The following is a 57,671-nucleotide window of genomic DNA, read 5'->3' as shown; positions in this document are numbered from 1 at the left end:
GGTTAAACCTGGTGGGTATCCCTCCGTTCACTGGGTTTATTGGCAAACTCGGCCTGGCACAAGCGTCAGTACTGAATGGGCATTGGGAAGGGTACGTGCTACTGGCATTCGGGATGCTCACCTCGTTCCTCACCCTGTATGTGATTGTGAAAGTTTGGAACCTTGCGTTCTGGCAGCCCCGCGGGGATACGGCTACGACGGACACGGAGCTGAAGGGGAAAGCGATTACTCGGCGGCAGCGGGCACTGCGCCGCTACATGCAGTACGCGGACACGATCGCGGATCGGGACACGCGGTTGCTGACGGCCTCTCGCACCCGGCGCGAACGCGAATCCTCGGGCGCATCCAAACTCATGTACGCCTCCGGCTGGGCGCTGCTGGGAGTGATGTTCGCAATGACCATAGGCGCCGGCCCGCTGTACCACTACGCCACGAACGCGGCGTCCGACCAGATCGATGCGCGCGCTTACGTGCGGGCCGTGCTCGGTGATGAAGGGCGCGGCGCAGGCTCCTCAAACGTGCCCAAACCGGGAGCGCACTCGAGGGAAGGTTCCACGCCAAACGGACCTGTGCGCGGTGCGGGCGCAGCGGCCACGCACTCGATGGAAGGAAGCGCTCATGAGTGATCGTAGTCAGCAGGTGCGTGGCGCCCGGTTCTCCGTGTTCCTCAGTATCTGGTTGTTCGCCGTCTGGTTGTTTTTGTTCCACCAGATCACGTGGCTCACAGTGCTGTCTGGCATCGTGGTTTCCGTGGCTGTGCAAGCCGTTTTCCCACTTCCACGTTCGGGGTTCTTTAAACGCGTGAGGCCGTGGCCCACCATTGTGTTGATCGCCCGGTTTTTGTGGGACATGATGCTGTCCGCCATCATGGTTGCGACCGTGGTGCTAACGGGGCGTGCCTATCGGTGTTCGATTGTGAAAGTGGATTTGCGCTCTGATCGCGACATTGTGCTGGCGATTGTGGCGGCGATGACGAACCTGGTGCCCGGCACGGTAGTGGTGTCTTTAGATCAAGAGAACTCCAACCTGTATTTGCACGTGTTCGACATTGACGCGCAAGGCGGGCCCGAAGGCATTAACGAAATGACGCGTGGCCAGGAGGAACGAGTTATCCGCGCACTCGGAACCCGCCAGGAGATTGAGCAGGTGATGGGCTCATGAGCGCATTGCATGTGATTTACCTTCTGGTAGCTGCTGCAGTTGTGATTACCATGATTCTGAGCTTGGTGCGGTTAGCGCTTGGCCCGTCTTTGATGGATCGGGTCTTGGCTTCCGACGTCATTTCCGTCGCTGGGATTATCGCAACCATTTTGGTGTGCGTCACCACTGGGCGCACCGACGTCATGTTCTTACCGGTGATTATGGTGATGATCAGTTTCGTTCTTCCGGTGAGCGTGGGGCGGCTTACGAAACGTGTGGATCCGCGGAAACGGATTTTGACGCCTGAGGAAGCGCGGGCTCAGCAGGAGGCCCTCAGCCGAGAGGCGCATGCGGAACAAGAGAAGGAGCAAGCTGAGGCGCTGCGTGAAGCCCGGGCGCGCCACGAGGATAAACCGGGAGCGAGCACGCGCCACGGTACCTCAGGTGAAAACGCTGCGGGGAAAGAGGGCTCTAAATGATTGTTTTGGACTATATTGGAGCGGTTTTTCTGCTGGCTGGCGCCACGTTCTTACTGATCGCGGGTATAGGGCTGGTGCGGCTGCCGGACGTGTTCGCCCGCATGCACGCAGCATCAAAACCACAGTGGTTCGGGCTGTTCCTCTGCTGCTTAGGGATGGTGCTGACCATGCGGACGGTGACGTGGGTGGCGCTCGCGGTGATGATCCTACTGTTCCAAACCGTGACAGCGCCGATCGGGACGCATATTATGGCTCGGGCAGCGTACCGGACAGGGCAAGGGGACCTAGACGCCCTAGTGCAAGACGACCTGAAAGCCGACGGCACTTCGCTAGGAGAGATTTACCGGGACGCCGAAGACGACGCGGATGCGGAGAACGAGGGCGATACCGATGGGAAAACCGAAAAGCAGGCTGGGGCGGAGGAACAGGCCAGATCCGAGGAACAGACAGAATACGGGGGCGGGTTGGATAATTAGACGTTTCTGGATAACGAGAGAGCGCAAGTCAATAGGTAACGCGAGTTAATCGGTACTGGGTGCTTGCAGCTATTAATGTACTCAGTAGTCTTGCTATGGGCATAAAGTCATACTTCTCGTTCGCGGCAAGCTTGTCTTGTTGACTCTTTCCTTCGGAAACGGCGAAATCATTTCTCAAGCGTAACCTGAGTGGTATATTTACAACTGTCTTTATGAGAGCGCTCTCAAAAAGATGTGTTCTGATATTTGGTCGTGAATATGCGACTGCAGAAAGGTTATCTACGAAGGAGTAGTCGTGGCAGCGAGAAAAGGTTTTGCGGTGATGAGTTTATTCGCCGCTGCAGCTCTTACACTTACCGCGTGTGGTACTGGGAATAATTCTGGCAACGGTAGTAAAAATACCGATGGCGATATTACGCTTACCGTTGCGACATTCAATGAATTTGGTTACAGCAGAGAAATGTTTGATCAGTATGAGGCTGAGCATCCTGGTATTAAGGTAAAAGAGAAAAAAGCAGCTACCTCGAATGAGGCTCGAGACAACATGAACACCCGACTGGCCGCCGGTTCGGGCTTGTCGGATATTGAAGCGATTGAACTCGATTGGCTTCCTGAGCTTATGCAGTATTCAGACCAATTTGTGGATCTAAAATCATCTCAAACGGACGGTCGCTGGCTCGATTGGAAAACCAACGCAGCAACTAGTTCTGATGGAAAGCTGATCGGGTATGGAACTGATGCGGGACCGGAAGCAATTTGCTACAGAGCTGATCTATTCAAGAAAGCCGGTCTTCCAACTGAACGTGCGGAAGTCGCGAAACTTCTTGATGGTGGGTGGGATAGATACTTCGAAGTTGGTAAAGATTTCGTTGATAAAACGGGGATTCCCTGGTATTCAGGTGCGCCGTCCATATACCAAGGTATGATCGGGCAGATTAAGAACCCACTAGAAACAGATGACAACAAGGTTATTCCATTAGATGAGAATAAAGATGTAAAAGACGTATACAATACACTCATTGATAAATCGGTGGATGATAAGCTTTCAGCGCATCTCGCGGAGTGGAGTGAGGACTGGGTATCAAGTTTCCAGAATGACGGTTTTGCTACGCAACTTTGTCCCCCGTGGTTCCTTGGGATTATTGCTGGAAACGCGTCTGGTGTTGATGGCTGGGACATTGCCCCAGTGTTCCCCGGAGGCGGTGGCAACTGGGGTGGCTCATACTTAACTGTCCCTGCACAGGGCAAACACACAGCTGAAGCTAAGAAACTCGCTGAGTGGATGACGTCGCCGGAGCAACAGCTTAAAGCTTTTGAGACTAAGGGTAACTTTCCTTCGCAGGTTGAGGCACTTAGCTCCGAAAGATTGCTGAAATACAAAGATAAATTCTTTAACGATGCGCCTGCCGGCGAAATCTTCTCTGAAATGTCAAAGAGAGTTAAAGTTCAACCGCACAAGGGGCCAAATTATTTTGCAGTGACTGGGGTCGTTACCGACGCATTAACACGGGCAGATATCGATCAGACAGATAATGCGGAAAGCTCATGGGACAAGGCACTTACCGCATTTAAAGAGCTCAATCTTAAGTGAGTACTTGGTGTGGTTGGGAGGCCAGAAGGTTTCCCAATCATGCTGTCTTACATCAAAAAGTCGGTAACGCTTGGAAAAGAGTTCTAGTATGGAAAAAATAGGTATCCCAAAGTCACTAGCATTAGATGATAAGCATACAGCGACGGGTGGAAGACCTCCCGGAATTAACTTCCGTTCCCGTTTGAACAAACTCGAATATAAATGGTCCCCTTACATCTATATAGCGCCATTTTTTATGGTATTCGCCATAACCGGTTTATTTCCATTAATTTACACAGCATGGGTGTCACTTCATAATTGGCATCTGATTGGTGGTAATCAAGGATTTGTCGGAGTGGATAACTATGTGAGCGTCATTCAGCAAGAAACCTTCTGGATTTCGCTGCGTAATACATTTTCGATCTTTCTGCTTTCGTCGATTCCTCAAATCGTGACTGCGATCTTCATTGCATACATGCTCAACACGAACTTACGCGCCAAGACTTTTTGGCGCATGGGTGTGCTTTTGCCTTACATAGTTGCGCCTGTTGCAGTATCCTTAATCTTCTCTAAAATATTTGCGGACCAATCGGGTATGGTTAACGCAATTCTCGGTGTAGTAGGGATTGACGCAATTAACTGGCATGCAGATGCGCTATGGAGCCACATAGCAATTGCAACCATGGTTAACTTTAGATGGACAGGGTATAACGCCTTAATTGTTCTTGCAGCAATGCAGGCTATCCCTGCGGATCTCTATGAGGCTGCAACTGTTGATGGAGCTGGTCGGGCACGGCAGTTCTTTTCCATAACTATCCCTCAGCTTAAGTCCACTCTTGTTTTCGTTATCTTGACGTCAACCATCGGTGGGCTGCAAATATTTGATGAACCGCGCATGTTCGACACCTCGGGTGGCGGTGGCTCAGATCATCAGTGGCTTACTCAAACGATGTACCTTTATGATCTGGGCTGGGGGCCGCAAAAGAGTTTTGGAAAGGCTGCGGCAGTTGCTTGGATACTGTTCCTCATTATTATCGTTTTTGCCGGCATTAACTATGTTCTTACCCAACAGATTTCGTCGTCAGGAATGAAAAGACAAACGCGTAAAAAAGACCGAAAAACAATGCAAACTCGCACGGGCGCGACATCAGACCCTTCGATACCTTCTGCTACCAGTTTGGAGGTGAGGAAATGAGTAAGAACACAACTCCCTCAGTCGCAATGACTCTGCAGATTGCAGGTAAAGGTGCGGCGCGTGCTGCTCGGCGCCGTCGTGAGAAAGAGAATAAGCGGCGTGTTCATCAATCGTTTGGCGTGAACCGACGACCACGGTGGCTAACCTACACGATTCTTTTGCTGGTAGTTCTAGTTTTTGCTTATCCGCTGTACTACACGTTCTTGCTTGCTTCCTCGGACGCGCCGACCATCGCGAAAACCCCAATTCCGTCATTAATTCCAAGAGGTAATTTTATTGCGAACTTGGATCGTGTTATGAACTCGGGAATTGACCTTTGGGGCGCATTCATAAACTCGCTGATTGTTGCGGTGATTGTTTCTCTATCAGTCGTATTCTTCTCTACACTCGCTGGTTTTGCATTTTCAAAGCTGCGTTTCCGGGGGCGTGATGGGTTGTTAACGTTCGTCATCGCAACTATGGCTGTTCCTGCCCAGTTGGGTGTTGTTCCGCTCTTCATGATTATGGCCAAACTTGGGTGGACTGGACAGCTCATTTCCGTAATCGTGCCCGGAATGGTTTCTGCTTTTGGGGTGTTCTGGATGACTCAGTACATTCGGGATGCACTGCCGTATGAACTTATAGAATCTGCACGCGTTGACGGAGCAAGTTTATTCCGAACTTTCAGATCAATAGCGTTACCGGCTGCGCTTCCAGCAGCATCTATGCTAGCGCTATTTACGTTTGTCGGTTCTTGGACTAATTTCTTCTGGCCATTCATCGTGCTTGGAACCGAAAACCCAACACTGCCAGTTGCGCTTCAACTATTGCAAGCCTCATGGTTTAAGGATTACTCATTGATCATGGCAGGCGTCATAGTTGCCACTGTCCCACTAGTAATTTTGTTTGTTTTTGCCGGGCGTCAACTCGTGTCCGGAATTATGCAAGGAGCTGTTAAAGGATGACACGTATTATTGAGTTTCCAAATGATTTTCGTTGGGGAGTAGCTACTGCTGCTGCTCAAGTTGAAGGTGCTGGCCGTGAGGGTGGTAAAGGCGAATCTATATGGGATGCGCTATGCAAACGTCCAGGAGCGATCTTGGATAAGTCCGATATCCAAGTGGCGTGTGACCACTATCATCGGATGCCAGAGGACGTGGCCCTAATGAAGGATCTTAATGTTGGTACGTATCGGTTCTCTGTTTCGTGGGCGCGGGTGATGCCGGATGGGCGGTCCATCAATGCCGAAGGGCTTGACTTTTACGAGCGTCTTGTAGATGAACTACGAAATGCCGGGATTGTTCCATGGCTTACCCTTTACCATTGGGATTTGCCAGAAGTGCTGCAGCAAGCTGGTGGCTGGGTCAATCGGGAGACATCTTATCTTTTTGCAGATTATGCAGAAGCAGTATTCGATCGACTTTGCGACAAGGTACCGACGTGGACAACCCTTAATGAACCATGGTGCTCATCCCTTTTATCGTATGCAGCTGGTATTCATGCACCTGCACATACTGATCCAGTTGAGGCGGTCGCAGCGGTCCACCATCTACTTCTCGGACACGGACTCGCCATGGACCGTATGCGTCGAATGGAGAAGGGACGGGGGATCAGAAGGGAAATGGGATTGACGTTAAACTACACGGTCGCTCATCCCGAGAATCCGGAGGATCTCAAAGATGTAGAAGCTGCCCGCAGGATTGATGGACTCTCTGTTCGACTCTTTACGGATCCTATATTCAGAGCGTCGTACCCCGCAGATGTCGTGGAAGACATGAGAAGCGGCAGTAACGCTGACATTGAAACCTTTGTGAAAGAAGGCGATATGGACTTAATCAGTGCTCCTATTGATGTTCTCGGCGTGAACTTCTATAACGGTCAGATGGTCTCCGGAAAAAACGCGCCCGATACAGAAACTGCTAAACTTCCGCCACTGGGATCGGATGAACTAGTCGCCAGGCCACGAGTAACGCGAGACGAATATGGGTATGCACATGCTTCACCAAATGTTGGTTCAGAATGGGTCACCGGTGTATCCCGCGGCTATCCTCGAACGGCGATGGATTGGGAAGTACATGCGGACGACCTACGAATTCTTCTCAAGAGAATTTACAAAGATTACACAGAAGCTGCTGGGACGCGGATTGTGATAACAGAAAATGGGGCAGCTTACGATGATCACCCCGATGAGAATGGATACGTAGATGACTCAAACCCCGCGGAGGGACGTCTTGCGTATCTTCGTGATCACATTTGTGCTGTAAAAAGCGCAATGGACGAAGGTGTGGATGTCGCCGGCTATCTTGTTTGGTCGTTCCTTGACAACTTCGAATGGGCCTTGGGGTATACAAAACGCTTTGGCATAGTGAGAGTTGATTACGAGACACAAAAGCGTATACCGAAGGCTTCTGCACTCTGGTATCGAGACGTCATTGCCTCTAACTCTGTTCAGATACCCTGATGTAAAGAGAGTATTGCATGGGTGTCAGGGTGTCAGGGTGTCAGGGTGCCAGGGTGTCGGCGTGTCTTAGCGCCGGCACCCAGTATGGCTAGATTAGGAATGCGAGTGGGCGAAAAAAACGGATCCGTTACTCTGGAAGACGTGGCTGCAGCTGCTGGAGTCTCGCGAGCTACTGCGTCAAGAGTTGTACGTGGTGATGTGAAGGTTAGCAAGGTTAAACTGAAGGCTGTACAGCGCGTTGTTGCGGAACTAGGCTATGTGCCGAACGGTGCTGCTAGAACCATTGCCACACGGAGAACCGATACCGTCGCAGTTATAGTTCCCGAGCCCAATAAACGAATATTCTCCGATCCGTTCTTTTACCGCACGCTGGGTGCTCTTTCGTTTGCATTCGAAGCGGGCAATACACAGCTTGTCATGGTGTTCGCAGATAGAACTGGACGTGATAGGAAAATACAGAAGTTTCTGAATGGCGGAAATATAGATGGCGCTATTGTCGTTTCGCACCACCAGGTTCGCGGACAGATTGAGACGTTCTTGGAAGCCCCAATTCCTGTTGTTTTTATCGGACGACCTATCTCAAAAGATCGTGTTTTATCGTGGGTGGATGTGGATAATCGAGATGGGGGTAGACTCGCAGCGCGTCGCCTAGTAAAGAACGATGGTAGAAAACACTTAGCGATAATCACCGGTGCGATGGATATGGTTTCGGCGCAAGATCGACTGGCGGGGTTTATGGAGGAGGCAAAATCCTTCGGTGTTAATCCCCTGCAAGTTGCTGGTGAATACACGCTTGAGTCTGGCCGTAAGGCGGCCCACAGACTGACACCAATGATCCGAGAGGGGATTGTTGACGGCGTGTTTTGTTCTTCCGATCTTATGTCTAGAGGTCTGCTTTCGCTGTGGGGTGAAGAAGGCGTAAGAGTTCCACAAGATGTGGCATTGGTCTCGTTTGACAATATTGAGAGTGATCTTACATCTCCTCCCTTGACTACGATTGAGAATCCGATTGAGCGTATGAGTGAAGCCGCAGTCGTAATGCTGGAGAGCTTGATAGCGGGAGAAGAAACGCGACAACCTGTCCTTGTGCCTGCTCATCTAATTGAACGTGTATCAGGATAAATGACTCTTAGTCCTCACGCATAGATTTGTGGGGCAGCGACCTAACCAGTCGCTGCCCCACAAGTGTGTAGGATTTCTACCTTCGGTAGTCGTCCCAATCCTCGTCGGTAGCCGGGGGGATTTCCCCGTACTTACTTTTCTTTATCTCGCCTCGCTGTGCTGCTAGTTCCCGCTCCAGAGCTGCATAGTCGGTCTCTGGGCTGTAGTACTTCAGCTTGCGAGCGACTTTCGTCTGCTTGGCCTTCTGACGGCCGCGCCCCATAGGCGTCGACCCCCTCCACATGTCGAACGGACTGGTCTATCCAATCCGTAGGTTTAACGCTGTCTTCGGCCCCATTGTACAAAATCAACGGGGCAATTTTCCATTCTATGGACTTTTCTGTCGTATACCGCGATACAGAAGCTGCGGAAGTAACTATTTCTTACGCAGCAGGGCGATACCAACGATCGCAGCCACACCGGCCGCCACGGACGCTAAGCGAGTGATAGCTGTTTTGTCGCCCTCTTTCGCATCCTCAACCGTCTTGGTGGCAAAGCTCTTCCACTCGTCCGCTTTCACACGGGCCTTCTGCTTCGCCTGATCCATCTGCGCCCGCGGATCCAACCGGCTAGTCAACTCATCCACCGTGGATTGTATGGCAAGCCGCGTCCGCTGCAGTTCCGACTCAATATCTTCCACAGTCCGTGGTTTCTCTTCGCTCACTTGTTGTCCAATCCCATCTTCGCCGCAGCGACATCCAACTTGAGGTTCGTGGACGGGTCCGGCTTTTCCGCCATCCCCTTCTTCAACGCCTGGATCCCTACCAGCACGAGGATCAGGGTAATCACCAGTAAGATCCCTACCACGATGAGGGCCGCTGCCCACTCCGGCAGCGCCAACGCAATAGCTTTCTCAATGGTCCTGAAAATCCACCCGAGCATGAACAAGCCGAACACGGCGCCGCCGGCAAGTAGGCCAGCGCCCAGCCCCGCCTTCTTCACCGTGCTGGTGGCTTTCAGCTTCGTCAGCTCAATCTCACCGCGGATCAGTGATGTAATTTGGTTTGAAAGTTCGCCAAACAGCTCACCGATACTAGTGTTCGGTCTGGACTGCGTGGTGTTCACGACCGCCACGGGCGGTGTTGGTCGCGTATCTTCAGCCATAGTTCACTCCTCGTAAGTAGGACCTACCGTAAACAGGTCATAACGCTAGTTTGTCATGTCTACTCGGTCTTCGCGTCTTTTCGTTACCCGTAACAACTATTCTAACCAGCCACAACGCAAGGGGAAGTCCCAATTTATTCCGCGGCGATAGTAGCAAGCATCGGTTGGTTTGCGGCGCGGATAGCCGGTAGAACAGCGGCAACCAGCCCCACCCCAACCGCGGCGAGCAGCACCCAACCAACGGTCGGCCAGGGGATCGACAGGGTAGAGATCCCAGAATCCTTCAAGTACACCACCAGAGCACTGCCACACGCCACGCCCGCAGCAATCCCCAGGATCGTGCCATACAGGGCCGTCAGAACCGCTTCAACGGTTATCATCGCCCCGTTCGCTACACGCGAATACCCAATCGCTTTCAGCAACGCGATCTCTGGGGCACGTTCCGAAACAGACAGCCCAAGAGTGTTCAAAATCCCCAGCACCGCAATCACAATCGACAGGCCCACCAGCGCGTATAGTACGCCCAGCACCATATTCAAATACGTGCCGATCTGGCCAACCATATCCGCCTTATCCGATACCGTTAGCGTGTACGCATCCTTCAGGTCGTGCTGCAGGGTGGATTTCACGTCCGCAACCTTCGCCCCGTTTGTGACCCGCACCAGCACGGTGGTGCGCCCCATCATCGTCATCCCCAGGTCTTTCGCTTTCTTACTGTCAATAAGTAGCGATTGTCCGCCCGACGTGGAGTCCGTGATTGCCCCAAGCGTCACTTTTTGCGGACCCTTATCCGTCAGCAGTGTCAGTTCGTCGCCCAGCTTCAACTTCTGGGTGGTAGCGAACGTTTTCGGAGCCGCAATCTTGCCCTCAGAAAGCGCGTTCAAACCACCTTCAGTGAACTTCATGTTGTAGTCGGCTTTCAACTGATCGGGGTTGGCCGCTAAAAACACTGTGGGGGTCGGTTCCTCAGGCGATTCATTCGTAATTATTGGCGTGAGGGAAGCCTGGTAATCAGCGCTAACCTGCCCAACGCCAGCAGCTGAACTGATTTTGTCCACCTGTTCGTCACTAATGCGTTCCATCCCGGTTTGCGAACTGATCACAAGGTCGGCCTTAACTTCGCTGCGTACCGCGTCTTCCGTGGAAGTACGCACCGAGTCAACAATCACCATCCCGGCTGCAACCAGGGCCATACCAACGAACAGAGCGCCCGCGGTCGCGGCGGTTCGACGCGGGTTTCGGATCGTGTTGCCCACCGCTAACCGCGCGGTGAGTGGGCCCGTTACCCGCAGGGGGGCACCCAACGCGCCAATGATGACCTTAACTAGCAGCGGGGAAGCCGCCAGCACGCCAAGCAGCAGTGCGCCAGAGCCAACTCCAAGCAGGGTACCGGGGTGAGAACTGATTTGCTTCGCTCCCATCCACAGGCACACGACCCCTGCGGCGATCCCTATGAACCCCAGGGTCGAGCGCAGCACTAAGGATGGTTCGCGCACACCCGAAACTTCGCGCATCGCTTCCACAGGTGGGGTGTTCGCGGCCTCGCGCGCAGGAATGATGGCGCCCACCACGGTCACGAGCGTGCCCACGATCATAGAGATCACAATGATGCGGGTGGACAGGAACGGGGAGGAATCGGCCTCAAGCCCCACATATTCCAACCCGGCTTGCGCCGCCCACAGTAGCCCGTTCCCAGCCAGCAGGCCGATCGCGGAACCGATCACACCGATGAACAGTGCCTGCAGCGCAACGGTCGCAAAAATCTGCCCCGGCGACGCCCCAGCTGCCCGCAGGTACGCGTACTGTTTCTGCCGGGCCTTCACCGCCATCGTGAACGTGTTGGCAATAATAAAGGTGGATACGCCCAGCGCGATCACAATAAACACGAGCAGCAGCGTGGTCGCGAACGCGAGGGCCGTATCCATCGTCTGGTTCCGCGCGTCCACCACCTGCGCGGTTGTGCGTACATCCAGGTTGCTGCCCACCTTGTCGACAACCGCCTTCTTCACCTGCTGCACGTTTGCACCCGACTTAGTTTGGATCGAAATGCTTTGCACCATACTCGGGTCCGACACGTACGCTTTCAGATGTTCTTGCGGCATCATTATCGCGTTCATGAGGGTAATTGGTTTACCCGTGGTGGCGGTGGAAACTATGTGTGCCTCATGCTTTTTGCCCTGTATCACGAACGTGAGAGTGTCTCCGGTGTGTTTGCCAAGGCGTTTTGCGTACGAGGCTTCTAGGGTGACGTCGTTTTCTTCGGTTGGTTCGGGGCCGTCGAACGTCCAGGGTTGGAAGCCAGTTGGTGCAGACAGTAAAGCGGTGATGAATCCGCCACCGTTCGACTGGGGGACGTCGTCTTTGCCCAGCACGGTTACGGGCACCATGTACTGCGCCCGCACAGTTTGAACGCCCTCTACCTCTTTGATCTGATCCACGAGGTTCGCAGGCACTTTGGCGCGCGGGCTTTCTTGTTTCCCGAGTTTCTTGCCTTCAACGTGGAGCGTGCCGGAAACGGTTTGCGACAGGGCTTGCGACAGGGTGTCGGACAGGTTCGCGCGCAGCGCGAGCGTGCCGGATAAGAACGCGACACCGAGCACAACGGACAAAATGGTGACGATAAAACGGGTGAAGTTCCCCGTCACGTCTCGCAGCGCGAGTTTAATCACGATTGTGTCTCCTCGGTGTCTGCGGCGTGTGTCTCCTCAGTGCTTGCGGCATTCGTTTCTTCAGTGGCCGCCGAGTGTGTTTCCTTAGTTTCCCCCGTATCGCTCACCGGGTTTTCTTGAGGTTCGTTCAGACTCTTGCCATTGCGGGGCACAACCGGAATCGAGCCGGTCACCGGATCTTCCTCCTCCGGAACAACAGAACCAGGTAGGTTCGCCAGGATTTCTTGCGCCGCATCCACCACGCGGGCAGCTTCCGGCTCCAACTCGCCTGCGGGCGCTAGTCTGCGCAGCGTCTGGTCTAGGGTTTCGCCCGGTAACTGCGCGTCCACCAGCGTATTTCGTGCATGAGGCGTTGGCTGACTGCTTGTTCGCCTACCCGTGCCAGTGGTGGGCGGAGCATCCGTATTGGAGGTTGGCGGAGCCCCTGCGCTAGAGGTAGGCGGAAGGTCTGTATTGGAAGCAGCGGGGGAGTGCGCACCAGTGGTATCTGGCGCTCCTGCTCCAGTGGTGGCCGCTGCGTTTGTTTTGGCGGCCGCCGAGGCCGGGGGCTGAGCTGCAGTGGAATTTGCCGTCGGTTCGGGCTCGTCGTCGGAACCGAGTTCACGCAGTGCCTCCAACACGCGGTCGCGGTTCGGCTTTGTCAACTGGGCGACCACCTGCCCATCAACTAGGAATAGGATCCGATCGGCCCAAGCAGCTGCATCGGGCTCATGGGTCACCATCACCACGGTCTGCCCGAACTCGTCAACTGCGCTGCGTAGAAAACGCAGTACTTGCGCGGACGCGTTCGAATCTAGGTTTCCCGTAGGTTCGTCGGCAAAAATAACAGCTGGTTCACTCACCAGCGCGCGGGCACAAGCCACCCGCTGCTGCTGCCCACCCGAAAGCTCTGCGGGCCGGTGGGTTAAACGTTCACGTAACCCAACTGCGTCCACCACCTGGTTGAACCGCTTCGGATCAACTTTTTGCTTCGCGATCTTGGCGGGCAGAAGAATGTTTTCTTTCGCATTCAACGTGGGGATCAGGTTGAAAGTTTGGAAGATAAACCCGATTTTGTCGCGCCGCAGCTTCGTGAGTTTACGCTGCGACATTTTCGACACGGTAGTGCCATCGAGCTCCAAATGACCCTCATTAATGGAATCTAAACCTGCCAGGCAGTGCATCAAAGTGGATTTACCAGAGCCCGATGGTCCCATGATCGCGGTGAATTGCCCGCGTCCGATCTGCACGTCAACATCGTGCAACGCCTGTACTGCGGCGTCGCCTTTACCATAAATTTTTGTGAGGCCGCGAGCGGTCACAATCGCGTCTTCTGGCGTCGATACTGGTTCCAATAAGCCCATGGTTAAAGCATACGGCTTAGTTAGGGGCTGGCGGCAACCGCTTCGGCGCGTGCCCAAGAGCCACCATGGTTGGAAGTCGATATTTGAACTTGAGGTTCTTTCTTCGAAGCCCTGGGCAAGGGGAAAAGAAACCCGGAGGGGGAATAAACCAAAACCCTGAGGGAGTAGAAAACCCGCGGGGAGTAAAGAAAAACCCTGAGGGAGTAGAAAACCCGCGGGGAGTAAAGAAAAACCCCGCGTTGTTCACGCGGGGGTTGTGGGCCCACGGGGAATCGAACCCCGAACCCACGGATTAAAAGTCCGTTGCTCTGCCAATTGAGCTATAGGCCCGCTACTTGCCTCTCGGTGCCACCCGGGTCTGCGCTTAAGCGCGCCGACTGGAAGTAGGTGAACACCTGAGCCGTAGCTACCTGGAAAATTTACCATGTCCAGGCGCTGTAACAAAAACGAGCGACCCGTCAGGCTGAAACCCGGTTGGGTTAGAGCCTGACGGGCCACTTTTAGAGCGTGGAAACTACTGTCCAGCGTTCTTGTTTGTGATCCCCAAGTAGGCGGAGATCAAACCGATAGAAACGATGATGGCCACCACCCAGGCGATGAAACCACTGTTGTTATTCATGAACAAACCGGTGATCCAGCCACCCAGGAACGCGCCCACAGCGCCGAGGATGATCGTCCAAACGATCCCCAAAGGCTGCTTACCCTTCATGAACAGGCGGGCAAGAGCACCGATAATAGCACCGGCAACAATGTATCCGATCAGTGAGTATCCCATAGTTACTCTCCTTAACTTTGCACGCATAAGCATGCTCTCGAAGTAGTTCGAACAAGTACTACGCTAGCGATACACCACTGCGGTTTCTAGTCATAGTGGTGGTTTTAGACGAATTGGGGCAATAAAGTTATCAAATCATTATCAAAATGCTATTCGCCACAGTTTTTCTAATCCGATATTCCTTCCGCATTCTCAATTACTTCGCGCGCATTCTGCGCCCCCTGCGTGGTGTCGCGCGACGCAACCGCTACCGCCAGTGAAATCAGAACCAGGCCAATCACCGAAGGCCACGCTGGGAACTGCTGCAAAGCCACCGCCCCCACCAGCAGACTCGTGGCGGGCAGCAAAGCTGTGAGCAGTGCGAACACGGACGCGTGAACTTTAGACATGGCTAGTGCCTCAAGCGAATAAGGCACCACAGTGGACAGCAAGCCCACCCCTAAAACCGCGCCAATCAAAACGGGGGACGCCACTACTTTCGGAATCTGCGTCAGGCAAAACGGTAAGAACACGATCGCGCCCGCCAACGTGCCTATTGCCAAGGAATCAATCCCGGAACGCTGCGAAGCAATCCGCTGCCCCAACACGATGTAACCGGCCCAGCAGGCCCCAGCGCCCAACGCGAATACGATCCCGAGGGCAGTTTTCGGATCTTGAACGTTCACGCCGAACCCAGAAATAGACACCACCCCAGCCAACGCTGCAACAGCTGCGACCCGTGAAGTCCAATGCTTCGACCCCATAACCGCAACGGCAACAGGACCGAGGAACTCCAACGACACTGCAACGCCCAGTGCGATGCGGGAAATCGCTTCGTAAAACAGGACGTTCATGAGCGTCATCACCACGCCAAACAAAGCGGAACGACCCCAATCAACCCGGGAAAGCCGCATCCGCCAGGGCCTGCGCCAAAGAATGAAAACAGTGGCGGCAACCGCAACCCGCCACCACGCCACCGCAGCGGGCGTCACCTGAGTGAATAAAACGATCGCGAGCGCAGCGCCCACATATTGAGTGAGACCTGAACCTATCAAAAGGAGGGGAGCGGTATTTGCTGTTAACTGGATTCTCGATTTCATGACACTCCTTTCGCAACAGGTTTGCGCGCAAGGGACGCGCTGATTTACGCAGCTGCTAGCACCCCATTGACGTGGTGGTAAGCGCAGCTGAAGACTGGCAAAGACCTATTTGGTGGTCTCTACATACAATGCCCTGTGGTCGGACACAGGCAACAATACGCTGTTGGCGTGTGGGTGTGTCAAACGCTCCGTTGGGGGTGTCAAATACTCCGTTCCACCTTTGGGTGCGGGCATGATTACTACTTGATCTAACGACTGCGTGGGTGCGTCCACAGGGTAGGTGCGGGCGCTGATAACTTCGCTGTCGGCCGGTAGTTGCGCCTGCACCGCCTGGGCTCCCAAGTTGAAATCTCCGCACAGTACCACGGGGCTACCCAGTGGCTGCAGAAGCTCCAGGCTCCGGCGCAGCTGCGCGCGGGCTGTGGGGGCGTGTACTTCTAAGTGGGTGGTGGCGAAAACTGTGCCGTCGGCCTGCACCGCGCACAGCAGACTCCGGTTTTGCCCCGGCAGTGGCCGCCACCCCAGGGTTTTTGCCCACCAGCCGGTCTGTTGCGGTATTCGCTGCAGAGGTGCTCGCCCCAACCGCGCCACCTTCCATGCCACAGGTGGTTCACGTAGTGCCAGCATGAGGCCGTATGCAGGCCAATTGTGGGCACATATCCGGCGCGTGACACAAGACTCTTTAGCAAAGGCACGCTGCGAACCTACTGGAACTTGCGGGGGTGCGATGCGGGGCCCACCCGCGAACCCGATGAACATGGGGGCGTAGTGGAACCAGTAGCCGGGGAGCGCGCGGGCAATCACCTCGGGAGTGTTCAACCAGTTGGAACGTGGTTGAAACCGGTCTACTTCTTGGAACGCGATCGCGTCTGGCTGCAGGCGCGCCAACTGCCGCACGCTTTCGGCTAACACGTGCGCGTCAACCCGGCCCTCGTTGCCCTTCTGCTGTGGCACTTCGGCCCGTTTCTCACCGCGGCTTCGGGCTGGCGTTTGCTCGCCCGAAGCGGGGCCTTCCGGGGCGAGTGCGCCACTTCCCTCAAACGCAGTAAAACTTCCCTCAAACGCAGTGAAGTTCGCGCGCCCATGCTGAATATTCCACGTAACTATGCGCATAACGCTCCCGCTGGGCTAGGCCATTTCGGTGTCTTACTGCGCTTGGAACTGCAAGCAAACGGAGTTCATGCAGTACCGTTGCCCCGTTGGAGTTTGGGGGGCGTCATCAAAAATGTGGCCCAAGTGCGACCCGCAGTTAGCGCACCGCACCTCCGTGCGATCCATGCCGTGCGAATCGTCGTGCAGGTATTCCACCGCGCCATCCTCGGCCTCAAAAAATGAAGGCCACCCGCACGCGGAATCAAACTTCGCGTCTGAACGGAACAGTTTCTGCCCACACGCCCGACAAAAATACGTGCCCGCCCGGTTCTCGTTCAAAAGCGCGCCCGTGCCGGGGCGTTCCGTACCGGCCTCCCGCAGCACGTGGTACTCCATCGGCGTCAACTTCTGCCGCCACTGCGCATCCGTGTACGCAGCCGCTGCCGGATCTACTTTCAGTTCATCACTCATCCTTCAGCCCCTTGTTTTCTTCATTCAGTTCCCGTGTTTGTTGTTAGCGTTCACCCGCAGATGCCTGCCCGTCAATTGCCGTTTCATCAGCAGGAACCTTGGCATACGCGGCATCTGTGGAATCCTTGGTGCTTGCGTCTTCCGCAGGAACCTTGGCAGACGCGGCGTTTGTGGAAGTGTTGGAAGCCGCGTCGTGTGCAGAGTTCTTGGTTTCCGCGTTAACGGCCTCTTGCTCGCCCGTGAGAGCCTGCTCCCGCTCCCGCTGCACCTGTTTACCCGGACCACTGAACGCCTGCGAGCGCTCCTCAGCCGCCGGATTGCCCGAGAACATGCGGTCACTCGACAACTCTACCTCTGCCGTATCCGCCTCATCATTCGCAGTGCGACCGTTGCCGTTGGGCTGGATCGCAGGGCCGGTATTGCTGCGACTACCATTCACATTTTGTGGTTTGGTTTTCACTGGAAATTCTTTACTGTTCGGCTCCGTCATTTTCACCACGTTCTTGAGGTCCTTCAAACTCAGCACCTGCGTGGTTTCCTCTCCGTGGGTGGGCACGCGTTTCACGGACCGGCCCCGCAGCCGGCGCCTACGTACCTTCCCGGCCCTGCGTTTAGAGGCCTTGACCCGTGCGTCCTGGTAAGACTTCGGTGGGGTCTGCTGTTCGTCCCCCGGGTTTTCAATATTCGCTAGTTCCTGCGCGAGCCGCGCCACCTCTTCTTCAGAACGGTCCCGGTTTTGCTCCACCAGTTTCTCTTGCTGCCACCGGTTGCGTGGTAGTGCGTAGGGCGCGTTCTCAACCACCCATTCCAACAGGTGCTCACGCATGTAGCACCGTAAATCCCACAGGTCCCCGGAGTCCGCTGCGGAAACCACCAGGCGGACCTCCACGTATTCTGCGGTTGTGTCCGTAACTTGTATCGATGTGGTGCGCCCATCCCACAGGTCAGATTGGTTCATGAGGCGCCGCGCTTCCGCGCGGAAACGCGCCAGCGGAAGTGTCCAATCGAAGTGGAACAACACGGTGCCCAACACTTTGGTGTGTAGCCGCGTCCAGTTTTCAAAACTGTTTTTGGTGAACCGGGTGGAGGGCACAATTACCCGCCGGTCGTCCCACACCTTTAGTACAACGTACGTGAGGGTCATTTCCTCAACAGTGCAAAAAACGTCATCAACCACCAGCACGTCCCCAACCCGCAACGCGTCCGTGAGGGTTAACTGTAGGCCCGCGAACGTGTTCGACAAAGAATCTTGCGCGGCAATACCAGCTACCAGCGAAACCACGCCGGCGGATGCAAGTAGGGATCCCATGGCGACCCGTGCTTGCGGGAACGTGAGAATAACCGAAATGGCGGTAACTGCCACCACCAGGGCCTGCAGGATTCGGCGGAACATCTGCGCTTGCGTCGTCAACCGGTTCGGGTGGTCCGTTTTCTGCCCCCGTTTCGCAATGTCTTGGATGGTGAATGCGGCGCTGAACAGCATCCACCCTGCAGCCACGATCGTGGCGATGAACAGCACGTGGGTGATTGGGGGAATCCAGTTCTGCGTCTTATCGGGGTCGAGGACACCGCTGATGTAATCCAGCCCCTGCCAGCCACCAGCCAGGATGAACAGGATGAAGTAGGGGATTTTGGCCCGGCGCATCAATAGTTGGAAGTTAGTGATGCGGCGCGTACTGATTTTCAGCACCCACCAGATAACGATGCCGACCAGTAGTGAGATTCCCGCACCAACCGCCACGCCAGCGGCGATCTGCAGGACGTTCACCGCGGTTTCTACGGCGTCATCGGGGTTATCAGCAGCTGGTTGTAAAGCGCTGCTACCTAGTGTGAGCATGTTGTTTTGAAGCTTGAGTCCAAGCGTTTGCCATCCCATGATTACAGCTTAAGTGGCTGGGATTGTGATTGCGCGTTCCGCTCCGTCGAACTGCCTTGAGGGTGGCGTCACAACGGGCTGCCCACTGCGATTTCCAGCAGATGGAAGACGTTTCGGTGAGTCGATTCACAGTCGGGGGTTTTGCCAAAACAAACTGGTGTTGAGTACACTTTCTTAAGTCAGTCATGGCACTGACTAAGGCCCCCATCGTCTAGCGGCCTAGGACACCGCCCTTTCACGGCGGCGGCACGGGTTCGAATCCCGTTGGGGGTACAAAGGCCCCGTAGCGCAGTTGGTTAGCGCGCCGCCCTGTCACGGCGGAGGTCGCCGGTTCAAGTCCGGTCGGGGTCGCCAGTGTCAATACTGGCAAGCTAACAGCGTGCATGGCGATTTTTTACCCGGCACCACCGCGCGGATTTGTCGCAGCACCAGGTTAGCGGGTAGTATTTACAGGCACTAAGGCCCCGTAGCGCAGTTGGTTAGCGCGCCGCCCTGTCACGGCGGAGGTCGCCGGTTCAAGTCCGGTCGGGGTCGCTCGATTCCACCTGGAATTCGCTTGAGGCACTACGCCTCTCAGTGGTTCCAAAGGAATCGATGCCTCTGTAGCTCAGTTGGCAGAGCGTTCGACTGAAAATCGAAAGGTCAGCGGATCGACGCCGCTCGGAGGCACAAGGAGCCACGCTAACGCGTGGCTTTTCTTGTACCCGCAATTAGCTCCTGTGGAACCCATGATTGTACACTGTGTGGTGCTTGTGTTAGCGGTTGAAAGGGTTGTCTACAGTGGCTACTAGGCGGTCGGGCAAGTACCTCAGTAATGATGATCGGCGGCGGCAGCGTAAACGGCGCAAACTGATTGCGATTGCGATTCCTGTGGTCATCGCGCTCGTGCTGGTGGTCGCGGGGGTGTTTTACGTGCGGGGCAACGCGTTGCGACAAGCTCAGAAAGAGTGTGAAACAGCGCTTGAAACATGGTTCACCGCCCAAGATAAGGCATCCGCGCTGTTAGAGATCCGACCGGATTCAAAAACGAATTTCGCCGCGGAACAAGCAGACATTGCGCAGGTAATTGATTACGAGGCGTCGTGCGAGGTGATGGGCAACGCCAACCACAAGGTGAAACAGCTGCGGTCGATCACCAGTGACCTGCACAGCCGCACGAGCATATTGGATAAAGCAACCGATTCGATCGCGAATAAACTAACGGACCGCATCCACAGTACCCTCACGTCTAATGCAGCGAAGTTGAAGCAGCTCATTGCGAATGCGCAGGATCTGGCGAAGAAAACTAAAGCCAGTGAAGTACGCGATAAGACCACACTTTCTGACCTGCAAAAGGCGATTAAACAGGGGCGGCGCGCATTGAAAACCGCGCAGGCCGCCACCGAGGTGAAGGCGCAGGCGAATGCGTTGGGGAAGGTTAAGGCTGCGCGGGAAGTGATTGCGCAGTGTATGGATGCCGTGAAGTCTTCGCATGAGGATTGGAAGAAGAACCCGACGGAACTGACTGAGCAGGAACGGGAACGGGCGCAACGGCAGCGGCCGCACCGCCCGGAAGGGGCGCAAGAGTTGCGGCCCTCGCGTGAGCCAACGGGTAATGAGAGGCGGCAACCAGGACGTCCGGGTGCCACCCCTGCGCCAGCGCCAAACCGTACGGATTCGCCGAACAGGCCGGCTCCGCAGCCGAAACCTAATGACCCTAAACCAGCTAACCCGGCTCCTAGTGTGCAACCGAAGCCGAATAAACCCGCGGAGGGTGGGACGAATCCATCTGCGCCAGCGAATCCGGAGCCGAAACCCGCGCCAACCAATGCGCCCGCCCCAGCGAATCCGGGGGAGGGAAACCAGCCGGATAAACCACCTGCAGAAAATAAACCCGCACAACCGGAGAAACCGGCTGCGTCTAACCCTGCGCAACCGAGCGCGCCCACTAGCAGTGGCGGCGACTCCTAAACGCTAGGTAAGAAAAGTGTTTTTGGCCGCGTGCGGTAGCCGCTGCGCCGGCATCAGGTGAGCGGCGTACTGACCGGCTAGTTATCTCTTGTGGAAACTAACGGTCGACCGGTCAGCCACATCTTGTAGAAAGTAGGGGGGCGACCGCTCAGCCAGGTCTTGTAAAGCGCGGCGGCGAGTGTGCCAGGATGTGGCGCGCGCAACTTCGATTTGGAGGCGTTCGTATAATCAACTGCATGACTCTTCGCTCCCAGAAACCAGGCTCGCGCAAACCGTTTTTGCTAGTTGTCTGTAGGCAACCGGGCACTATTGCCGACGATGAGCTGCGCATGGTTGCTAAATGGGGCGGTCTGGAAGTTGGCACCACCTTACATACGTTGAACGTGTTGCCGCGCGAACAACCTCCGGAAGCAGATGTCGAAACGGATGCGGCACAAGGCAATTACGACGGCGGGCAAGGTGAAACTCGTGCCCCGCAAATTGACCCCAAAGATGCGGAAACTGAAGCGAAAACCGGGGAATACGGGGCACAGTCGGTTGCGGGAAACGGCAGGTTTCAGTGGGATGATGCGGGTGAGTGCCCGGTGGATCTGCGTGACTATGCGGGCGTGATTATTAGCGGATCGCCGTATTCGTATGGCACGCAGCCGGCGAGTGACGATGAGTTCAAAACCCCTGCGCACCTGCAGATGGAGCGGCGGGTACAGGAGTTGTGCCGCCACCTGTTGGCTGCGGATTTCCCCACGTTGGGAATTTGTTATGGAATGCAGTCCCTCGCGATTGCGGGTGGGGCTGCGTTGTGCGCAGATTTTCCTGAGGACCTGCAGGCCCCGTGGGTGAGCCTCACGCCGGAGGGGATGCGTGATGGGCTTACGCGTTCGCTTCCGCAGCGGTTCGAAGCGTACGTGGGGCACAGTGAATCCCTTGCCGGGGTGCCGGAGGGCAGTGTGGTGTTAGCCACGGGAGATTTTTGCCCCCTCCAGATTGTGCGTTGGGGCAATAACGTTTACGGCACTCAGTTCCACCCGGAAATAACCACTGCAGGTATGCGGATCCGAATAGACACATACGGGGAGACATACTATCCGGCAGACGAGAAAGCGCGGGTGCAAGCCCGCTGTGATCGCGCGGACGTGCGCGCCGCCAACCACCTCATAAGCGAATTTGCGAGGCGCTACCGGTAGCGTAGTCGGGTCAAAATCAGGCAAAATTGAGGAATGAGCATCAAATTTGCCGACTCAGAACGTTCCACCATCGGTATCGAGTGGGAACTGCAGCTGATTGACCGCGACTCCTTAGACCTGCGGCAATGCGGAGACCTGGTGGTAGACCGGGCGCGCGAACTAAACCCAGACAGCGAGCTGATCCACGGGGAAATGCTGCGCAACACCGTTGAACTCGTATCCGGGAAACAAACGAACGTCGCCGCCTGCGCAGAAGACCTGCAACGCGGCGTGGACATGCTGGCACCCGTCATTGACCCGCTTCGCATAGACCTCGCTAGCGCCGGCTCGCACCCGTTTGCGAACCCCGAGTTCCAACGCGTATCCGATTCAGAACGATACGCAAAACTAGTGAACCGCACGCAGTACTGGGGGCGGCAAATGCTGCTTTACGGCACCCACGTGCACGTGGGGGTAGAGGATTTCCGGAAGGTCCTTCCGATCCTCAACTACCTCCTCACCAAACTGGGCCTCATGCAAGCCCTGTCCGCCTCCTCGCCGTTCTGGGGTGGGGTGGACACGCGGTACTGCGACAACCGGGCAATGGTATTTCAACAACTTCCAACCGCGGGCACGCCCCGGCAGTTCACCGAGTGGCATCAACTGGAAGAGTACACGGCGGGCCTCAGGAAAACCGGTGTGATCGGCTCGTTCAACGAAGTGCGTTGGGATATTCGCCCTTCTCCCGCACTGGGAACTATTGAGGTGAGGGTCTGCGACGCCGCTTCAAACCTGACTGAAGTGCGCGCCGCGGCCGCACTCATCCACGCACTGGTGGAAACCGCTTCCCGCCGCCTCGACGCCGGGGAGGAACTGCCCACAATTCCACCCTGGTTCCTGGACGAAAACAAGTGGCGGGCAGCCCGCTACGGAATGGACGCAACACTAATCGAAAACGCGAACGGCGACGAAGCGAGCGTAAAAGAAACCCTTCCGGCACTACTGGAACAGCTAGCACCCGCCGCCCGCGACCTGAACTGTTTAGAAGACCTGGAAGCCCTGTATGACATCGCGGCCTCCGGAGTTGGCTACCAGCGGCAGCGTGCAGTGGTGGAACGCACCGGCACCCTAGAGGCCGTGGTGGAACACATGTGCGCCGAATTCGAATCCGGCAAACCCGTATCCGCCTACGACTTCGAATACGACCCACGCGGCATGCGGTTCCCAGACTCCGGCAACCGCGGGTGGTAAACCCAGCTTGCCCTGTGTTGGCGGGGCAAGGAACCCGTTTAGGGTGGCCACTGAACCGGAAGGAAACGGTGGGCGATAACAACAAATCGGCTGCGAAAACGAGGGTGAGTACTCTACCTGCTAAACCCCCGCCTCGGGCCTAAAGTCCCGAAATATTATATAAATAACAATTTCATATAAAAAGTGACATACGTCTTACTAATTTCTGGATCTCCCCTTAACATTGTCTATTATCCCGAGGTCCAAGGCCGGACCAGTTTTCAAGTAACTGCCCGACCTGCCCAACGCAGGCGCTGGGAAGTAAAGGAATGAGTATGGCTTCTGTTGATGCGAAACCCGCTTACACTCCCGAGGAAGAGCGGTACATAATCCGCAACAAAGACGGCGTTCCCGTCGGAACCCGCCCCCACACAAAATGGACCCCAGGCAAAATCGCCCTGTGGGTAATCATCACCGCGCTGGGGGTACTTGGATGGACAATGCTCGCGATCGTGCGGGGTGAAGAGGTGAACGCCATCTGGTTCGTCGTGACCGCTGTGTGCACGTACGCGATCGGATACCGTTACTACGCGCTTTACATCCAGAAGAAAATCATGAGGCCCGACGACTCGAACGCCACCCCGGCGGAGCGGATCAACAACGGCAAAGACTTCGACCCCACCAACCGCGTTGTGCTGTACGGACACCACTTCGCCGCCATCGCGGGGGCAGGGCCACTGGTAGGTCCAGTCCTCGCCGCACAAATGGGGTACCTACCCGGAACCCTGTGGATCATTTTCGGTGTGCTCCTAGCCGGTGGAGTGCAGGACATGCTCGTGCTGTTCTTCTCAATGCGCCGCGGCGGACGTTCCCTCGGCCAAATCGCCACCGACGAGATCGGTAAAATCGGCGGCATCGTCGCCACCATAGTGGTCCTCGTTATGCTCATGATCGTCCTTGCGGTACTTGCCATGGTGTGTGTAAACGCACTCGCGGAATCCCCGTGGGGCGTGTTCTCCGTGGGCTGTACCATTCCGCTGGCAATCGGTATGGGGCTGTGGCTGCGCTACGTCCAGCCAGGCAAAATCACCCAGGTGTCCATCGCAGGCTGCATCCTGCTGATCGGCGCGATCTTCGCGGGACGCTGGGTGTCGAACACCGACTGGGGTCAGCAGCTATTCCAACTTTCACCCACCACCCTCGTGTGGATCATGGTGATCTACGGTTTCTTCGCTGCGGTGCTGCCCGTGTGGATCCTGCTAACCCCGCGCGACTACCTCTCCACATTCATGAAAGTCGGAACGATCGTGGTTCTGGCTGCCGGCATCGTGATTGTCCGACCCATCATTGAAATGCCAGCGGTAACCGAGTTCGCCTCAAACACTGAAGGCCCCGTTTTCGCCGGCACCCTCTTCCCGTTCCTGTTCATCACCATCGCCTGCGGCGCCCTATCTGGCATGCACGCAACCGTGTCCTCAGGTACCTCACCAAAAATGATCCAAAAAGAATCCCAAGTGCGCCTCATCGGCTACGGCGGGATGCTCATGGAATCGTTTGTGGCAATCATGGCGCTCGCGGCCGCAGCCTCCTTGAACCAGGGCGTGTACTTCGCGATGAACACCTCCGAAGCGTCCGCCGACAAACTGGCCGGCACCGCTGTTGTTCAAGAGTATGAGGGCAACCGCGAAGCCATTTCTAACGAGGCCGCGCAGAACCTCAACGTCACGGACGCGCACGGTAACCGCATTGTGCCGCGCTGGGACTCCTTCGATGAAAACGGTAAAGACAAGGTTTACGAGGGGGAAGAGGCGCTGCGTAAAGTAGCGGAAGACATGGGGGAGCCCTCCGTGGTTTCCCGCACCGGTGGGGCGCCCACACTGGCAGTGTCCATGTCCCACATTCTGCACCAAATCGGTGGTGGGCAAGCGATGATGGGCTTTTGGTACCACTTCGCAATCATGTTCGAAGCCCTGTTCATCCTCTCGGCAGTTGACGCGGTAACCAGGGTGGCGCGGTTCCAGCTGTCAGACGCACTGGGGAACGTGATTCCTCGGTTCAAAGACCCCTCCTGGCGCGTGGGCGCGTGGCTCACCACGTTCGTGGTGGTGGCCTCCTGGGGGTCGTTGCTGCTGATGGGCGTTACGGATCCGCGAGGTGGGATTCAAACCCTCTACCCCCTGTTCGGAATCGCTAACCAACTGATTTCCGCAGTCGCACTACTGGTATGTACCGTGTGCGTGGTCCGCAAGGGTTATTACAAGTGGGCGTGGATCCCAGCCGTGCCATTCGTATTCGACACGGTCGTTACTTTCACCGCTTCGTTCCAGAAGATTTTCTCTACCGATAAGGCTGTGGGCTACTGGGAGCAGTGGCGCAACGCCCGTGAGCTTTTGCCAACCCTTACGGATCCAGCGCAGATAGCGGATACCCAAGCTGTTATTCGCAACACGTTCATTCAGGGGACGCTGTCGATCGTGTTCGTAGTTGCGGTTGCTTTCGTGATTGTGTGCGCGTGTATCCGCATGTGGCGCAGCGTTGCGAAACGGGACGTGTCCACTTCAGAAGACCCGTACGTGGAATCTAACTTCTTCGCTCCCGGCCGTCTGGTAGCGACCAAGCTAGAGAAGAAACTTGTTAAAGAATATGAGGTGGTGGGTGACCCTGCGCTTATCCCCGGAGCGAGCCATGAGCACCACTAGCATGGGGCTGCTGGCGCAGCTGGAAGAGGCGTGTCGAACTGGGAAAAGGCTGTGGCGTGACTTCACGGGTGAATCCGCTTACGACCGGTACGTGGAGCGGCATGCGCGGGAACACCCGGGGCACGCGCCGATGAGTGAACGCCAGTTTTGGCGCGACCGCGCTCGGTTCGAAGAGCAGAATGTTTCAACCGGCTGTTGCTAGGCTCGTATTAGAAGTAGTGACAGGCGGAAGGAATGTGGAATGCAACGTTGGGTTTTAGGTAAAGGCAGTGGCACGCGTGCGCTGCAGCAGGCCATTAACGCAGCTGCGCACGCTGCCAACTCGCCGGACCTCGTAGAAGTGGGGGACCCAACGTGGCGGGAGAGCTACCTGGAAGTGTTCCGGGACCTCACGGGGTTAGAAGCTGAACGAGCCGTCCCGATGGCACGGGCCGCACTAGAAAACCTGTATGGCACGACTCAAACCTCAGATGGCACGCTGCTTCGCGACGTGACGGCAAAAGATGTGTCCGCACAGCCCACCTGTACCGTGGGTGGGCAAGGTGAACCGCAAGATCCGGCGCCGCGCCTGTCGCACGACTCCGCTACTCGAGTGATGACGAATGCGGCGATTGCTGCGTTAGATAAGGTCAGTGCGCACCCGCAATCGTGGCCGCTTGAGGGACACACCGTGGTTGTGCTGGGCGGAGCTGGGCAGTTAGCGCCCACTGTTCCACTGGTACGGGCGGGCGCGCACGTGCACGCCGTAGTGCGTTCTGGCTCGAAACGGTTGGAGTCACTGGTGGAAGCATGCCGCGGCGGTGCGGGGCAGTTGCACATTGTTCCGGGTGAAATCGCGGACGTTACCCGCACCCCAGCGCAGCTCGCTGGGTATATTCGCCAGTTGCCGGGCCGACTAGTTATCGCAAGCGCCCTGTATGCACCTGGGCGCGCCCACCTGCACGCCGTGATGGGAGCGGACCTGGTGCAGAACCTGGTGTTGCGCGACCGGCCCGATACTATCCTCGCGTTCTCAGGTACCCCCACGGACGTGTACTTAGTTGAGGGGCAGATCATGGACGCGGCTTTGGCTACACAGGGACCTAACTATTTGGGCGCTAAACGGATTGAACGGTGGCGGGCCGCTGAGGCGGGGGAACGCACAACTGTGGTTGCCCCGGTTCTTCCTATTTCGAACACGGATTCTGTGCTGGTGAGCGACCTCATTAAAGACACGCTCGCTGGCGGCCCCGGCGTGGGGATTTACCCGGCAAAGCCACAGACTGCCGCGAGGTTGTCTGCCGCGTTCATCACTTACGCGGTGAGTTTCGGCACCGGCCTGGATCAGTGGACCGGACTCGCGGCGCACGGTGGTTTATGGCCCACCGGTCGGGGATGGTCCCGGTTGGTCCCAGGGGCGCGCACACGCGTCGGCATGGCTTTTGTTAACGGGCGGATGCAACGCGACCCCAAGAGCCTCATCACTGCAGCTAAAGAAATTCTCCACTCCTAACCGAGCGTAAAACATGTAGCCATAACCCACGGAAGGTACGCGCGTAACCTGCGGGTAAAACGTGTGGTAAACGTGGTTTAGGATAATGAGGGTTGGAGGGATTTGACTATGGCTGAAAACCGTAAACCACGCCGCCCAGCGATGCTCAGCATTGAAGAGGCAGAGAACATTCAAGGAGACGACGATCCGGCAGCGACCGCACTTGTGGCGAACACGTCTGCCCGCGCGCTCTTGGGGCTAGCGGATGAGGAGTTCGGGCCCGATGCGGTTAACCGCCTGGTGGATGCCATTAATCGCGAGGGGGTGGATATCGTTGCGGACCTGTGGGAACGCAGCCCCGCTTTCACCCTTCCTGGCGCGTTCTGGCGCATCTACCTGCTGACGGAATGGTACCGGCGCGACCCATTGAAAGTAGCGGAAAGATTCGATGAGGGAGTACGCGCCCCCTACACGGCAGGTATTGACGACCAAGAATCCATCGCGGCAGTGCCGTCCCTATCAGAAGTAATGGAGAGGGCAAGTAACCTCATGTCTGGCCGCCCATTTGGCGATTTAACTGGACTGTTGCGCGACTGCGCACTCGTGTGCCGGATCCTCGCCTCTGGGGCAACATTCGGATCCACCTGGATCCGCAGTGACCGCGACCGCTTAGCAACAATGGTGACGAGGCGTGCCCGGGCCCTTGTGGAAACTGCAAACGATCTAGACACAGCAGCGGACCGAGCCCAAGTGGGGCGGCTCGTGTAAACAGGCGGGGGCATACCAGCACGCCCGGGTTTAGGCTGCAAAATGAACAGTGTTTGCACCTCTGGGCGAGCGCTGTTTGCACTGGTGATCTAACGGTGTTTGCGCTGCTAAACGGCCTGCATTTGTGCTGCTAAACGAACGGCGGATAAACCCTGTAGAATCAATTTTAGTTATGTCCGTATCCGCCAGACCCTAAATCGTAGTAGTGCGCCACCGATAGTTCAGGTGGCGTTGGGGTCGTGACCTAAAGAAGTGTTGCACTGTGTCTCATGCTCGTCCCGCACCAGTGCCGAGCCGTATTATCCGCTCGGCTGGAGCCATTGTTTGGCGTGTGCGAGATACCGCTCTTTCGCCGAGTGATCTGAAACTGGGGGTGCGCGTGTCCCCTCAAGATCTGCAGGTACTGCTGGTACACCGACCGCGGTACGACGACTGGTCGTGGCCAAAAGGTAAAAGTGATTTAGATGAGACGTTACCGGTTGCGGGCGTTCGGGAAGTGGAAGAAGAAACGGGGGTGCCGGTAGATTTAGCGGCCCCACTGTTGACGCAACGCTACCGGCTTGGGTCTGGGCAAACGAAAGAAGTGTACTACTGGGTTGGGACCGCCACGGAGCACCCCGGGGTGTTGCGCACGCGCCTTCCGGTGACCCCGGCGCCCTCAAGCGAAATCGATGAAAGCCGGTGGGTAGCTGCGGAGCAGGCCCGGTCTATGTTGACGCGGCGTGGTGACCGACGGTTGCTGACTGATGTGATCGCCAAGGCGCAGGCGGGGACGCTGCGGACGATGACGGTTATTTTAGCTCGCCAGGGTTCTTTGGACGCGTCGCGGGAAGTGCCGGCGTCGGAGCGGCAACTGTCCAGGCTGGGGGTGGCGCAGTCTCGCCAGTTTGTGGATATGCTGTCGAGCTTTGGGGTGCGGCGCGCACTTTCGGCCCCGCGGCGGGCGTGTCAAGAGACGTTGCTTCCGTATGCGCACACAGCTGGGTTGTCGTTGCCTGTTGCGGACGAATTAGAAGCCGGTGAGGGGGAAGCGGTGATGCGCAAACTGCTGGGTACTCCCGGTTCACCACTGGTGGTGTGTGCGCCGCGGCGGGCACTGTCGGGGTTGTTGAAGCCGATCCGGGAGATCACGCCGCATTCGATGATGCGGAAAGTACCGGTTAAGGAACCGTTCTTGAGGTCTGGGCAGCTGCTAGTGGCGCACATTGGGTACCCCGATGGGCAAGCGCAGCTGATTGACGTTTCGTACCACCGGGCCCTGCGGGGAAGCTAACCGCGTGGTTTTAAGCCCTGCGGGGGAGCTAGCAGAGTGACTTTGGGGCGACATTGCGAGTTACTAGTAGTCAGGTCGCAGCGAGGCTTTGGATAACATCGCGATCTACTAGTCGGCAGTTTGCGCACCGAGCAGCGTTTCAACTGCGAGTTAGGTTACTAGCCGGTAGCCCAGTCCGCGCACTGTTTTAAGAATTTTCGGGTGTTTGGAATCAGCTTCAATCCGCGCACGCAAGCGGCGGATGTGCACGTCCAGCGTTTTCGAATCCGCCATGTAGTCCGAACCCCACACTAGGGACAGTATTTGTGAGCGCGTCAGCACGCGGTTTGCGTTCCGTAAGAATAGTTCTAGAAGCTCAAACTCTCGCAGCGGTAAGTGCGTGCTTTCCCCGTGGATGATCACTTCGTGGCGGTCCACGAACATTTGTATCCCCGGGGCTTCCAGCACTTCGTCGGTGCTTTCTTGGGTGGTGCTCGCAGTATTTCGGCGGAGGAGCGCGCGGATTCGAGCTAGAAGCTCGCGATATGAATATGGTTTCGTTACGTAGTCATCAGCCCCAATTTCGAGGCCCACCACCCGGTCCACCACTTCGGTTTTAGCGGTCACCATTATCACGGGCACGTTTGAGAACTTGCGCAGCCGGCGGCACACTTCCGTACCTGAAATGTCGGGCAGCATGAGGTCTAACAGCACTAGGGCAGGTTCACTCTTTTCGAGCAACTCGAGGGCCTCAAGCCCGGTAGCGAACTCGACTACGTCATAACCGTCTTTACGCAGGTTAAACGCCAGGGGAGTGCGCAGCGAATCCTCATCTTCCACCACAACTATTGTGCTCACAGCGCCTCCCTAACCCGTGGTGAACCAGCGGTAGCGGGAACCTGGGCGCTTTCGAGGTGGCGAGTGTCCTCAGGACCATTATCTATCTGCGTGGCAGACGCGGTTGTTTCCGCTCGGCTGCGCACGTGCGCGAGTGGTAGTTCGAGCGTGAACGTGGAACCTTCACCGGGCGCACTCTTCACACGAACACGCCCACCGTGGTCGCGCATCGTGTGCTTCACAATGGACAGGCCCAGCCCGGTACCTCCGGTGGATCTGGACCGGCCCTTATCTACGCGGTAGAAGCGTTCAAAAATGCGTTCACAGTCTGCTTGGGAGATCCCCACGCCCTCATCTTCAACACTCACAACCCCAACTTCGCTACGGGTACCGGTGCGGATAGTGACGGTCGTGTGTTCCGGTGAGTACCGGATCGCATTATCAATCAGGTTGCGCACCGCGGTAGTCAATAGTTCCGGCACCGCCCACACCAGTGGGTGATCACTGACATCCACCTGCAGTTCAATGTCGCGCTGTTTAGCGGCCGTGCGATGCGTTTCGAGCGCATCCGCTACCACCTGGTCAAGATGCGTCGGTTCCGCGTGCGTTAGCACATCCACTTCCTGCAGCTTTGAAAGCATCACAATGTCAGACACCAAACTGGTGAGCCGGTTCGCTTCCGTAATCATTTTCGGCGCAAACGTCTGCACGGCTTGCGGGTCGTCAGCGTGCGCGTAAATCGTTTCCGCCAGCAGCTGCAATGCCCCCACCGGCGTTTTCAGTTCGTGAGAGACATTTGCGGTGAAGTCCGTGCGCATAGCTTCGATCCGACGTTCCTTCGTAAGATCTTTTGCCATTATGAGGATTTTTCCACCGTGCAGTGCTGCAACGGTGACTAAAAAGAACATGCGCACCTGGGGGCTCACAATCGGAGTGAACGTAACCTCGTGCTCCTGTGCAATCCCGGTGCGGCGAACCTGTTCCACAATCTTTAGTAGCCGCTGGTCCGTAAGGTCATCACCAGTTGCCAACCCGAACGTGTACGCCCGCGCATCCGCCCGCAAAATATGGCCGCGCGGACCAACAATAATGGACATGGCTTCAATAGTTTCGAGAACCGACAGGACCTCAGGATTAATCCCCGCAACTTCTGTGGGCGCAGTATCGGCTGTGGGGGTGGCGCGAAAATGTCTTTCAGAACGGTAGAAGGCTGTGGCGGCCGCCAGCCCCACAAGTACACCTAGCCCCGCGATTGTTGCTGCGATAGTTAAAGTCAAGCCTTCCACACTATTACTGTATCGCGTCGAACACAGTTTTCTGCATCAGCATCGCGAAATCGGCAGTTAGGACCAAGATTTCTGGGGTTGTTAACCCTTTGTTAACCACCTGTACGCATGCTCGTTGGGTTAGCGCCCTAGGTTAAAAGCGTATGCGTAAGCGCACGATCTTGTGAAGGAGAGATGGTGAAGAGTAAGAAGTTCTTCAGCGGACTCGCGCTACTAGGTTTAGTGGGTACCTCAACCATGTTAGCGGGGTGCGGTAGCGACAACGCAGTAAAAGACGATTCGTCAAGCAAAGGCAGCTCAGAAGCTACGCAGGAAGAAAAGAGTGACCTCTCCGGTTCCCTAGCGGGTGCCGGGGCCTCTTCTCAAGAAGCGGCAATGAACGCCTGGATGGCCCAGTACATGCAGAAGAACCCCGACGTCACCGTCACGTACGACGCGGTTGGTTCCGGTGCGGGCATCACCCAGTTCACGGACGGCCAGGTGCTGTGGGCGGGTTCCGACGCGGCCCTTGAGGGTGACGAGGTTAAGAAAGCTAAAGACCGCTGCGGCGCAGACGCAATGAACCTGCCCGTATACGTGTCCCCAGTAGCCGTAATCTTCAAACTGCCCGACATTAAAGAACTCAATATCGACCCCACGACTCTAGCGAAGATCTTCTCCGGTGAAATCACGCAGTGGGATGACCCGGCCATCAAAGAAGCAAACCCGGATGTAGACCTGCCCAAGACGAAAATTACGCCGGTTCACCGTGCAGACAAGTCTGGTACCACCGAGAACTTCACGGATTACCTCCACAAGGCTGCGCCAGATGCGTGGCCGCATGACCCGTCGAAGTCCTGGCCAATGGAAGGTGGGGAGTCTGGCGACAAGACCGCTGGCGTAGTGCAGGCAGTCACCCAGGGTGAAGGCACAATCGGATACGCGGACGCCTCGCAGGCCGGCGACCTCGGAACGGTAGCGCTCAAGGCTGGCGATTCATTCGTGAAGTTCTCGAATGAGGCCGCCGCGAAAGCTCTGGACTCCGCAGAACCCGCGGACAGCGGGGTTGAAGGCGACCACGCCCTAGAGATCTCCCGCACGCCAAAAGACAGTGGGGCATACCCGCTGATCCTCGTGTCCTACTCCGTGGTCTGCTCGCAGTACCCGCAGAAGGAAGCGGACCTGGTGAAGTCGTTCATTAACTTCCAGATTTCCAAAGAAGGCCAAGAAGCCGCCGCGAAGTCTGCGGGATCCGCACCGATCTCAGACACTCTACGTTCGGAACTAGAGAAATCTTTGGAAGCGATTCAAACCAAGTAGTATGACTGCAATATCTTCAGGCACAACCGGAAACCGCGTTTTCCGGCTCGGCAGTAAAACAAGCGCCACACTAATCGCTGTGACGCTCGCGGCAGTCGCAGCATTCCTGGTTATTCAGGCGTGGCCGGCACTGACGCACCCCAACGCGGGCCTACGCACTATGGGGAGTGCAGACACCGTGTCCCTGTGGCGATTCACTGCACCGCAGATCTTTGGCACGGTAATCGCCGCCCTGGGAGCAATGGTTATTGCCGTTCCTGTGTCTGTAGGGATTGCCCTATTCATCAGCCACTACGCACCCCGTAAGCTCGCAAACGTGTTGGGATACCTGGTGGACTTGCTCGCAGCAATTCCATCGGTCGTTTACGGCCTATGGGGTGCGATGTGGCTGGTTCCACGGCTCGTACCGTTCTACGAATGGCTATCCGACTACTTCGGTTGGATCCCACTGTTCGCCCCACCCGTGTCCCCAACCGGGCGGGTAATGGCATCCGCAACGATCATCCTGGCGGTCATGATCCTGCCGATTATCACCGCGGTAGCCCGCGAAGTCTTCCTGCAGACTCCCACGTTGAACGAAGAAGCGGCACTTGCCCTCGGCGCAACAAAGTGGGAAATGATCCGCATGGCCGTACTCCCCTGGGGAGCATCCGGCATCGCCTCAGCCTCCATGCTTGGCCTAGGGCGAGCACTTGGCGAAACCATGGCGGTCGTAATGGTCCTGTCCGTAGGCTCCAGCTACTCTTTCAACCTGCTTCAAGCAGGTAAACACTCAACGATTGCAGCGAACATCGCCCTCCAGTTCCCAGAATCAACCGGGATCACAACCGCAGCATTGGTTGCAACCGGCCTGGCCCTGTTCGCAATCACCATGATTGTGAACGCGGGAGCGCGGTGGATCGTTAACCGACAAAACATAGCGATGGGAAACTAAGGTTTATGACAACGATTCGTATTCCGAACGTGCGGCGAACGTCATTGACGTCCGTGAAAGCACGGTCGTCGAATCCTTTTGAATCACGCAACCCGGCGCACGACATGCGCCGGCACCTCGTGAACAAAATCGCCGCCGTAGTAGTATGCGTATCATTCGCACTAGCCGTAATCCCACTAATCTCACTGCTAACCACCGTGGTGATGCAAGGGTACGCGCGGCTCAGCCCGTACTTCCTGTCCGTATCCATGGCGGGCGTTTACGGCGGTATGAACGCCGGGGGTATCTACCACGCAATCGTCGGTACCGTGCTAGTTACTGGCCTGGCCACTCTCATCTCAGTACCCATCGGACTGGGATGCGCGATCTACCTCGTGGAATACGCGCGCGGCACCCGGTTCGCCCGCGTCACAAACTTCCTCGTGGACGTAATGACGGGCATCCCCTCAATCGTCGCTGGCCTGTTCGCAGCTGCCCTGTTCGCCACGTTCGTTTCCCCCGCCTACCGCGCCGGCATCATGGGTGCGGTGGCCCTCGTGGTACTCATGATCCCAACGGTGGTGCGTTCCTCCCAAGAAATGCTGATGCTAGTTCCCATGGAGTTGCGCGAAGCCTCATACGCTCTCGGGGTGCCGCACTGGCGCACAATCGCAAAAGTAGTTCTGCGTACCGCAGCTCCGGGCCTCACCACCTCAATCATGCTGGCGATTGCCCGTGTCATTGGTGAAACCGCGCCACTACTGATGACGGTTGGAGTTTTGCATTCCATTAACTTCAACCCATTCGAAGGTAGGCTCATGACCCTGCCCGTGTACGTGTACCGACAATACTCACAGGGCCTAGCACCATGCGGTGGGGTAGAGAACTGCGTTCCCACAATCAACTTTGAACGCGCCTGGGCCGCAGCCCTTGTGCTCATCATCATCGTGATGATCCTGAACATTGGTGCACGCATAATCTCAAGCCTGTTCTCCCACAACATGCGCTGAAAAACTCGTCTGCACACCGGCGGATCAGCCCTCAAAGAAAACAAAGGATTGTTGTGAACAAGTACCAGATAGATGTTGAGAATCTAAATATTTACTACGGCGACTTCCTCGCAGTTAAAAACGTGAATATGACGATTCCGGAACGCGCCATCACCGCGCTCATCGGCCCCTCAGGCTGCGGAAAATCCACGTTCCTGCGCACCCTAAACCGGATGCACGAAGTGATCCCAGGGGCACGCGTAGAAGGGGAAGTGCGGGTAGGTGGTAAAAACGCGTACGACTCCGACGTCGACCCAGTGCACGTGCGGCGCGAAATCGGAATGGTATTCCAACGGCCCAACCCGTTCCCAACCATGAGCATCCGCCAGAACGTGCTCGCGGGCGTGCGGCTGAACTCAATCCGCATGGGACGCGAAGAGCAAGAACAGATTGTTGAAAAATCTTTGAAACGCTCAAACTTGTGGGACGAGGTAAAAGACCGGTTAGATAAACCAGGTGCGTCCCTGTCCGGTGGGCAGCAGCAGCGTCTATGCATCGCCCGTGCGATCGCGGTGGAACCAAACGTTTTGCTCATGGACGAACCCGCGTCCGCGCTCGACCCGATCTCTACAGGCGCCATTGAAGAACTCATGATGGAGCTGAAAGACCGGTACACCATCGTGATCGTCACGCACAACATGCAGCAAGCAGCGCGGATTTCGCAACGCACCGCGTTCTTCAACCTGGAAGCGGTAGGGCAACCCGGGACCCTCGTGGAAACTGACGATACGGAAGTGATCTTCAACAACCCCCACGAGTCCACAACTGCGGACTACATCGCCGGTCGATTCGGATAATCCAAAAAACCTTAGATCGCCTTGTAAAGCTGGGGTAACCCCAGATACATTCGGGTTACCGCGCATAGTTGGCGTAGCCGATAAACACCGGGGTTACGGCCGGCAAGAGTCCGTGGGCAAGAGTCCGTGTCAGGGCTTCGCAGGTACCTCAGGTATTTTTCTTGAGGGACTTATGCAGCGGATCATCACGACTAACCGCAACGCACACCAGCGCCCGATCTTGTGAATGCGACCAACTGTCCTTAGTGGGCAGTAGGGGAAACACCTCTAATGGGGAAGAATCTAAATCCTCACCTGTGTAGTCTTTAAACGCAGACCGGCAAAACGTTTTCGCTTGCGCGTACAACTCATCTTGCCCCGGGTAAGACTCGCCTCGAATTGTCTTCATGCCCACAACCTCACCATCATGTGACTTACTGCAGGCAGTGGTGGACACGGAAGACACCTCAAAACCATTATCCAAATCCGCATCACTGGGAAGTTTAATGCACTCACCCACATTCAAATCCACTGCCACCGTGGAACACGCAGCGCACCCGAGCGTAGACACAACTAACGCTGCGGCAACGCCGGTGACGCGAAGAAAAAATGAAGATTTCAAAATATCACTCACAGTCAGAAGAAGATTCCCTCACACTAAGATCACGGCAAGAACATGTGCAGCACCATGTAAAGGATGAACGACACGAACGCGGCAGCGGGAAGCGTGAGGAACCACGCGGTCACGATGTTGCCGGCCACGCCCCAGCGGACTGCGGAGAGGCGTTTGGTGGCGCCAACCCCCATGATCGCTGAAGTGATCGTGTGGGTCGTGGAAATGGGAGCGTGGAACACGTACGCCGCGGAGTACAGCACGCCAGCGGATACTGTTTCGGCAATGAATCCGTGCGCGGGGTCTAGCTCAATAACTTTCCGACCCAGGGTGCGCATAATCCGCCAACCACCAGAGTAGGTGCCGGCCGTGATCGCGGTTGCGGCCGCGAGCTTGACCCAAAGGGGGATTTGCAGCTCACCGTTCACCAAGATGTTGTGCGTGTGCCCGTACCCACCTGCGAGCAGGGCCATGACGATAATGCCCATGGTTTTCTGCGCGTCTTGCAGGCCGTGGCCAAGTGCCATGAGGGCGGCGGAAACGGTTTGTGCGTAGCGGAAACGCCGCATTGTGCGATGGTAGGGAAGGGATTTGACCAGCGCTAACGTGAACTTCATCAGAATGTACGCGAGGACGAAACCGATCAGTGGGGATGCGAACATGGGGATGATCACGTGGGTGGTTACGCCCCACCATTGCACGGGAGTGGCGGACGCTAACCCGGCTCCAACGAGGCCGCCGATGAGGGCGTGTGAGGAAGAGGACGGGAGCCCAAGCCACCAGGTGATGAGGTTCCAGGTGATGGCACCCACTAGGGCCGCGAGGATGATGGCGAGCCCGTGAAGTTTCAACTGGTTGTCCGCGGAGTCGGTGAATGGGGCGACGTCGATTATGCCTTGCCCAATGGTTTTCGCGACCGCGGTGCCCATCAGTGCGCCCGCGAAGTTCATGACGGCCGCTAAGGTTAGGGCGGCCCGCGGGGTTAGGGCGCGGGTGGAAACGGAGGTGGCGATCGCGTTGGCGGCGTCGTGGAAGCCGTTAGTGAAATCGAATGCTAGCGATATGGTGATCACTAGGAGCACTAGGAATAGTGTGAGCTCCACGCTTTAGGACTCCTTAATCGCGATGGTTTCGATGCCGTTTGCTAAACCTTCGAAGCTGTCACACGCTTTTTCGAGTGCTTCGACGATGTCTTTGACTTTGATCACTTCGATGGCGTTTTCGTAGGTGTCGAATACTTCGGAGAGGACCCGCCGGTAGGCTTTGTCGCCTTCGTTTTCGAGGCGGTTGATTTCGATCCAGTAGTCGCGGAGTCCGCCGAGGCTTTTTAGTTTCGGCATGGCTTGTGCGGTGAGGTCTGCGCAGCGTTGGATTACGTTTAGTTGTTCCACGACTCCGCGGGGGAGGTCGCCGACTTTGTACAGGACGATGAGGTCTCCGGCTTCGTCCATGAAGTCCATGCAGTCGTCTAGTTTTCCAGCTAGGAAGGTTAGATCGTCGCGGTCGAACGGGGTGACGAAGGTTTGGTTGATTTTGGAGGAGAGTTCGTGGAGGGCTTCGTCGCAGAGGTGTTCTACTTCGTGTAGTTCGTCGCGGAGGTTGAAGCGGTCTTCGTTTCTTGCCCCGTGGATGCGTGCCAGTAGTTGGGCGCCACGTACCAAGTGGTTAGCTTGGGTGGTTAGCAGGTCGAAAAACACGTTGCTGCCGTCGGACTTGGAAAATCGCATTTCCTAACTCCCTAGTCTTAGTTTGTGCACAGGCCCTTCCAGGTTAGACCACTTTTGGTGGATACCTAATCGGAAGCTTTTTTGGTTTGTGGGCGTGTGCCGTGTTGACATGGTGAAGCGGGCTTCCAGTTTGCGTTGGAAGCCCGCTTCCGTGCGGTATTACCTTATCTAATTGTGCTTCTTGCACGCATGGCCTTTGGCCTACGTGTGATGCATGCCCGACGTGTGGTTTTAGTCGGGGAGGCGTTCACCGGTTGCGTGGCTGAAGTTGTGTTGCCCACCTTTCTTAATGCGCACGTTCACTACGGACCCTTTGTCGGGTGAGGTGTGGGGTGCGGTTCGGATGATGATTTGGTCGGTGGTGTCGTCATCTGGGTTCGCGTCGGTTCCGGAGCCGAGGTCGCCGCCGCCTACGAGGTGTCCGTAGATGTAGGCGTCGGAGCCGAGTTCTTCGACGAGTTCTACTTCTACGGGGATGGCGCCGTCGGTGCCCTCTTCTACTACTTCGAGGGATTCGGGGCGGAATCCGATGACGATTTGTCCGCCGTCTGCTTCGGTGATGGCGTCGCGTGTTTCTTGGGAGAGGGGGACGCGGGCTTCACCGAGAGTGGCGTAGCCGTCGTCGGCTACTTTGAACGTGCCGAGGTTCATGGCTGGTGAGCCGATGAATCCGGCGACGAATTCGTTTGCTGGACGGTCGTACATTTCGCGGGGGGTACCTACTTGTTGGAGGATCCCGTCTTTGAGTACGGCGATGCGGTCGCCCATGGTGAGGGCTTCTGTCTGGTCGTGGGTGACGTACACGGTGGTGACGCCGAGGGACCGTTGTAGGGACGCGATTTGGGTACGGGTTTGTACACGTAGTTTGGCGTCGAGGTTAGACAGTGGTTCGTCCATGAGGAATACGCGTGGTTTCCGCACGATTGCGCGGCCCATGGCGACGCGTTGGCGTTGCCCACCGGACAGTGCTTTTGGTTTGCGGTCCAGGTATTCGGTTAGGTCGAGGATTTGTGCGGCTTCTTCTACGCGACGGTTGATTTCGTCTTTGGGTGTGCCCGCGATTTTGAGGGCGAATCCCATGTTGTCCCGCACGGTCATGTGGGGGTAGAGCGCGTAGTTTTGGAAGACCATTGCGATGTCGCGGTCTTTGGGGGGAACGTCGGTGACGTCGCGACCTCCGATTGAAATGGTGCCGGCGTTGACTTCTTCGAGTCCGGCTAGCATGCGCAGTGACGTGGATTTACCGCAGCCCGAGGGGCCTACGAGCACTAGGAATTCGCCGTCGGCGATGTCTAGGTTCAGGTTGTCCACTGCGGGGGTTTCTGACCCCGGGTAGATACGGGTTGCCCCTTCAAAAGTTACAGATGCCATATTTAGTTTCTTCCTCCATCGGCAGGTACGTGCCAAACGATCCGTTGTGGAGTGGCAGCGGCTTCGCTGTCACAATCCCCACGTGCTCACACTCCCTTGTTGCTTCACGTCGGCGTCGCATCAAGAGTTTGTTAGCCGTAGAAACCTCTCATAGATTACCATGCTCTGGGCGTGCGGACACGGGTATTGAGCGTGTTTGTTCAGCTTTTGGGAAGTTTGGTTTTGTGCCGGCTTGGGGGGGAAACACGTGGTTGTGGGTTAGATGTGGCTTTCAGCTTCTTCCCGGCTGTGGTTAGTAGTATTTGGGGTGTGAGTGATTCCGTTCAGCGTCCGGCGACCCGTTTGGGGGGTTATCGTCTTGTGCGCCCGTTGGGTAGTGGTGGCGCTGCGGTTGTGTGGGAGGCCGTGGATGAGGCGGGTGCCCGGTATGCGTTGAAGTTGTTGCATCCCGCGGTGGCGTCGGATCAGGTGGCGCGGGTGCGTTTGGCGCGGGAGGCACAGACGTTGAATCGGGTGCGTTCCGCAGCGGTGGCGCACGTGGTGGATTTGGAGACGGAGGGCCAGCAGCCGTTTGTGGTTACGGAGCTGGTTGATGGTTTGTCTTTGCGCGATGAGGTGCACCAGCGCGGCCCGTTTTATTACGATGATGCGGTTGATTTGGCTTTTAGTTTGGCTGAGGTTCTGCGGCAGGTGCATGCGGCGGGGGTGATTCATCGGGATTTGAAGCCTTCGAATGTGATGTTGGGGCCGGAGGGGCCGGTGCTGATTGATTTTGGGATTTCGAGGGCGGCTGGGGATGAGCGGCTTACGTCGACGGGTTTAGTTACGGGTACCCCGGGTTGGGTGGCGCCTGAGGTTCTGCAGGGCGCGGATGATGATGAGGTCACGGATTGGTGGGGTGCGGCTGCGATCGTGTTGTTTTCGTTGACGGGGCGGCAGCCGTTTGGGACGGGGAAGATGGAGGTGGTGCTCGGTCGGATCGCGACGGGCCGGCCGGATACGCGGGGGGTTTTCCCACCGCTGGCGCGGGTGTTGCGTCGGGCGTTGGGACCGCGCGAGAACCGTCTGGACTACGGTGAGTTTTTAGCGCAGTTGCGGGAGTTTGATGCCATTGAGGTCGAGGCATACTCGGATGCAGATGAGGCGGATCCCCAGGCGCAGGCAACGCAGGCTTTTGAACCGGACGTTGGTTCGGACAGTGCCACGCGTGCTTACGATCCAGAATCGGTCTCTGAGGGCGCAGCCACCCGGATTTATGATCCGGAAGCAGATTCAGGAAACGATGCCACCCGAGTTTACGCGCCGAACCAGGGGCATGCAGTGGCAGGTTATGAGGATTACGCGCCGAAAGCCTCACCGGAAGATCCGCCGGCAAGCCCAATCGCTGGTCGGGGGCAGCCACCTGCGCCGCAGCAGTTGGCAGCGGGGGGAGTGCCAGGACCTCAGGTGGGTCAAGTAGGTGAGGCAAGTGTGCCGCAGTGGGCGTTCCCGTCGGTGTACCAGTATCGAGCACCGGGGCGGGCGAACCTGTTTTCCGCTGGGCTGATGGGGTTGGCGTGCCTGCTGCCGGTGTGGTTTGGGATGCCGGGGGCGATCTGGCTACTGGTATTGCTGGTGGTTCTTGAGGCAGTTGGGAACGCGCGCACGTGGCGGGAACGGCGCCGCACCCGCGTGGGATCTAAGCAGAAGGGAGATAATGCGCTCGCGGCACTTAGGGCAGTGCCGTATGCGCTCAAGTCTGTGTTTGCCGTGGGCATTAACGCGTTGATCGGTGGGGTGCTGGCTGGCGCGGCCTGGTCGATTTGGGCGATGTCACGGCGGTTAGACCTGGTGAACACCCCGTTTCTGTTAATGCTGCAAGGTAGTCCGGGGCAGCGCGGGTGGTTGTCAGCGTGGCAAGACGTGCAGGTAGTGCCCGCCTTGCTTTGGGTGAGTGTGGTCGTGATTGTTCTGCTCTGTCACATGGGTGCTGGTGGTTGGCATCTGCGTGAAGGGGAGCGGGCCACCATTTCGGCTGCGATGCCTTCTGGGGCGCTGAGGTTGTTCTTTGGGATAATCCTGTGTGGCGTGTGCGTGCTAACGGTTGGCATGGTCACAGGGGTTATAGGTTGGTAGGTGCGCACAGTAGGTAGGTTCGCAAGGTGGACAAAGGTTGGTAGGTGCACTCAACAGGCAGATTCGCGAGGCGGGTTGGGTTTTAGACGCGTTGGGCGCGTGTGCCCGCCGTTATTTAAGATGTATACGTTGCATTAGTTAGGATTTTTGGAGGAGTTATGGCAGCCTCAAAGGGAGCTGGTAGCGCGAGCGCGCAGAAAGCTCGGAAGATGCGGGAGCAAGCCCAGGCGCGGGAACGTCGTACACGTAACGTGATCATCACGGTTGTGGTACTGCTCGTGCTGGCGGTGGTTGCAGCGGTGGGCGTGGTTGTTTACAAGTCTCGTTCCGCAGATTCGGCGGGTGAAGGTGCGGCAGCGGCCAGTGCTGACGGTTCGTTCATCATCAGTGCGAATGGGTCTGGGAAACCTAAGTCTGGGGTGCCGACTTTAGAGGAGTACATGGATTATTCGTGTCACGCGTGTGCGGACACGACTGCGATACTGGGCGATACCCTAACTAAAGCTGTTAAGAATGGTGAGTTTAACCTCAAGATCACGCCGGTGAACACGGTGGACATGGTGTACCACCAAGAGGCGGCAGATGCGGCGTACGTGGTGTGGCAGCAGCAGCCGGATAAGTACATGGATTTTCACGCGGCGGTGATGGCGTATTTTAAGTCGCAGTTTGATGCGAAAGACGGGTCCGTGATCCAGGAGTCTGCGCAGAAGTCGGCCGACAAGATCGCGCAGATCGCAAAGTCAGTGGGGATATCTGACGCGACGATCAGTAAGTTCAAAGCGTCGGACATGAAGGCGCAGTTGAAGGCGAATACGGACAAGTGGATTTCCCGCAAAGTTGATGGTTCAACTGAGAAGTACACGCCGCAGTTCATTTCAAATGACAAGCTGATTGAGTTGAAAGGTGAGTCCGCTGAGGAGGTTACGAAAAATCTTCTTGAGGGCATAAAAGCGGCGCAGAAATAACTCATGTGACAAATGGACCTCATTCATGGCAAACTTGAGGTCGCGCCACCTTAGCTCAGTTGGTAGAGCATCCGCCTTGTAAGCGGACGGTCAGGAGTTCGAGTCTCCTAGGTGGCTCTCAGAAACAACTGAAGGTAACGTCGTCCACTGCGCCGCAATAGAAACGGTCATTGGCGAACTGGGGCGCGGTTCGATATCAGGTAGATTGCGTTCGATAGGTGGGGGCGCAGCACAGACTATCCAGAACTTTTAAGACCATAACGGTGCTTATTGATTAGGTATAATCCAATTACTAGTTTTACCGTCGTTTATGACTCTGAGAGGCGGAAAGATGCGTAGAAAGTACAACCTCTCTCCAGGTGAAGTAGTAGCTGTAGGCGTTTTAGGCGGACTGGGAATGCTTACCTTAGCTTGCGCATTCACCAATCCTCTGTGGTTTCTTAGTTTTATCGCCTGCGGTGCTGTTCTACTTGCGGTAGTCATTCCAAAACTGCATGGATGACGGACGATCTTTGTGCAGGCGTATTAAGAATAGGATATGGGTATCCACTTGAAGGAGCGCTCTTACGAAACAGAAGCCGATGGGGCATAAAACTACTAGGTATTAAAAACTACTAGGTATTAAAGAGTAGGGAGGCGGCGAACCTCTGGGGTAGCAAGTAAGAGTAGAATCCCGGTTGCGGATAGTGCACATACGATTGCTACGAGGGGTCCGATAATGGCGCGTTCCACGGCGAACGCGGCGAGCAGTGGAGCAACCACGGCAGCGAGGCCGCTTGCAAGTGAAAAAATGGCGAATATTCGTCCCTGAAAACCGGATTCGGTACGAGAGAAAACGTGGCCGAAAAGTGCGCCGTTTAAAGCGGGTGAAAACAACATTGCGACGGCTGCAAAGACAGACATCAAGAGTAAATTCCCATGAGCAGTGAAAAGTGCAGCGAACCAGCACGCCAGCCAGGTCAACCCTCCAATTGCAAGCCAGCCCGAAGGAACATGGTCAGTTAAGTAGGGGGCAAGGGCACTGCCCGCTACAAGGCCGAACGCAAAGGAAGCGGAGACTAGACCAATGTGAAAAGGTGAGTGTCCTTCAGCTCGAAGATAGTATGTGGCCCAAGCGGTGCCTGTAAAAACCATTACGTTCACAAGGGGGGTGCATAATACGATCACTCTCAAAAGGCGATCGCGCAGTAGGTAGGCCAGTCCTGCGTGGTAAGAGGTAAACAACTTCATGCAAACTGATCTCACCTTGAGTCGTGGAGGACGCGAGTTGGGTCCGAGGCCGTCAGGGATGCGGCGTAGGAGTGGTAAAAATAATGCTTCGCACACCGCTCGCAGCGCGAATGGAATCGAGTGGTTAATGCCGTATATCAATCCGGTGGTCGGTGCTGAAGCAATGGAAATAGAGGAGCTTCGTGCCTGTGCGGCACTCATTGCGCGTGGAAATTCTGCGGCTGTAATTAGTTCTTTTAAGGACCCGTCAAGAGCAGGGCCGGTCATGGCAATGCAAACGGATGAGACGGTAAGAAAAAACACTGTGGCGTATATTGCTAGCTGATTCTTTTCTAGTTGAGAAGAGAAAAATGCTAGCGCGCACAGAGAAACATTCGTCACCACTCCCACTCGCACAGTAGTTGTGATGAGCGTTCGGCGCGAGATAAGATCGCCTAGCGCTCCGCCTACCAGTGTGGCAATTAGTTCGATAATAGCTAGAAAGCTTGCAATCCGCCCAGCGGCACCAACACTTCCAGTGATGTCAATGAGAAGTAGTGTTACTGCCAGCGTGGCACTTTCACTGACGGCCAGTAGGGTTTCGGCCCCGAACCAATACCGGTATGAGTTGCGCTGAAATGGATTCTTAGACTGAGAAGAACGTGTCATCACAAATTCGTTTCCCGCGCAAAAGCCACCTGCCACTGTATTGCTTGGCATATCAGTAGCGCCGCCCGTGTAAACGAGTCGGTGAAATTATCGTTTGCCCAAATTTGTTGCTGTATGTCTTTAGTTAAATTAATGGTGCTTAGTAGGTGTTTCATGCGCTGGAGCTCATGAGATAAGGAGGCTAGCGTTTCAGCTTGTGTCTGTGAATCGATATTTTTGAGCGGCGCTGGGTAATTACGATGAACTGTTGTATAACGGTTGAAGCACTCAACCGTATTCTGTGCAGATTCAACCATCATCTGAACCGTAGTATGAAATGAACCATTGTGCCTGCGCAAGTTAACTTCATCTAAAACACCCTGTTCTACGCAAACATTTACCTCAAAAAATAATTTAGCGGTGGTAAACAAATTGGCACAGTACTGTGCTGATACTTTTACATATTAATCGAAAATGTCCATAGCTATCCTTTCTTATGAAGGAGAGCCATGGACATTTCCTGGTAGTTATTGCGTTGGTTTACACTATCGGAGGAAGCGGTTTCGGATTAATTCCACCACGCATGGCTCACTCCTTTATCCTATTCTTTTTGGATTCTGTAAGCGTAATCACTGTATTTGTGTGCTGTCAAGACTTTGCTTAATTTTTAACTGAAAAGATGCTTTACCATGATTCACTTAGTGCTTGCGGCGTTTCAAAACGTAGAGCCCAACGCCAGCAACTACAGTTAGCAGACTTAGCGCAATCGCAGCTGCCACGTCCGTACCGGTCTTCGCTATCTGCCTGCCATTGTTCGCGTGGCCACCCGCATGGTTTCCAGACGCATTTCCGCCCTCAGGCTTATTACCAGACTGGCTCCCGGAACCAGACTGGCCAGTAGAACCGGGCTGGTTAGGATCCTGCGAACCTGGTTTATCTGGGTTACCTGTGCTAGGGGCATCCGTATTCCCCGCAGCCGCCTTCTTACTCAGGTTGAAACCAATGATCGCACTGTTGTGGTCCGACGCACGGAAAACATTCGGCCGGTAGTAGTCCGTGCCGGTTGCCATGTACCGCGAGTATTCGCGCGCCTGACTCTCATACGCGTTCGCAGTCCAAATATCGTGGCCAGCATAGAAATCCATCCCGGTTTTCGAAACCATAATGTGGTCTAGCGAACCGAGCATGCCGCCATACGAATACGTGTACTCCGCCCAATCAGTCATCGAACGCTTCGAAGCATGTTCAGCAGTGTTCATCAGATCCGCATACCCGGAGTCTTTAAGGACCTGGATGGGATCCTCCCCAGAATACGCGTTAAAGTCACCAACCAGCAGCGTGAAATCGGCTTTAGAACTCGCCTGCTCCCGCTGCGCAAACCCGGCCAGTGCCTTCGCTTGACGCGTGCGGTCCCCGTTATTACGACCCGTATCGTACGCCGGGCCCTGCGTGTCACCGGGGTTCTTATTGTCTTCCCCCACAACGGTTCCACCCTTGTACGTGAGGTGGTTATTAATCACCAGTACCCGCCGTTTCGTCACCTTATGCTCAAAAACCTGAGCAATCGGAGCGCGCGCATCCGCAGCCGACTGGTACGCCGCGTCATCTAGATACTTCGCTTTCCCAACTAAACTCACTTGCGCAGGCTTGTAAATGAACGCCTGGCGAATCATATCTTTCGCCCCGTATTTCGGGGTTTCCTTCGGGGTGGGCACGTAGTTCCACCCCTGGGCCGAATCCGCCTTGTTAAGCGCATTCACCAGCTGCTTGAGGCTCTGGTTGGGGTTGTCTTGAAAAAGCGGGTCGTTCTCTATCTCTTGTAGCGCAATCACTGCTGCGCCCTGGCGGCCGAGCGTGTTGATCGCTGCCACAATCTTGTCTTCCTGACGTTTCAACCCCGCTTTGTCCCACGCGCCCCGACGTGGGCAATCCCAGTTCCCAGCCACCGGAACCGACTGATCCCACTGGTTCATCGTGGGCCAACACAGAGGCTTGCCGTCCCCATCCGTGTCAGTTGCGTCCACACCCAGGCTGGTGAAGTAGTTCAACACGTTGAACGTAGCTACCTTCAAGTTGCCACCCACGTCAGCGGGCTCGGCTTCCGAAACCTTTGTGAAACTAACAAACTCATCTGCCGCGGGGTTTGATTCAGTGGGGTCGAGCACCCACTGTTTATCGGCGCGCGTGACGATCGCGGGGGTTTTGAAGCTCACTTCGGCTCCCAACGTGGGGCCTGCTTGCGCACCGTCAGCCATGAATGGAAGGTGTTTAGGAGGCGTCACTTCCGCCTGGTCATTATTCGAATCGAACACGGCATCGCTACCATCGTCAATAACCACGCGGTGCGCCGCATTGTACTCTGCCTGTGCTTTTGCCTGCTGCGAACCAGGCCGCCCCATCTGGGTGGGCTGCACCGGTGGCTTATCACCATCCGTTAAAATCAGCTGCCCAACGCTCGTTAACGGGAAGGAATCCGCCAGCCGGAACTTTCCCTTGGGGGCAATTGCCATGCTCTGCAGCTTCTGCGCTTCCGCATCCGTTTTAGGCGCTGGCACCTGCATGACGTTAACCTGTTTACTTTGGTCACTTGCAGTGGTTTCCACATTATTTGCCATGAGGGTAGTGAGGCCACCCGGAACATCCACCTGCCCGGTAACCGTAACTGCGTCACCAACCTCCACGTTTGCCACAGCGGCTGCTTTATCTGCCCCATCGGCGCTGACTTTGACGAACACTGCCTGCGAGTTCCCGTATCCGCTTGGCACCGCACTGGTGGGCATCTGAATGGTGAACCCACCGCGGCCTTCCAAGACGGCAGTGACGACACCGCTAGTGGTGACCTGTTTGTCCTCGTAATCTTTCGGAGCGGTCTGAATGTCACTAATTAGTAGTGTTTCAGAAGTCGGATCGGGTGTTTCAGAAGGGTCAGCTGCAACGGCGAGCGGGCTGTAAAACGCAAAAACAAGCGACGCCGCCAGTGGCAACGCGGTAAGTGGTCTAAGCAAATGCATGGCAACACTTTCAATATGGTTGACTACAAGTTGTTAATTCTTGGCTGCACTAATGACATAAGAATGCTATAACTACCCGCCCGTTGGTGTCAGCACAACGGACGGGCAGCTAGCCTACGCGCTGTAACCTACCGGCAAACGTAACCTCCTATGAACCCTTTAGTTACCTTTCGAGTACGCCGTTTCGCCTTTCCATGCGGATTTGTGGCGCGCGCTTGTTTACGTGCTACTGGCCTGCGTAGGGGTCGCGCACCCCGATGTACTGCACGGACGTGTACTCTTCGATTCCTTCCGCTGCGCCTTCGCGGCCCAAACCCGATTGCTTCACCCCACCAAATGGGGCGGCTGCGTTCGAAATCACGCCCGCGTTGTAGCCCATCAACCCGTACTCCAGGGCGTCCGCCAACCGCCACATGCGGTCGCTGTTTTCCGTATAGACATATGAGGCTAAACCGTACTCCATGTCGTTAGCGGCAGCCACTACCTCTGACTCTGTTTTGAACGTGAAAATGGGGGACAGGGGGCCAAAAATTTCCTCTTGGAACACGCGTGCGCCCCGGTCCATGCCGCGCAACACGGTGGGTTCAAAGAAGTTTCCTGCACCATCTACTCGGCTGCCACCTACCAGTACTTTCCCGCCGTGATCGACCGCGTCTTTCACTAAGGCCTCCATGTTTTCTACGGCGTCTGAGGTGATGAGTGGCCCGCACGTCACCCCTTCTTCCATGCCGTCGCCAACCTTCAGGGCTTTGATGGCGCTCACGAGTTTCGCAGTGAACTCATCTGCGACTGACTCGTGAATCAGGAACCGGTTCGCGGCCGTGCAGGCCTCCCCGATGTTACGCATTTTCGCACCCATCGCACCAGCAACAGCCTGGTCAATATCCGCGTCTTCAAAAACTATGAACGGAGCGTTCCCACCCAGTTCCATGGACGTGCGTAAAACGTTGTCGGCAGCGGCTTTAAGTAAGGTGCGGCCCACGGCAGTGGACCCGGTGAATGACACTTTCCGCAGTCGCCTGTCTGCCATCAAAGGCGTGGAGATCGCAGACGCGCTTTTACCGGAAACTACGTTCAGCACGCCTTTCGGCAGGCCCGCGTCCAGCATAGTTTGCGCAAAATACTGGGCGGTCAGTGGCGTTAGCTTCGCGGGTTTCAAAACCATCGTGCATCCCGCGGCAACTGCGGGCCCTACCTTGCGGGTAGCCATCGCAAGCGGGAAGTTCCACGGGGTAATCAGCAAGCATGGGCCCACGGGTTTACGCCGCGTCACCATCCGCAACGCGCCCTCAGGCAAAGTGGCCGTGCGCCCGTATAAACGCGTGGTCTCTTCACTGAACCAACGCAAAAACTCCGCGCCGTACGTAACCTCCCCTTGCGCCTCCGAAAGTGGTTTCCCCATTTCTAGGGTCATGAGGGCAGCGAATTCCTCACCGCGTTCATGCACTAACTCAAATGCGCGGCGCAAAATGTCAGCGCGTTCACGCGGGGAGGTGCGAGCCCAGTCAGTTTGCGCCTCACACGCGGCATCTAAGGCTGCGCGCGCATCGTCTGCACCCGCAGAAGCCAGCTCGGCAAGGACCTCACCGGTAGCAGGATTAGTCACCTCGTAAGTTTCATTATTTTTCGCATCGACCCACTCATTATTGATTAACAGGCCGGTTGGCACACGATTGATTAGTTCTTTAACGTTGACCGTCATGGTCAGCTCCTCTCAACTCCTCCCTTCCAACCTAGCGCGCGGAATCTTTTCGTGCGCGGTAGGGGACATGCGCGGCAGGTTCAGCGGAGGCACATAAAGGGGGTGGATGCAGTGCGGCGCATATAGCATGTGAGCTCGGTTAACTTACGGGTAGATCTGTTCTAAATCAGGGCGTTTTGCGCTCCGACCATCCCCAGAAGAACGCCCCTTCAAATGCCGCTGCGCCCACGGGATCGCATGCTTACGCAACCAAACCCGGTCCGAAGGCCGCCGCCCCGGGCCCATCCCAGACACCCCAGCCGCAGGATTCGAAAGCGGATTAGAAGAAGACGGGGTCCTCGGCCCATCGAAACTAGGGTCATCCGGTTCCAACCCCAGCCCAACAAGCGCAGCCTCCGCAGCTAACTCATGGCCCTGCGGACTCATATGAAGACGGTCCTCACTCCAAGCGGACCAACGCTTCAAACCACGCAAACCCCACATGTCCACCACACTGCAACCATGCCGCCGCGCCAAACTCCAAATCGCGCAATTAAACGCAGCCACCCGGCCGCGCGTAAGCTCCAACAACGGTGAACCCTTTGGATCCGCACTCGCAACCAGCAACACGTCCGCACCTGCCTCACGTGCACGCACAATCGCCAGCTCCAAACGGTTAACCAACTCCGTCACATTAACCTTAGGACGCAACACATCATTACCACCCGCTGTAATCGAAACCAGGTCTGCACCCATCCGCAACGCCTCAGGCAACTGGTCGCTAAGAATCGGGCGAATCTTCTTTCCCCGAATCGCCAAATTCGCATACTCCAACGCCGGCAACCCAGCATCTAAACGACGAGCTGAAAGCTTCTGCGCCAACCGATCCGTCCACCCACGCAGCGAGCCATCAGCGTAGTGATCCCACAGGCCCTCAGAAAGAGAATCCCCAATCGCCACATACCGAGCCCAACGACCCACACCGGACGCAACCGCATCCGCATCTAGTGGTGAATTGCTCAAAATAACCCTCCTACTTCTCTAAACGCCAATCAACCGGATCACAGCCCTGCTCCTCAAGCAACGCATTCACCTTAGAAAATGGGCGGGACTCAAAAAATCCGCGACGCGCCGAAAGGGGAGAAGGGTGCACCGACTCAACACACGGCACCCCACCCAGCAACGGTTTCAACTTACGCGCATCATTCCCCCACAAAACCGCTACCAAAGGCCGCTCACGCGCAACTAAAGCGCGGATAGCAACCTCAGTCACATCCTCCCAACCACGATTCCGATGCGAACCCGGCGCCCCCGCCCGCACCGTCAACACCCGGTTCAACAAGCAAACGCCCTGCTGCGACCACGCTGTTAAATCCCCAGTTTTCGCCGGCGCAATCCCCAAATCCGACTCCAACTCCGCGTAAATATTAACCAGCGAGCGCGGCAAAGCCACCCCCGGGTTAACAGAAAACGACAAGCCCATCGCATGGCCCGGCGTCGGATAAGGATCCTGCCCAACCAGCAGCACCTTCACCTTCTCAAACGGATACGTGAACGCGCGCAACACATCCGTCCCTGCAGGAAGATACTGGTTACCAGCACGCACTTCCTCACGCAACATATCGCCCAACCGGTGAATGACCGGCTCAACCGGCGCTAAAACACGAGCCCAACCCGGGTCGATCAACTCAGACAACGGTTTCACACTAGCCACAACCCAACCCTACCCGCTCCCCACCTCACGCGTTCACCCGCAAACCACATTGCTCATTCCCTCAAGCTTGCATTACCCGCCCGACTGCCCTCACATTGCCGGTCACATGACCTGTTACATAACCGGCCACATAATCTGTGCCGACCAATCCAAACGTGGTTTCGAAATCGGCGCGTCGTAGCTTCCAAGCTGGCAAACCCGGTAGTGTGAAATCCATGAGTGCTCATCAGTATCCAGAAGATGAATTTGACGAAGCGGGCAAGAACGTCCCCATGGGTGCACACCGCGCGCGTCCATCGCAGTGGAAAACAGTTCTGCCGTTCCTAATTGTCGTAATCGCAGTGCCCCTACTCGCGTGGGCAGCAGCGTGGTACGTAACTGGATCCGGGCCAAAAAAAGAAGCGGAAACACCGAAACCAACCGTGAGCCAATCCGCCTCCGCCACGCCTGAAGCGAGCACTAGCCCCAAGGAAGAAAACAGTCCCACTCCGGAGCCTTCCGAAGAGCAGAAACCCTCTGAAGAACCCATCAATAAAGACTTCCCAGTATCCGTACTGAACGGCACTGGGCGAAACGGGCTCGCCGCGCAAGTTAGCGGCAAACTCAGCGACGACGGTTTCACCCAGGTAAGTAACGGTAACGCGTCCGAATGGATTACGGAGCAGACCACCATTTACTACGGAAAAGACTACGAAGAAGCTGCCAAACATGCCGGTGAGGTACTGGGAATCTCTAACCTGCAGAACAACGACCGTGCGGTTGGAAACGCCGGAATCATCATCATCCTCAAAGGTGACTACCAAGGGTAGGCAGCTGTAGCGACTAAACGCGGTTTCGCAGTTAGCAATTCTTTTTAGCTGTTCCATCTTGCACTCACCGCCGGAGAGTGCCAAACTAGGACTTAGCACTCGCAAGGTTCGAGTGATAATCGTAAGGCCGGTCAGTGAGGCCACTGCTATGCGAGACATGAGCGTGTAGATAGTGGTCGTCCGTCGCGGGCATTGACGGGCCGTAACCGCACAGCGGAGGAATATCACTAATGTCAAAAATGATTGCTTTCGACGAGGAAGCACGCCGCGCCATGGAGCGCGGGCTGAACACCCTCGCCGACACCGTCAAGGTAACGCTCGGCCCCAAGGGGCGTAACGTAGTTCTCGAAAAGAAGTGGGGCGCCCCCACCATCACCAAGGACGGCGTTTCCGTAGCTAAAGAAATTGACCTGGAAGAGCCGTACGAGAAGATCGGTGCGGAACTCGTTAAAGAGGTCGCTAAGAAAACCGATGACGTAGCTGGTGACGGCACCACCACCGCAACCGTTCTCGCTCAGGCCCTAGTGAACGAAGGTCTACGCAACGTAGCTGCAGGTGCGAACCCGGTAGCGCTCAAGCGTGGTATCGACCTGGCGGTCGAAAAAGTTGTGGAGCAACTTCACAAAGACGGCATGGACGTAGAGACCACCGACCAGATCGCCGCTACCGCCTCCATTTCCGCTAACGACGCCGAAATCGGGCGCCTAATCGCAGAAGCCATGGACACGGTTGGTCGCGAAGGCGTTATCACGGTAGAAGAAACGAACTCCTTCGAAACCGTTCTCGAAACCACCGAAGGTATGCGTTTCGACAAGGGCTTCCTGTCCCCATACTTCGTAACGGACGCAGATCGTCAAGAGGCCGTGCTCGAAGATGCCTACGTGCTGCTGGTAGAAGGCAAGATCTCCACGGTTAAAGATCTGCTGCCGCTGCTAGAGAAGGTAATGCAGGCGTCCAAGCCACTGCTGATCGTGGCGGACGACATTGAAGGTGAAGCACTCGCCACCCTGGTGGTTAACAAGATCCGCGGCCTGTTCAAGTCCGTTGCGGTTAAGGCCCCTGGGTTCGGTGACCGCCGCAAGGCGATGCTGCAGGACATGGCGATCCTCACGGGCGGCCAGGTTATCTCTGAAACCGTTGGCCTGTCCCTAGAGACCGCGGACCTGGACGTGCTCGGTAAAGCCCGCAAGATTGTGGTGACCAAGGACGAGACCACCATTGTTGATGGCGATGGCACCAAGGAAGCGATTGACGGGCGCGTATCCCAGATCCGCCAGGAGATCGAGAACTCCGACTCTGAGTACGACAAAGAGAAACTGCAGGAGCGTCTGGCGAAGCTCGCTGGTGGGGTAGCGGTAATCAAGTCCGGTGCTGCCACCGAGGTGGAGCTGAAGGAACGCAAGCACCGCATTGAAGACGCGGTTCGGAACGCGAAGGCTGCTGCGGAAGAGGGCATCATCCCCGGTGGTGGTGTCGCTCTGATCCACGCGGCATCCGTGCTGGAAGAGCTGAAGCTCGACGGTGACGAGGCCACTGGTGTGAACATCGTGCGCGTAGCGGTAACTGAACCACTGCGCCAGATCGCGCACAACGCGGGCCTTGAAGGCGGCGTTGTAGTGGACAAGGTGAAGCACCTCCCCACCGGCCAGGGCCTGAACGCTGCTACCGGTGAGTACGAGGACATGCTGAAGGCTGACATTGCGGATCCGGTTAAGGTGACGCGTTCGGCACTGCAGAACGCAGCGTCGATTGCTGGCATGTTCCTGACCACTGAAGCGATTGTGGCGGACAAGCCGGAACCACCGGCCCCGGCACCTGCTGCGGGCGCTGACGAAATGGGTGGCATGTACTAAATCGACAGTGACGACCCGTAAGTTAGGTGCGCAACTGAAGTTGGGTGCCTGACCGAGAGGGGTTGCTGAAGAACTGAACAGTTGGGGTGCGGTTATAACAGCCGCACCCCAACTGTTTTTGTATACAGTTCTACCTGTTATTTGTTACCGTCTATAAAACGCTACCTGTCGAACGCTATCGGCCTGACGCATCCGGCAAGTCCGACACAACTCGCCCTACCCAGCGAACAAAGACAAGGACTGCGCCTCTGCGTCCGAGTAGGTAGCGGCCGCAACCGACATCTGGGAACCAATCTGATCCAACGAGGCCTCAACCTGCGCTTGGGTTGCCCGCCAGTTCGCCACTACAGAGGAGAACTGGTTAGACGCCGCGCCCTGCCAAGACGCCTCTAACGCCTGCAAGTTACCCATCAGGGCATGCACTTGGGAACGCACTGACTCAACGGACGAGCGGACCAACGCGGAACAGCGTGCTACTTCTTCGGAATCTACTTGAAAAACTGCCATGTTAAACGCTCCTTACTGCGCTTTAGTCAAACACTGACAATCCCAGTGTGCGCGCAGCGCCAAGCCCACACCCACCCCCACTGGCCTGGTTGTGCACTCAAAATCCCTGTGGATAAAGCAGGAGCTAAAACCTGTTAGTCCACCTCTGAGTCGCGAGCCTGCTCCTTAGCTGCCTCGCTGCGTGCCTGTCCTTCAGTCGGTTCAGTGGCCTGTTGCTTACCTGACTCCCGGGCTTGTTCCTTAGCGGTCTTCCGCTTCACCTGCGGTTTCGGAGCTGGCGTCAAGAAGTCCGGTTCTGATTCGAGGCTCGATGCGCCCTGGTCTCCCGCGTCAGCCTCGCGCATTTTCGCGCCCTCAGGTTTATTCTTTGAGGTATCACCAGACTCCCCACCGCCATCGCGGTTATTCGCTGGCTTCTCAAACGCCCGATCGGAGGTAAGCGTACTGTCGCTAGTCAAAGCGCCACCAGAAGACTCATTGTTTTCGTTGCTTTTCCTGTCTGCAGGGCTTTGCCGCGGCGGTTTCTTAACACTGCGGCGAATCACGAGCGTACCAGAAGTGGGTTCCTCATCATCAACCACGCCGCCCGCAGGTTCATCAGTAAAATCCGGATCCACCTTCGCAATCGCCGCATCCAGATTCGCCAACTCGGCCTCCAGATTCTGCCGCGCCGGATCCTCCCACACGCCCGCATTGGGGGAGCGGAAAATCGTCTTGCGTTTCAGCAGGTTAAGCACGAACCGGCGGCGCGACACCTTAAACGCAAAATCTGAAAAAGCCGGGCATTCCGCACGCGCCCCTGCCCGGTATTTCTTATATTCCTGAGGCACTGCCGCCAGCACCGACATTTGCGCGTCAATCAGTGCGTTCGCATCCGTGTCCTCGCGGGGGGCGCGCAGCGCAAACATATATGAAACCAGCTGAACTACCCGGTCAACCTCAGGTACCCCCAGGCCGCGGAGGCCAGCTACGACCTCGCGCACGCAAACGGATTTACGCACCTGGACCCGCGCCTCATCGTCGTGAACAGATCGGGTTAAAAACGCACCCCCGTACCAGATCGCGAGCCGCGCCAAGTCGGGATCGTGCGCGCATTCACTGATCGTGTCGAAGGCCGACAGGATTTTCGCAAGCAACTTGGCGTTGTGAAAATGCCGGCCCGGCGCATTCCACTTATCTAACAGACGATCCGCTTCGGCTGTTATCTGCGCACGGTCCGCACTCGCGCCACTTGCCACCGCCGCGTCTTGGAACGACTTTGGAAGCCATGCGGGCGGCTTGGGCTGCACTTTTGATTCAGACAAATCAAGCACCGAAATATAGTAAGCCTTTTACTAATAACAATCTAGTGGGCACTTAGCGTTAGGCGCGCGAAATGAGCACGCAAGGTTGCCTGTGCCTGCGGTGGTGGGATTATTGCGTGGTGGTTGGTTCGCTAGCATCTTCTTCGTTAGCTATCTTCAGGCCAGGTAAACGCAGTTTCACGGTGAGTCCACCACCTTCTGTGCGCATCAAACTGGCTTTGCCCGAGTGCAGCGCCATAATGGAGGCGACGATCGCGAGCCCCAGGCCAGACCCACCGGATTCACGTGAGCGCGACACGTCGGTGCGGTAGAAGCGGGCGAACACTTTCTCTTGGTCGGAAGCGGAAATGCCGGGCCCGTGGTCGCGCACTTCCACAATCAGTGTGCCCTCTGTTTTCCCTACCGCGAACTCCACGGGTGTGCCGTTTGGCGTGTAGCGCACGATGTTGCCGATGATGTTGGTGAACACTTGCGTCATCTGGTCGCGGTCGGCCATCGCGTAGAAATGCTCGGGTGCATCCTCACCGTCGTTTAGTGACAGCACCTGCACCACCCGTGAGGAGTCCAATGCCCGCAGGTCAAAGGACGCGTTTCGAATCAGTTCCATGAGGTCCACGCGTTCCACGTTCAGTTCCCGTTTCTCGTCTAGCCGCGCGAGTGTCAGCAGGTCTTCCACGAGCGTGCCCATGCGGGTGGCTTCCGATTCGATCCGGTTCATCACGTCTTTAGTACCCGATTCCGGTACGCCGCCCATGCGGTACAGTTCCGCATACCCCCGGATCGCTGCCAGCGGGGTGCGTAGTTCGTGGGATGCGTCCGACACGAATCGACGCACTTTCGCCTGCGTGGCGTCGCGTTCCATAAATGATTGTTCGATGCGCGCCAGCATACGGTTCAGGCTGGTTGTAAGCGACCCTATTTCCGACGTTTCCGGTTCGGGGTCGATGCGTTGCGAAATATTTCCTACCGAAATTTGTTTCGCCACCGTTTCTATTCGCTTGAGGGGCCGCAGCGCAAGCCGCACCATGTAGTAGGAGGTAGTGGCTCCAACGACGGTGATGAGGATTCCGAGCAGCAGAAAGTACTGCGCGGTGTTCACCAGGGTTTCGTCGGTGTCCGTCAGCGGCAGCGCGATCGTCACCACGCCGTAGGGCTGGTTGTTCACACTGATCGGCACCGCAACTGCCCGCCAGGAGGAACCGTCTTTAGTGGACGGTACCTTCACCGGCCGCGTCATCGCCCCTTGGGGGTACACGCCCATGGGTAGTAGTTCCCCAGTTACTGGCACGCCGAACCTGTCTGCACTTTCGGGAGTAATTAGGGAGTTCTCGCTGCCGTCCACCGTTTTGAAGTGGAAGTAGTAGTTTGAGGGAATATTGGGTTCGCGCGAGTTCAAAAGTGCCTCGGCGGTGGATACGGCCGTGCGGCGCGCGGATTCTTCTAGTTCCCGGTCTACTTGGCCCACGAGGTGTGCTTGCAAGATCCCTAGCAGGGCGGTGGCTGCGAGGGTGAATCCAACTGAAAGGATCAGGGTGAACAGTACAACCAGGCGGGTTCGAAGCGTTATTGAACGCCAAAACCCTGTTTTGAAGATGCCTGGTAGTCGACTCATCCGGGTCAGTTCTCGGCCCTCAGCATGTAGCCGAATCCGCGGCGCGTGTGGATTAGTTCCCCTGAGGCGCCGGGTACCGCGAGTTTACGCCGCAAGTAGGAGATGTATGATTCCACGATGGCTGCTTCCCCATCCCAGTCGTATTCCCACACGTGGTCGAGGATCTGCATTTTAGACACTACGCGCCCTTCGTTGAGGATGAGGTAGCGCAGTAGTTTGAACTCGGTGGGGGATAGTTCGATTTCGGTGCCGGCGCGGCGCACTTCGTGTGCGTCCTCGTCCATTTCCAAGTCGCCAACCCGCAGGATGCCGTCATCTTCCTCGGTGTCTTTGGTGCGTCGTAAGATTGCGCGGATGCGCGCCACCACTTCTTCTAGCCCAAAGGGTTTCGTCACGTAGTCATCCCCACCAACGGTGAGGCCTTGGATTTTGTCCTGCATGTCGTCGCGCGCCGTTAAGAACAGTACGGGAACGCGCACGCCCGCGTCGCGCAGCCGGCGGGTAACGGTGAAGCCATCCATGTCGGGCAGCATGACGTCTAGGACAATGAGGTCTGGGTTTTCTGTAGTGGCGAGGTGGAAGGCGGAGGCACCGTTCGCTGCGGTGGACACGTCGAAACCTGCAAACCGCAGTGAGGACGCCAGCAGGTCGCGGATATTTGGTTCATCGTCGACAACCAGTAGCTTGGCTTCAGATGTTTGAGACTGTGAGTTTGCGCGGTCAATCGTAGTGCTCATGAGGTAATTCAACACCCTCACGCTGAAAAGTCCCTGAATGGAAGCTGGACTCTGTGGATTAGTGGGCGGGTGGGATGGAGGGGGTAAGTGCGACATTGAGGGCATGTAACAGCCTAAACTGTGTACTTGAGCGGTGTAAGTCACTATGAAACACTATTTCCCAGAGTTGATAGCGTTCGTGGCGCCCGTACAGAAAGGTATTCTGCATGCAACCAGATACGGAAGTTTTCAA

Annotated in this window: 52 protein-coding genes and 6 tRNA genes (2 of these 58 cut by a window edge); 31 read left to right on the top strand and 27 right to left on the bottom strand. The window is 56.4% G+C overall.

Annotated features, from left to right (window positions below; translation table 11 throughout):
- The 9 genes from CJ187_RS06110 to CJ187_RS06070 form a co-directional block, all read left to right on the top strand.
- Window positions 1-626, top strand: the final stretch of a protein-coding gene (locus tag CJ187_RS06110) for a Na+/H+ antiporter subunit D (protein ID WP_233187395.1). It extends 1,120 nt beyond the left edge of the window; only the last 626 of its 1,746 coding nucleotides appear in the window; its start codon lies off the left edge, out of view; the stop codon is at window positions 624-626.
- On the top strand, window positions 619-1,161 hold the full coding sequence (locus CJ187_RS06105; protein ID WP_158237743.1) for a Na+/H+ antiporter subunit E: 543 nt from the start codon (window positions 619-621) through the stop codon (window positions 1,159-1,161). The genes CJ187_RS06110 and CJ187_RS06105 overlap by 8 nt, the downstream gene beginning before the upstream one ends.
- Window positions 1,158-1,619, top strand: coding sequence for a hypothetical protein (locus CJ187_RS06100; RefSeq protein WP_102216740.1), 462 nt, complete (start codon window positions 1,158-1,160; stop codon window positions 1,617-1,619). Before CJ187_RS06105 ends, CJ187_RS06100 begins: the two co-directional genes overlap by 4 nt.
- The gene (mnhG, locus tag CJ187_RS06095; protein WP_102216739.1) at window positions 1,616-2,095 is read left to right on the top strand and encodes a monovalent cation/H(+) antiporter subunit G; all 480 of its coding nucleotides are present in this window, start codon (window positions 1,616-1,618) and stop codon (window positions 2,093-2,095) included. Before CJ187_RS06100 ends, mnhG begins: the two co-directional genes overlap by 4 nt.
- Window positions 2,096-2,390: 295 nt before the next feature.
- Window positions 2,391-3,686, top strand: coding sequence for an ABC transporter substrate-binding protein (locus CJ187_RS06090; RefSeq protein ID WP_233187370.1), 1,296 nt, complete (start codon window positions 2,391-2,393; stop codon window positions 3,684-3,686).
- Between the two features lie 88 nt (window positions 3,687-3,774).
- Complete coding sequence (locus tag CJ187_RS06085) at window positions 3,775-4,860, top strand: carbohydrate ABC transporter permease (protein WP_102216738.1); 1,086 nt, start codon at window positions 3,775-3,777, stop codon at window positions 4,858-4,860.
- On the top strand, window positions 4,857-5,804 hold the full coding sequence (locus tag CJ187_RS06080; RefSeq protein WP_102216737.1) for a carbohydrate ABC transporter permease: 948 nt from the start codon (window positions 4,857-4,859) through the stop codon (window positions 5,802-5,804). The genes CJ187_RS06085 and CJ187_RS06080 overlap by 4 nt, the downstream gene beginning before the upstream one ends.
- Complete coding sequence (locus tag CJ187_RS06075; RefSeq protein WP_102216736.1) at window positions 5,801-7,300, top strand: glycoside hydrolase family 1 protein; 1,500 nt, start codon at window positions 5,801-5,803, stop codon at window positions 7,298-7,300. The genes CJ187_RS06080 and CJ187_RS06075 overlap by 4 nt, the downstream gene beginning before the upstream one ends.
- Before the next feature lie 105 nt (window positions 7,301-7,405).
- The gene (locus CJ187_RS06070; protein ID WP_158237742.1) at window positions 7,406-8,422 is read left to right on the top strand and encodes a LacI family DNA-binding transcriptional regulator; all 1,017 of its coding nucleotides are present in this window, start codon (window positions 7,406-7,408) and stop codon (window positions 8,420-8,422) included.
- A gap of 76 nt (window positions 8,423-8,498) precedes the next feature.
- Here CJ187_RS06070 and CJ187_RS06065 read toward each other — a convergent pair whose 3' ends face one another.
- The 11 genes from CJ187_RS06065 to CJ187_RS06015 form a co-directional block, all read right to left on the bottom strand.
- Window positions 8,499-8,684 (bottom strand): DUF3073 domain-containing protein, encoded by a 186-nt coding sequence (locus tag CJ187_RS06065; RefSeq protein WP_102216734.1) that lies wholly within the window; start codon window positions 8,682-8,684, stop codon window positions 8,499-8,501.
- Window positions 8,685-8,837: 153 nt separating this feature from the next.
- The gene (locus CJ187_RS06060) at window positions 8,838-9,125 is read right to left on the bottom strand and encodes a DUF3618 domain-containing protein (RefSeq protein WP_158237741.1); all 288 of its coding nucleotides are present in this window, start codon (window positions 9,123-9,125) and stop codon (window positions 8,838-8,840) included.
- A complete protein-coding gene (locus tag CJ187_RS06055) occupies window positions 9,122-9,565 on the bottom strand; it encodes a phage holin family protein (RefSeq protein ID WP_102216733.1) in 444 nt (147 codons plus the stop codon). The genes CJ187_RS06060 and CJ187_RS06055 overlap by 4 nt, the downstream gene beginning before the upstream one ends.
- Before the next feature lie 134 nt (window positions 9,566-9,699).
- On the bottom strand, window positions 9,700-12,234 hold the full coding sequence (locus tag CJ187_RS06050; protein WP_102216732.1) for an ABC transporter permease: 2,535 nt from the start codon (window positions 12,232-12,234) through the stop codon (window positions 9,700-9,702).
- A complete protein-coding gene (locus CJ187_RS09410; RefSeq protein ID WP_350223576.1) occupies window positions 12,231-13,568 on the bottom strand; it encodes an ABC transporter ATP-binding protein in 1,338 nt (445 codons plus the stop codon). The genes CJ187_RS06050 and CJ187_RS09410 overlap by 4 nt, the downstream gene beginning before the upstream one ends.
- A gap of 266 nt (window positions 13,569-13,834) precedes the next feature.
- Window positions 13,835-13,907: transfer RNA gene (locus CJ187_RS06040), tRNA-Lys, on the bottom strand.
- A gap of 184 nt (window positions 13,908-14,091) precedes the next feature.
- Window positions 14,092-14,352 (bottom strand): GlsB/YeaQ/YmgE family stress response membrane protein, encoded by a 261-nt coding sequence (locus tag CJ187_RS06035; protein WP_233187369.1) that lies wholly within the window; start codon window positions 14,350-14,352, stop codon window positions 14,092-14,094.
- A 167-nt stretch (window positions 14,353-14,519) separates the two neighbouring features.
- Window positions 14,520-15,431: an EamA family transporter gene (locus tag CJ187_RS06030; protein WP_102216729.1), complete on the bottom strand. Its 912-nt coding sequence runs from the start codon at window positions 15,429-15,431 to the stop codon at window positions 14,520-14,522.
- 105 nt (window positions 15,432-15,536) lie between these two features.
- A complete protein-coding gene (locus CJ187_RS06025; RefSeq protein ID WP_102216728.1) occupies window positions 15,537-16,544 on the bottom strand; it encodes an endonuclease/exonuclease/phosphatase family protein in 1,008 nt (335 codons plus the stop codon).
- 33 nt (window positions 16,545-16,577) lie between these two features.
- Entirely contained in the window at window positions 16,578-16,994 is a 417-nt protein-coding gene (gene msrB / locus CJ187_RS06020; protein ID WP_102216727.1) for a peptide-methionine (R)-S-oxide reductase MsrB, read from the bottom strand.
- Window positions 16,995-17,037: 43 nt separating this feature from the next.
- Window positions 17,038-18,870 (bottom strand): mechanosensitive ion channel family protein, encoded by a 1,833-nt coding sequence (locus CJ187_RS06015; RefSeq protein ID WP_102216726.1) that lies wholly within the window; start codon window positions 18,868-18,870, stop codon window positions 17,038-17,040.
- A 200-nt stretch (window positions 18,871-19,070) separates the two neighbouring features.
- Between CJ187_RS06015 and CJ187_RS06010 the strand changes: the two genes are divergently transcribed.
- The 12 genes from CJ187_RS06010 to CJ187_RS05955 all read left to right on the top strand — a co-directional run bounded on the left by CJ187_RS06010 (window position 19,071) and on the right by CJ187_RS05955 (window position 29,424).
- Window positions 19,071-19,143: transfer RNA gene (locus CJ187_RS06010), tRNA-Glu, on the top strand.
- A gap of 4 nt (window positions 19,144-19,147) precedes the next feature.
- A tRNA-Asp gene (locus CJ187_RS06005) sits at window positions 19,148-19,224 on the top strand.
- A 106-nt stretch (window positions 19,225-19,330) separates the two neighbouring features.
- Window positions 19,331-19,404: transfer RNA gene (locus tag CJ187_RS06000), tRNA-Asp, on the top strand.
- 62 nt (window positions 19,405-19,466) lie between these two features.
- Window positions 19,467-19,539: transfer RNA gene (locus CJ187_RS05995), tRNA-Phe, on the top strand.
- A 111-nt stretch (window positions 19,540-19,650) separates the two neighbouring features.
- The gene (locus CJ187_RS05990; RefSeq protein ID WP_102216725.1) at window positions 19,651-20,820 is read left to right on the top strand and encodes a hypothetical protein; all 1,170 of its coding nucleotides are present in this window, start codon (window positions 19,651-19,653) and stop codon (window positions 20,818-20,820) included.
- A gap of 236 nt (window positions 20,821-21,056) precedes the next feature.
- Window positions 21,057-22,004, top strand: a complete 948-nt coding sequence (locus tag CJ187_RS05985; RefSeq protein ID WP_158237740.1) for a glutamine amidotransferase-related protein — start codon at window positions 21,057-21,059, stop codon at window positions 22,002-22,004.
- A gap of 33 nt (window positions 22,005-22,037) precedes the next feature.
- On the top strand, window positions 22,038-23,234 hold the full coding sequence (locus CJ187_RS05980; RefSeq protein ID WP_102216723.1) for a glutamate--cysteine ligase: 1,197 nt from the start codon (window positions 22,038-22,040) through the stop codon (window positions 23,232-23,234).
- A gap of 314 nt (window positions 23,235-23,548) precedes the next feature.
- Complete coding sequence (locus CJ187_RS05975) at window positions 23,549-25,912, top strand: carbon starvation CstA family protein (protein WP_199171094.1); 2,364 nt, start codon at window positions 23,549-23,551, stop codon at window positions 25,910-25,912.
- Entirely contained in the window at window positions 25,899-26,114 is a 216-nt protein-coding gene (locus tag CJ187_RS05970; RefSeq protein WP_102216721.1) for a YbdD/YjiX family protein, read from the top strand. The genes CJ187_RS05975 and CJ187_RS05970 overlap by 14 nt, the downstream gene beginning before the upstream one ends.
- Window positions 26,115-26,153: 39 nt before the next feature.
- The gene (locus tag CJ187_RS05965) at window positions 26,154-27,404 is read left to right on the top strand and encodes a hypothetical protein (protein ID WP_102216720.1); all 1,251 of its coding nucleotides are present in this window, start codon (window positions 26,154-26,156) and stop codon (window positions 27,402-27,404) included.
- Window positions 27,405-27,512: 108 nt separating this feature from the next.
- Entirely contained in the window at window positions 27,513-28,151 is a 639-nt protein-coding gene (locus tag CJ187_RS05960) for a hypothetical protein (RefSeq protein WP_102216719.1), read from the top strand.
- Between the two features lie 331 nt (window positions 28,152-28,482).
- Window positions 28,483-29,424, top strand: coding sequence for an NUDIX hydrolase (locus tag CJ187_RS05955; protein ID WP_233187368.1), 942 nt, complete (start codon window positions 28,483-28,485; stop codon window positions 29,422-29,424).
- Window positions 29,425-29,574: 150 nt separating this feature from the next.
- Here the strand turns inward: CJ187_RS05955 and CJ187_RS05950 are convergent, their stop codons facing one another.
- Together CJ187_RS05950 and CJ187_RS05945 are read right to left on the bottom strand one after the other, a co-directional pair.
- On the bottom strand, window positions 29,575-30,261 hold the full coding sequence (locus CJ187_RS05950) for a response regulator (RefSeq protein WP_102216717.1): 687 nt from the start codon (window positions 30,259-30,261) through the stop codon (window positions 29,575-29,577).
- Window positions 30,258-31,517 carry a sensor histidine kinase gene (locus CJ187_RS05945; RefSeq protein WP_102216716.1) on the bottom strand — a complete coding sequence of 420 codons (1,260 nt, stop codon included), beginning with the start codon at window positions 31,515-31,517 and terminating at the stop codon, window positions 30,258-30,260. The genes CJ187_RS05950 and CJ187_RS05945 overlap by 4 nt, the downstream gene beginning before the upstream one ends.
- A 183-nt stretch (window positions 31,518-31,700) precedes the next feature.
- Between CJ187_RS05945 and pstS the strand changes: the two genes are divergently transcribed.
- The 4 genes from pstS to pstB are packed head-to-tail and all read left to right on the top strand — an operon-like array spanning window position 31,701 to window position 35,584.
- On the top strand, window positions 31,701-32,825 hold the full coding sequence (pstS, locus tag CJ187_RS05940; RefSeq protein WP_102216715.1) for a phosphate ABC transporter substrate-binding protein PstS: 1,125 nt from the start codon (window positions 31,701-31,703) through the stop codon (window positions 32,823-32,825).
- A gap of 1 nt (window position 32,826) precedes the next feature.
- On the top strand, window positions 32,827-33,759 hold the full coding sequence (gene pstC / locus CJ187_RS05935; RefSeq protein WP_102216714.1) for a phosphate ABC transporter permease subunit PstC: 933 nt from the start codon (window positions 32,827-32,829) through the stop codon (window positions 33,757-33,759).
- Window positions 33,760-33,764: 5 nt separating this feature from the next.
- Window positions 33,765-34,748, top strand: coding sequence for a phosphate ABC transporter permease PstA (pstA, locus tag CJ187_RS05930; RefSeq protein WP_102216713.1), 984 nt, complete (start codon window positions 33,765-33,767; stop codon window positions 34,746-34,748).
- Between the two features lie 53 nt (window positions 34,749-34,801).
- On the top strand, window positions 34,802-35,584 hold the full coding sequence (gene pstB / locus CJ187_RS05925) for a phosphate ABC transporter ATP-binding protein PstB (protein WP_102216712.1): 783 nt from the start codon (window positions 34,802-34,804) through the stop codon (window positions 35,582-35,584).
- A gap of 148 nt (window positions 35,585-35,732) precedes the next feature.
- Here pstB and CJ187_RS05920 read toward each other — a convergent pair whose 3' ends face one another.
- The 4 genes from CJ187_RS05920 to CJ187_RS05905 form a co-directional block, all read right to left on the bottom strand.
- Window positions 35,733-36,197: a septum formation family protein gene (locus CJ187_RS05920; RefSeq protein ID WP_158237739.1), complete on the bottom strand. Its 465-nt coding sequence runs from the start codon at window positions 36,195-36,197 to the stop codon at window positions 35,733-35,735.
- 29 nt (window positions 36,198-36,226) lie between these two features.
- Window positions 36,227-37,279 carry an inorganic phosphate transporter gene (locus tag CJ187_RS05915; RefSeq protein WP_102216710.1) on the bottom strand — a complete coding sequence of 351 codons (1,053 nt, stop codon included), beginning with the start codon at window positions 37,277-37,279 and terminating at the stop codon, window positions 36,227-36,229.
- A 3-nt stretch (window positions 37,280-37,282) separates the two neighbouring features.
- Window positions 37,283-37,903, bottom strand: a complete 621-nt coding sequence (locus tag CJ187_RS05910) for a DUF47 domain-containing protein (RefSeq protein WP_284667182.1) — start codon at window positions 37,901-37,903, stop codon at window positions 37,283-37,285.
- Between the two features lie 231 nt (window positions 37,904-38,134).
- On the bottom strand, window positions 38,135-39,274 hold the full coding sequence (locus tag CJ187_RS05905) for an ABC transporter ATP-binding protein (protein WP_102216709.1): 1,140 nt from the start codon (window positions 39,272-39,274) through the stop codon (window positions 38,135-38,137).
- Between the two features lie 309 nt (window positions 39,275-39,583).
- On the opposite strand from CJ187_RS05905, the gene CJ187_RS05900 reads away from it, so the two are divergent.
- From CJ187_RS05900 to CJ187_RS05890, 3 genes are all read left to right on the top strand, one after another.
- A complete protein-coding gene (locus CJ187_RS05900; protein WP_158237738.1) occupies window positions 39,584-41,389 on the top strand; it encodes a serine/threonine-protein kinase in 1,806 nt (601 codons plus the stop codon).
- A 158-nt stretch (window positions 41,390-41,547) separates the two neighbouring features.
- Window positions 41,548-42,354 (top strand): DsbA family protein, encoded by an 807-nt coding sequence (locus tag CJ187_RS05895; RefSeq protein ID WP_102216707.1) that lies wholly within the window; start codon window positions 41,548-41,550, stop codon window positions 42,352-42,354.
- A 44-nt stretch (window positions 42,355-42,398) separates the two neighbouring features.
- Window positions 42,399-42,471: transfer RNA gene (locus tag CJ187_RS05890), tRNA-Thr, on the top strand.
- A 504-nt stretch (window positions 42,472-42,975) separates the two neighbouring features.
- Here the strand turns inward: CJ187_RS05890 and CJ187_RS05885 are convergent.
- The 6 genes from CJ187_RS05885 to CJ187_RS05860 form a co-directional block, all read right to left on the bottom strand.
- A complete protein-coding gene (locus tag CJ187_RS05885) occupies window positions 42,976-44,232 on the bottom strand; it encodes an MFS transporter (protein ID WP_146003099.1) in 1,257 nt (418 codons plus the stop codon).
- Window positions 44,232-44,642, bottom strand: a complete 411-nt coding sequence (locus tag CJ187_RS05880) for a hypothetical protein (RefSeq protein WP_102216704.1) — start codon at window positions 44,640-44,642, stop codon at window positions 44,232-44,234. Before CJ187_RS05880 ends, CJ187_RS05885 begins: the two co-directional genes overlap by 1 nt.
- Window positions 44,643-44,909: 267 nt before the next feature.
- Window positions 44,910-47,222 (bottom strand): ExeM/NucH family extracellular endonuclease, encoded by a 2,313-nt coding sequence (locus CJ187_RS05875; protein WP_102216703.1) that lies wholly within the window; start codon window positions 47,220-47,222, stop codon window positions 44,910-44,912.
- Window positions 47,223-47,448: 226 nt separating this feature from the next.
- Window positions 47,449-48,924, bottom strand: a complete 1,476-nt coding sequence (locus CJ187_RS05870) for an NAD-dependent succinate-semialdehyde dehydrogenase (RefSeq protein WP_102216702.1) — start codon at window positions 48,922-48,924, stop codon at window positions 47,449-47,451.
- Between the two features lie 144 nt (window positions 48,925-49,068).
- Window positions 49,069-49,926 carry an SGNH/GDSL hydrolase family protein gene (locus CJ187_RS05865; protein ID WP_199171093.1) on the bottom strand — a complete coding sequence of 286 codons (858 nt, stop codon included), beginning with the start codon at window positions 49,924-49,926 and terminating at the stop codon, window positions 49,069-49,071.
- Between the two features lie 10 nt (window positions 49,927-49,936).
- The gene (locus CJ187_RS05860; RefSeq protein WP_102216701.1) at window positions 49,937-50,617 is read right to left on the bottom strand and encodes a uracil-DNA glycosylase; all 681 of its coding nucleotides are present in this window, start codon (window positions 50,615-50,617) and stop codon (window positions 49,937-49,939) included.
- 215 nt (window positions 50,618-50,832) lie between these two features.
- Here CJ187_RS05860 and CJ187_RS05855 point away from each other — a divergent pair, with 215 nt between their 5' ends.
- Both CJ187_RS05855 and groL read left to right on the top strand, forming a co-directional pair.
- Window positions 50,833-51,426, top strand: coding sequence for a LytR C-terminal domain-containing protein (locus tag CJ187_RS05855; protein WP_102216700.1), 594 nt, complete (start codon window positions 50,833-50,835; stop codon window positions 51,424-51,426).
- A gap of 230 nt (window positions 51,427-51,656) precedes the next feature.
- Window positions 51,657-53,279 (top strand): chaperonin GroEL, encoded by a 1,623-nt coding sequence (gene groL, locus CJ187_RS05850; protein WP_102216699.1) that lies wholly within the window; start codon window positions 51,657-51,659, stop codon window positions 53,277-53,279.
- 216 nt (window positions 53,280-53,495) lie between these two features.
- Here groL and CJ187_RS05845 read toward each other — a convergent pair whose 3' ends face one another.
- The 4 genes from CJ187_RS05845 to CJ187_RS05830 all read right to left on the bottom strand — a co-directional run bounded on the left by CJ187_RS05845 (window position 53,496) and on the right by CJ187_RS05830 (window position 57,439).
- Window positions 53,496-53,786: a WXG100 family type VII secretion target gene (locus tag CJ187_RS05845; protein WP_102216698.1), complete on the bottom strand. Its 291-nt coding sequence runs from the start codon at window positions 53,784-53,786 to the stop codon at window positions 53,496-53,498.
- Between the two features lie 134 nt (window positions 53,787-53,920).
- Window positions 53,921-55,090 carry an HD domain-containing protein gene (locus tag CJ187_RS05840; RefSeq protein WP_146003098.1) on the bottom strand — a complete coding sequence of 390 codons (1,170 nt, stop codon included), beginning with the start codon at window positions 55,088-55,090 and terminating at the stop codon, window positions 53,921-53,923.
- Window positions 55,091-55,199: 109 nt separating this feature from the next.
- On the bottom strand, window positions 55,200-56,702 hold the full coding sequence (locus tag CJ187_RS05835) for a sensor histidine kinase (RefSeq protein WP_102216696.1): 1,503 nt from the start codon (window positions 56,700-56,702) through the stop codon (window positions 55,200-55,202).
- A gap of 5 nt (window positions 56,703-56,707) precedes the next feature.
- The gene (locus tag CJ187_RS05830; RefSeq protein WP_102216695.1) at window positions 56,708-57,439 is read right to left on the bottom strand and encodes a response regulator transcription factor; all 732 of its coding nucleotides are present in this window, start codon (window positions 57,437-57,439) and stop codon (window positions 56,708-56,710) included.
- Between the two features lie 206 nt (window positions 57,440-57,645).
- Between CJ187_RS05830 and CJ187_RS05825 the strand changes: the two genes are divergently transcribed.
- Window positions 57,646-57,671 carry the 5' portion of a PH domain-containing protein gene (locus CJ187_RS05825; RefSeq protein WP_102216694.1) on the top strand. It continues 466 nt past the right edge of the window, so only the first 26 of its 492 coding nucleotides appear in the window; the start codon lies at window positions 57,646-57,648; its stop codon lies off the right edge, out of view.

The sequence above is a fragment of the Gleimia hominis genome (genome assembly GCF_002871945.2).
Classification (GTDB): domain Bacteria; phylum Actinomycetota; class Actinomycetes; order Actinomycetales; family Actinomycetaceae; genus Gleimia; species Gleimia hominis_A.
Note: the sequence above shows the minus strand (reverse complement) of the source record. Positions and strands in the feature narration are given on the sequence as shown.

What these genes read in the sequence shown, in the direction of transcription:
- CJ187_RS05960 (WP_102216719.1), top strand. Translation starts at nt 27,513, where the DNA reads ATGGCTGAAAACCGTAAACCACGCCGCCCAGCGATGCTCAGCATTGAA.
- CJ187_RS05910 (WP_284667182.1), bottom strand. Translation starts at nt 37,903, where the DNA reads ATGCGATTTTCCAAGTCCGACGGCAGCAACGTGTTTTTCGACCTGCTA.
- msrB (WP_102216727.1), bottom strand. Translation starts at nt 16,994, where the DNA reads ATGAGTGATGAACTGAAAGTAGATCCGGCAGCGGCTGCGTACACGGAT.
- CJ187_RS06035 (WP_233187369.1), bottom strand. Translation starts at nt 14,352, where the DNA reads ATGGGATACTCACTGATCGGATACATTGTTGCCGGTGCTATTATCGGT.
- CJ187_RS06055 (WP_102216733.1), bottom strand. Translation starts at nt 9,565, where the DNA reads ATGGCTGAAGATACGCGACCAACACCGCCCGTGGCGGTCGTGAACACC.
- CJ187_RS06030 (WP_102216729.1), bottom strand. Translation starts at nt 15,431, where the DNA reads ATGAAATCGAGAATCCAGTTAACAGCAAATACCGCTCCCCTCCTTTTG.
- CJ187_RS05905 (WP_102216709.1), bottom strand. Translation starts at nt 39,274, where the DNA reads ATGGCATCTGTAACTTTTGAAGGGGCAACCCGTATCTACCCGGGGTCA.
- CJ187_RS05895 (WP_102216707.1), top strand. Translation starts at nt 41,548, where the DNA reads ATGGCAGCCTCAAAGGGAGCTGGTAGCGCGAGCGCGCAGAAAGCTCGG.
- CJ187_RS05975 (WP_199171094.1), top strand. Translation starts at nt 23,549, where the DNA reads ATGGCTTCTGTTGATGCGAAACCCGCTTACACTCCCGAGGAAGAGCGG.
- CJ187_RS05885 (WP_146003099.1), bottom strand. Translation starts at nt 44,232, where the DNA reads ATGACACGTTCTTCTCAGTCTAAGAATCCATTTCAGCGCAACTCATAC.
- CJ187_RS05965 (WP_102216720.1), top strand. Translation starts at nt 26,154, where the DNA reads ATGCAACGTTGGGTTTTAGGTAAAGGCAGTGGCACGCGTGCGCTGCAG.
- CJ187_RS06065 (WP_102216734.1), bottom strand. Translation starts at nt 8,684, where the DNA reads ATGGGGCGCGGCCGTCAGAAGGCCAAGCAGACGAAAGTCGCTCGCAAG.
- CJ187_RS06075 (WP_102216736.1), top strand. Translation starts at nt 5,801, where the DNA reads ATGACACGTATTATTGAGTTTCCAAATGATTTTCGTTGGGGAGTAGCT.
- CJ187_RS05980 (WP_102216723.1), top strand. Translation starts at nt 22,038, where the DNA reads ATGAGCATCAAATTTGCCGACTCAGAACGTTCCACCATCGGTATCGAG.
- CJ187_RS06100 (WP_102216740.1), top strand. Translation starts at nt 1,158, where the DNA reads ATGAGCGCATTGCATGTGATTTACCTTCTGGTAGCTGCTGCAGTTGTG.
- CJ187_RS05870 (WP_102216702.1), bottom strand. Translation starts at nt 48,924, where the DNA reads ATGACGGTCAACGTTAAAGAACTAATCAATCGTGTGCCAACCGGCCTG.
- pstS (WP_102216715.1), top strand. Translation starts at nt 31,701, where the DNA reads ATGGTGAAGAGTAAGAAGTTCTTCAGCGGACTCGCGCTACTAGGTTTA.
- CJ187_RS06015 (WP_102216726.1), bottom strand. Translation starts at nt 18,870, where the DNA reads ATGGGATGGCAAACGCTTGGACTCAAGCTTCAAAACAACATGCTCACA.
- CJ187_RS05845 (WP_102216698.1), bottom strand. Translation starts at nt 53,786, where the DNA reads ATGGCAGTTTTTCAAGTAGATTCCGAAGAAGTAGCACGCTGTTCCGCG.
- pstA (WP_102216713.1), top strand. Translation starts at nt 33,765, where the DNA reads ATGACAACGATTCGTATTCCGAACGTGCGGCGAACGTCATTGACGTCC.
- mnhG (WP_102216739.1), top strand. Translation starts at nt 1,616, where the DNA reads ATGATTGTTTTGGACTATATTGGAGCGGTTTTTCTGCTGGCTGGCGCC.
- CJ187_RS05970 (WP_102216721.1), top strand. Translation starts at nt 25,899, where the DNA reads ATGAGCACCACTAGCATGGGGCTGCTGGCGCAGCTGGAAGAGGCGTGT.
- pstC (WP_102216714.1), top strand. Translation starts at nt 32,827, where the DNA reads ATGACTGCAATATCTTCAGGCACAACCGGAAACCGCGTTTTCCGGCTC.
- CJ187_RS05835 (WP_102216696.1), bottom strand. Translation starts at nt 56,702, where the DNA reads ATGAGTCGACTACCAGGCATCTTCAAAACAGGGTTTTGGCGTTCAATA.
- groL (WP_102216699.1), top strand. Translation starts at nt 51,657, where the DNA reads ATGTCAAAAATGATTGCTTTCGACGAGGAAGCACGCCGCGCCATGGAG.
- CJ187_RS06085 (WP_102216738.1), top strand. Translation starts at nt 3,775, where the DNA reads ATGGAAAAAATAGGTATCCCAAAGTCACTAGCATTAGATGATAAGCAT.
- CJ187_RS05855 (WP_102216700.1), top strand. Translation starts at nt 50,833, where the DNA reads ATGAGTGCTCATCAGTATCCAGAAGATGAATTTGACGAAGCGGGCAAG.
- CJ187_RS05985 (WP_158237740.1), top strand. Translation starts at nt 21,057, where the DNA reads ATGACTCTTCGCTCCCAGAAACCAGGCTCGCGCAAACCGTTTTTGCTA.
- CJ187_RS05875 (WP_102216703.1), bottom strand. Translation starts at nt 47,222, where the DNA reads ATGCATTTGCTTAGACCACTTACCGCGTTGCCACTGGCGGCGTCGCTT.
- CJ187_RS05830 (WP_102216695.1), bottom strand. Translation starts at nt 57,439, where the DNA reads ATGAGCACTACGATTGACCGCGCAAACTCACAGTCTCAAACATCTGAA.
- CJ187_RS06105 (WP_158237743.1), top strand. Translation starts at nt 619, where the DNA reads ATGAGTGATCGTAGTCAGCAGGTGCGTGGCGCCCGGTTCTCCGTGTTC.
- CJ187_RS06080 (WP_102216737.1), top strand. Translation starts at nt 4,857, where the DNA reads ATGAGTAAGAACACAACTCCCTCAGTCGCAATGACTCTGCAGATTGCA.
- CJ187_RS06025 (WP_102216728.1), bottom strand. Translation starts at nt 16,544, where the DNA reads ATGCGCATAGTTACGTGGAATATTCAGCATGGGCGCGCGAACTTCACT.